Source organism: Streptomyces sp. NBC_00158 (assembly GCF_045160885.1).
Taxonomy (GTDB): domain Bacteria; phylum Actinomycetota; class Actinomycetes; order Streptomycetales; family Streptomycetaceae; genus Streptomyces.
In genome coordinates, this window is the sequence record NZ_CP108161.1 from 3,635,103 (window position 1) to 3,692,773 (window position 57,671).

Annotated in this window: 53 protein-coding genes, 2 tRNA genes and 1 pseudogene (2 of these 56 cut by a window edge); 35 read left to right on the forward strand and 21 right to left on the reverse strand. The window is 70.3% G+C overall.

Features of this window, described 5'->3' with window-relative positions; genetic code table 11:
• Positions 1–4 carry the start of a single-stranded DNA-binding protein gene (locus OG553_RS16710; protein ID WP_125813384.1) on the reverse strand. 587 nt of this gene lie to the left of the window's left edge, so 4 of the gene's 591 nt are visible here — the first part of the coding sequence; its start codon is at positions 2–4; its stop codon lies beyond the left edge, outside the window.
• Between the two features lie 72 nt (positions 5–76).
• Positions 77–367 carry a 30S ribosomal protein S6 gene (gene rpsF / locus OG553_RS16715; RefSeq protein ID WP_007265254.1) on the reverse strand — a complete coding sequence of 97 codons (291 nt, stop codon included), beginning with the start codon at positions 365–367 and terminating at the stop codon, positions 77–79.
• A 250-nt stretch (positions 368–617) separates the two neighbouring features.
• On the opposite strand from rpsF, the gene OG553_RS16720 reads away from it, so the two are divergent.
• The 3 genes from OG553_RS16720 (at position 618) to OG553_RS16730 (ending at position 3,257) form a co-directional block, all read left to right on the forward strand.
• The gene (locus tag OG553_RS16720) at positions 618–941 is read left to right on the forward strand and encodes a hypothetical protein (RefSeq protein ID WP_405979739.1); all 324 of its coding nucleotides are present in this window, start codon (positions 618–620) and stop codon (positions 939–941) included.
• Positions 942–1,072: 131 nt separating this feature from the next.
• Positions 1,073–2,191 carry a peptidoglycan bridge formation glycyltransferase FemA/FemB family protein gene (locus OG553_RS16725; RefSeq protein ID WP_007265252.1) on the forward strand — a complete coding sequence of 373 codons (1,119 nt, stop codon included), beginning with the start codon at positions 1,073–1,075 and terminating at the stop codon, positions 2,189–2,191.
• Positions 2,192–2,225: 34 nt separating this feature from the next.
• Complete coding sequence (locus OG553_RS16730; RefSeq protein ID WP_405979740.1) at positions 2,226–3,257, forward strand: alanine racemase; 1,032 nt, start codon at positions 2,226–2,228, stop codon at positions 3,255–3,257.
• 33 nt (positions 3,258–3,290) lie between these two features.
• Here the strand turns inward: OG553_RS16730 and OG553_RS16735 are convergent, their stop codons facing one another.
• Together OG553_RS16735 and OG553_RS16740 are read right to left on the reverse strand one after the other, a co-directional pair.
• Complete coding sequence (locus OG553_RS16735; RefSeq protein ID WP_405979741.1) at positions 3,291–4,775, reverse strand: glycosyltransferase family 87 protein; 1,485 nt, start codon at positions 4,773–4,775, stop codon at positions 3,291–3,293.
• 89 nt (positions 4,776–4,864) lie between these two features.
• On the reverse strand, positions 4,865–7,456 hold the full coding sequence (locus tag OG553_RS16740) for a transglycosylase domain-containing protein (protein WP_405979742.1): 2,592 nt from the start codon (positions 7,454–7,456) through the stop codon (positions 4,865–4,867).
• Positions 7,457–7,728: 272 nt separating this feature from the next.
• Here OG553_RS16740 and OG553_RS16745 point away from each other — a divergent pair, with 272 nt between their 5' ends.
• The 3 genes from OG553_RS16745 (at position 7,729) to OG553_RS16755 (ending at position 10,831) form a co-directional block, all read left to right on the forward strand.
• The gene (locus tag OG553_RS16745) at positions 7,729–8,331 is read left to right on the forward strand and encodes a PadR family transcriptional regulator (RefSeq protein WP_007265248.1); all 603 of its coding nucleotides are present in this window, start codon (positions 7,729–7,731) and stop codon (positions 8,329–8,331) included.
• 51 nt (positions 8,332–8,382) lie between these two features.
• A complete protein-coding gene (locus tag OG553_RS16750) occupies positions 8,383–9,465 on the forward strand; it encodes an inositol-3-phosphate synthase (protein ID WP_405979743.1) in 1,083 nt (360 codons plus the stop codon).
• A gap of 103 nt (positions 9,466–9,568) precedes the next feature.
• A complete protein-coding gene (locus OG553_RS16755) occupies positions 9,569–10,831 on the forward strand; it encodes an MFS transporter (protein ID WP_405979744.1) in 1,263 nt (420 codons plus the stop codon).
• 49 nt (positions 10,832–10,880) lie between these two features.
• Here the strand turns inward: OG553_RS16755 and OG553_RS16760 are convergent, their stop codons facing one another.
• Positions 10,881–12,332 (reverse strand): CCA tRNA nucleotidyltransferase, encoded by a 1,452-nt coding sequence (locus OG553_RS16760; RefSeq protein WP_405979745.1) that lies wholly within the window; start codon positions 12,330–12,332, stop codon positions 10,881–10,883.
• Between the two features lie 185 nt (positions 12,333–12,517).
• Between OG553_RS16760 and OG553_RS16765 the strand changes: the two genes are divergently transcribed.
• The 7 genes from OG553_RS16765 to trxA all read left to right on the forward strand — a co-directional run bounded on the left by OG553_RS16765 (position 12,518) and on the right by trxA (position 22,048).
• A complete protein-coding gene (locus tag OG553_RS16765) occupies positions 12,518–14,785 on the forward strand; it encodes a DUF6049 family protein (protein WP_405979746.1) in 2,268 nt (755 codons plus the stop codon).
• 46 nt (positions 14,786–14,831) lie between these two features.
• Positions 14,832–17,024, forward strand: a complete 2,193-nt coding sequence (murJ, locus tag OG553_RS16770) for a murein biosynthesis integral membrane protein MurJ (protein WP_405979747.1) — start codon at positions 14,832–14,834, stop codon at positions 17,022–17,024.
• A 117-nt stretch (positions 17,025–17,141) separates the two neighbouring features.
• Positions 17,142–18,860, forward strand: a complete 1,719-nt coding sequence (locus tag OG553_RS16775; protein ID WP_405979748.1) for a protein kinase family protein — start codon at positions 17,142–17,144, stop codon at positions 18,858–18,860.
• A gap of 25 nt (positions 18,861–18,885) precedes the next feature.
• Positions 18,886–19,587, forward strand: coding sequence for an RNA polymerase sigma factor SigM (gene sigM / locus OG553_RS16780; RefSeq protein WP_405979749.1), 702 nt, complete (start codon positions 18,886–18,888; stop codon positions 19,585–19,587).
• Positions 19,584–20,555, forward strand: a complete 972-nt coding sequence (locus OG553_RS16785; RefSeq protein ID WP_405979750.1) for an anti-sigma factor family protein — start codon at positions 19,584–19,586, stop codon at positions 20,553–20,555. Before sigM ends, OG553_RS16785 begins: the two co-directional genes overlap by 4 nt.
• A gap of 147 nt (positions 20,556–20,702) precedes the next feature.
• Positions 20,703–21,662, forward strand: a complete 960-nt coding sequence (gene trxB, locus OG553_RS16790) for a thioredoxin-disulfide reductase (RefSeq protein ID WP_401245700.1) — start codon at positions 20,703–20,705, stop codon at positions 21,660–21,662.
• Between the two features lie 50 nt (positions 21,663–21,712).
• Positions 21,713–22,048 (forward strand): thioredoxin, encoded by a 336-nt coding sequence (gene trxA / locus OG553_RS16795; RefSeq protein ID WP_405979751.1) that lies wholly within the window; start codon positions 21,713–21,715, stop codon positions 22,046–22,048.
• 93 nt (positions 22,049–22,141) lie between these two features.
• Here the strand turns inward: trxA and OG553_RS16800 are convergent, their stop codons facing one another.
• The 9 genes from OG553_RS16800 to rpmH all read right to left on the reverse strand — a co-directional run bounded on the left by OG553_RS16800 (position 22,142) and on the right by rpmH (position 28,602).
• The gene (locus OG553_RS16800; RefSeq protein WP_405979752.1) at positions 22,142–22,765 is read right to left on the reverse strand and encodes a GNAT family N-acetyltransferase; all 624 of its coding nucleotides are present in this window, start codon (positions 22,763–22,765) and stop codon (positions 22,142–22,144) included.
• A gap of 87 nt (positions 22,766–22,852) precedes the next feature.
• Positions 22,853–23,935, reverse strand: a complete 1,083-nt coding sequence (locus OG553_RS16805; RefSeq protein ID WP_405979753.1) for a ParB/RepB/Spo0J family partition protein — start codon at positions 23,933–23,935, stop codon at positions 22,853–22,855.
• Positions 23,932–25,032: a ParA family protein gene (locus OG553_RS16810; RefSeq protein WP_405979754.1), complete on the reverse strand. Its 1,101-nt coding sequence runs from the start codon at positions 25,030–25,032 to the stop codon at positions 23,932–23,934. The genes OG553_RS16805 and OG553_RS16810 overlap by 4 nt, the downstream gene beginning before the upstream one ends.
• 255 nt (positions 25,033–25,287) lie before the next feature.
• A complete protein-coding gene (gene rsmG, locus OG553_RS16815) occupies positions 25,288–26,025 on the reverse strand; it encodes a 16S rRNA (guanine(527)-N(7))-methyltransferase RsmG (protein ID WP_405979755.1) in 738 nt (245 codons plus the stop codon).
• Positions 26,026–26,153: 128 nt separating this feature from the next.
• Positions 26,154–26,666, reverse strand: coding sequence for a protein jag (locus tag OG553_RS16820; protein ID WP_405979756.1), 513 nt, complete (start codon positions 26,664–26,666; stop codon positions 26,154–26,156).
• A gap of 14 nt (positions 26,667–26,680) precedes the next feature.
• Positions 26,681–27,787: a membrane protein insertase YidC gene (gene yidC, locus OG553_RS16825; RefSeq protein ID WP_405979757.1), complete on the reverse strand. Its 1,107-nt coding sequence runs from the start codon at positions 27,785–27,787 to the stop codon at positions 26,681–26,683.
• A gap of 3 nt (positions 27,788–27,790) precedes the next feature.
• Positions 27,791–28,072: a membrane protein insertion efficiency factor YidD gene (yidD, locus tag OG553_RS16830; protein ID WP_007265231.1), complete on the reverse strand. Its 282-nt coding sequence runs from the start codon at positions 28,070–28,072 to the stop codon at positions 27,791–27,793.
• Positions 28,069–28,443, reverse strand: a complete 375-nt coding sequence (gene rnpA, locus OG553_RS16835; protein WP_125595682.1) for a ribonuclease P protein component — start codon at positions 28,441–28,443, stop codon at positions 28,069–28,071. Before rnpA ends, yidD begins: the two co-directional genes overlap by 4 nt.
• 21 nt (positions 28,444–28,464) lie before the next feature.
• The gene (rpmH, locus tag OG553_RS16840; protein WP_007265229.1) at positions 28,465–28,602 is read right to left on the reverse strand and encodes a 50S ribosomal protein L34; all 138 of its coding nucleotides are present in this window, start codon (positions 28,600–28,602) and stop codon (positions 28,465–28,467) included.
• 359 nt (positions 28,603–28,961) lie between these two features.
• Between rpmH and dnaA the strand changes: the two genes are divergently transcribed.
• From dnaA to OG553_RS16895, 11 genes are all read left to right on the forward strand, one after another.
• Positions 28,962–30,782: a chromosomal replication initiator protein DnaA gene (gene dnaA / locus OG553_RS16845; protein WP_405979758.1), complete on the forward strand. Its 1,821-nt coding sequence runs from the start codon at positions 28,962–28,964 to the stop codon at positions 30,780–30,782.
• Between the two features lie 864 nt (positions 30,783–31,646).
• Positions 31,647–32,777, forward strand: coding sequence for a DNA polymerase III subunit beta (gene dnaN, locus OG553_RS16850; RefSeq protein WP_007265226.1), 1,131 nt, complete (start codon positions 31,647–31,649; stop codon positions 32,775–32,777).
• 195 nt (positions 32,778–32,972) lie between these two features.
• Positions 32,973–33,848, forward strand: a complete 876-nt coding sequence (gene gnd, locus OG553_RS16855; protein ID WP_405979759.1) for a phosphogluconate dehydrogenase (NAD(+)-dependent, decarboxylating) — start codon at positions 32,973–32,975, stop codon at positions 33,846–33,848.
• 53 nt (positions 33,849–33,901) lie between these two features.
• Positions 33,902–35,038, forward strand: a complete 1,137-nt coding sequence (gene recF / locus OG553_RS16860) for a DNA replication/repair protein RecF (protein ID WP_405979760.1) — start codon at positions 33,902–33,904, stop codon at positions 35,036–35,038.
• A complete protein-coding gene (locus OG553_RS16865) occupies positions 35,035–35,562 on the forward strand; it encodes a DUF721 domain-containing protein (protein WP_405979761.1) in 528 nt (175 codons plus the stop codon). The genes recF and OG553_RS16865 overlap by 4 nt, the downstream gene beginning before the upstream one ends.
• 494 nt (positions 35,563–36,056) lie before the next feature.
• The gene (gene gyrB / locus OG553_RS16870; RefSeq protein WP_405983058.1) at positions 36,057–38,078 is read left to right on the forward strand and encodes a DNA topoisomerase (ATP-hydrolyzing) subunit B; all 2,022 of its coding nucleotides are present in this window, start codon (positions 36,057–36,059) and stop codon (positions 38,076–38,078) included.
• 44 nt (positions 38,079–38,122) lie between these two features.
• Positions 38,123–40,744 (forward strand): DNA gyrase subunit A, encoded by a 2,622-nt coding sequence (gene gyrA / locus OG553_RS16875; RefSeq protein ID WP_405979762.1) that lies wholly within the window; start codon positions 38,123–38,125, stop codon positions 40,742–40,744.
• A gap of 3 nt (positions 40,745–40,747) precedes the next feature.
• Complete coding sequence (locus OG553_RS16880; protein WP_405979763.1) at positions 40,748–41,524, forward strand: DUF3566 domain-containing protein; 777 nt, start codon at positions 40,748–40,750, stop codon at positions 41,522–41,524.
• A 95-nt stretch (positions 41,525–41,619) separates the two neighbouring features.
• Positions 41,620–41,693: transfer RNA gene (locus OG553_RS16885), tRNA-Ile, on the forward strand.
• 145 nt (positions 41,694–41,838) lie between these two features.
• Positions 41,839–41,973, forward strand: a complete 135-nt coding sequence (locus OG553_RS16890) for a DLW-39 family protein (protein ID WP_208809277.1) — start codon at positions 41,839–41,841, stop codon at positions 41,971–41,973.
• A gap of 138 nt (positions 41,974–42,111) precedes the next feature.
• Positions 42,112–43,482 carry a hypothetical protein gene (locus OG553_RS16895; protein WP_405979764.1) on the forward strand — a complete coding sequence of 457 codons (1,371 nt, stop codon included), beginning with the start codon at positions 42,112–42,114 and terminating at the stop codon, positions 43,480–43,482.
• Here the strand turns inward: OG553_RS16895 and OG553_RS16900 are convergent.
• Together OG553_RS16900 and OG553_RS16905 are read right to left on the reverse strand one after the other, a co-directional pair.
• Positions 43,479–44,648 (reverse strand): serine/threonine-protein kinase, encoded by a 1,170-nt coding sequence (locus tag OG553_RS16900; protein ID WP_405979765.1) that lies wholly within the window; start codon positions 44,646–44,648, stop codon positions 43,479–43,481. The genes OG553_RS16895 and OG553_RS16900 overlap by 4 nt on opposite strands.
• 31 nt (positions 44,649–44,679) lie before the next feature.
• Complete coding sequence (locus OG553_RS16905; protein WP_405979766.1) at positions 44,680–45,228, reverse strand: helix-turn-helix domain-containing protein; 549 nt, start codon at positions 45,226–45,228, stop codon at positions 44,680–44,682.
• A 161-nt stretch (positions 45,229–45,389) separates the two neighbouring features.
• Between OG553_RS16905 and OG553_RS16910 the strand changes: the two genes are divergently transcribed.
• Positions 45,390–45,462, forward strand: a tRNA-Ala gene (locus OG553_RS16910).
• A gap of 82 nt (positions 45,463–45,544) precedes the next feature.
• Here OG553_RS16910 and OG553_RS16915 read toward each other — a convergent pair.
• Positions 45,545–46,990, reverse strand: coding sequence for an MFS transporter (locus OG553_RS16915; RefSeq protein ID WP_405979767.1), 1,446 nt, complete (start codon positions 46,988–46,990; stop codon positions 45,545–45,547).
• Positions 46,991–47,117: 127 nt separating this feature from the next.
• Here OG553_RS16915 and OG553_RS16920 point away from each other — a divergent pair, with 127 nt between their 5' ends.
• Together OG553_RS16920 and OG553_RS16925 are read left to right on the forward strand one after the other, a co-directional pair.
• Positions 47,118–47,600, forward strand: coding sequence for a MarR family winged helix-turn-helix transcriptional regulator (locus OG553_RS16920; RefSeq protein WP_405979768.1), 483 nt, complete (start codon positions 47,118–47,120; stop codon positions 47,598–47,600).
• Positions 47,601–47,710: 110 nt separating this feature from the next.
• Complete coding sequence (locus tag OG553_RS16925) at positions 47,711–48,199, forward strand: LysM peptidoglycan-binding domain-containing protein (protein WP_405979769.1); 489 nt, start codon at positions 47,711–47,713, stop codon at positions 48,197–48,199.
• Positions 48,200–48,278: 79 nt separating this feature from the next.
• Here the strand turns inward: OG553_RS16925 and OG553_RS16930 are convergent, their stop codons facing one another.
• Positions 48,279–48,962, reverse strand: coding sequence for a DUF5324 family protein (locus OG553_RS16930; RefSeq protein ID WP_405979770.1), 684 nt, complete (start codon positions 48,960–48,962; stop codon positions 48,279–48,281).
• Positions 48,963–49,137: 175 nt separating this feature from the next.
• On the opposite strand from OG553_RS16930, the gene OG553_RS16935 reads away from it, so the two are divergent.
• Together OG553_RS16935 and OG553_RS16940 are read left to right on the forward strand one after the other, a co-directional pair.
• A complete protein-coding gene (locus OG553_RS16935) occupies positions 49,138–49,665 on the forward strand; it encodes a peptidylprolyl isomerase (RefSeq protein WP_405983059.1) in 528 nt (175 codons plus the stop codon).
• Between the two features lie 106 nt (positions 49,666–49,771).
• Positions 49,772–50,644, forward strand: a complete 873-nt coding sequence (locus tag OG553_RS16940; RefSeq protein ID WP_405979771.1) for a rhomboid family intramembrane serine protease — start codon at positions 49,772–49,774, stop codon at positions 50,642–50,644.
• Between the two features lie 129 nt (positions 50,645–50,773).
• On the opposite strand, the gene crgA is transcribed toward OG553_RS16940, so the two are convergent.
• On the reverse strand, positions 50,774–51,028 hold the full coding sequence (gene crgA / locus OG553_RS16945) for a cell division protein CrgA (RefSeq protein WP_405979772.1): 255 nt from the start codon (positions 51,026–51,028) through the stop codon (positions 50,774–50,776).
• Between the two features lie 91 nt (positions 51,029–51,119).
• Here crgA and OG553_RS16950 point away from each other — a divergent pair, with 91 nt between their 5' ends.
• The 6 genes and pseudogenes from OG553_RS16950 (at position 51,120) to OG553_RS16975 (ending at position 55,088) form a co-directional block, all read left to right on the forward strand.
• Entirely contained in the window at positions 51,120–51,896 is a 777-nt protein-coding gene (locus OG553_RS16950) for a DUF881 domain-containing protein (RefSeq protein ID WP_405979773.1), read from the forward strand.
• On the forward strand, positions 51,865–52,599 hold the full coding sequence (locus tag OG553_RS16955; RefSeq protein WP_405979774.1) for a class E sortase: 735 nt from the start codon (positions 51,865–51,867) through the stop codon (positions 52,597–52,599). The genes OG553_RS16950 and OG553_RS16955 overlap by 32 nt, the downstream gene beginning before the upstream one ends.
• Positions 52,600–52,701: 102 nt before the next feature.
• A complete protein-coding gene (locus OG553_RS16960; protein WP_030011120.1) occupies positions 52,702–52,878 on the forward strand; it encodes a hypothetical protein in 177 nt (58 codons plus the stop codon).
• Positions 52,875–53,513, forward strand: a complete 639-nt coding sequence (locus OG553_RS16965; RefSeq protein ID WP_125595746.1) for an aminodeoxychorismate/anthranilate synthase component II — start codon at positions 52,875–52,877, stop codon at positions 53,511–53,513. The genes OG553_RS16960 and OG553_RS16965 overlap by 4 nt, the downstream gene beginning before the upstream one ends.
• Positions 53,514–53,515: 2 nt before the next feature.
• Positions 53,516–54,343 (forward strand): annotated as a pseudogene (locus OG553_RS16970) (class E sortase); the annotation flags it as partial.
• A 13-nt stretch (positions 54,344–54,356) separates the two neighbouring features.
• Positions 54,357–55,088: a class E sortase gene (locus OG553_RS16975; protein WP_405979775.1), complete on the forward strand. Its 732-nt coding sequence runs from the start codon at positions 54,357–54,359 to the stop codon at positions 55,086–55,088.
• A 67-nt stretch (positions 55,089–55,155) separates the two neighbouring features.
• Here OG553_RS16975 and pknB read toward each other — a convergent pair whose 3' ends face one another.
• Both pknB and OG553_RS16985 read right to left on the reverse strand, forming a co-directional pair.
• Complete coding sequence (gene pknB, locus OG553_RS16980; RefSeq protein ID WP_405979776.1) at positions 55,156–57,204, reverse strand: Stk1 family PASTA domain-containing Ser/Thr kinase; 2,049 nt, start codon at positions 57,202–57,204, stop codon at positions 55,156–55,158.
• A gap of 156 nt (positions 57,205–57,360) precedes the next feature.
• Positions 57,361–57,671, reverse strand: partial view of a peptidoglycan D,D-transpeptidase FtsI family protein gene (locus OG553_RS16985; protein ID WP_405979777.1) — the end only. It continues 1,156 nt past the right edge of the window; 311 of the gene's 1,467 nt are visible here — the last part of the coding sequence; its start codon lies off the right edge, out of view; it ends in the stop codon at positions 57,361–57,363.

Genomic DNA, 57,671 nt, shown 5'->3' on the forward strand with positions numbered 1-57,671 from the left:
CCATGGATGAACCTCTCGGCGGGGATTGCTGCTGGGCTGCTGTGCTACTCGGTCCCGATTACCGCTGAACCGGAGTTCAGTGGGTCTCGGGGCGGAGGACCTTGGTCCGGAGAACCGACTCGTTCAGGTTCATCTGGCGGTCGAGCTCCTTGACGACCGCAGGCTCGGCCTGCAGGTCGAGGACCGAGTAGATGCCCTCGGGCTTCTTCTTGATCTCGTAAGCGAGACGACGACGGCCCCAGGTGTCGACCTTCTCGACCTTTCCGTTGCCCTCACGGACGACGGAAAGGAAGTTCTCGATCAGGGGGGCGACAGCGCGCTCCTCGAGATCGGGGTCGAGGATGACCATCACTTCGTAGTGACGCATGTGGAACCCACCTCCTTTGGACTCAGCGGCCACGGTCGTTCCGTGGCAGGAGGGTCGTGATGCGTGCGCACGGCGTCCGAGAGCAGACACCGCGCAGCTGTACAGACTACCTGCTCGCGTCCTTCCGGTTGAAATCCGGCAGGAGAGGGCCACAATCTGTATCCATCGGGTGTGTCCGGTGCCGTACCCCCCGCCCCAGGCCGGAGGCGGCGCCGCGCACCGCTCTGCGTCAGCCAGGAGGTGCCTTCCGATGGCACAGGCAATGCACGGCCAGTCCTCGCGCCCGCCGATCTCCCTCTTGTCCACCGACGGCAAGCCCCATCCGGTCCAGGACACCCTCATGGTGGTCACCCTGGTCCTCGGCGCCGTGGCGTTCGTCACTGCGTTCTTCCACAATCTGCACCTGCTCAGCTCCTGGGCCGGGCTGATCGGGATCGGGACCGGGCTGTACGGACAGTTCATCTCCGCCACCACCCGCGAGCGCTTCGCGCTGATCATCGGCCTTGGCGCGTCTGCCATCGGCTTCATGCTCGGAATGGCGCACGGCGGCCTCTTCGGCGGCTGGCTGGGCTGACCGGGGGACCTCCGCGACGGGGCGCCGGCCTCCCTCCGGCCCAGGCACCGGCCTGTCCCCCAGATGGGTGGCGCCACCGTCGCAGTAGGCTTCGCGCCATAGCAGCGAAGCCGCCGGAGGAGACACCCCGCATGAGCCTGTCCCTGAGCACCATCAGCCGAGAGCAGCATCTGGCGTACCTCCAGAGCCTGCCTTCGGCTAGCCACTGCCAGGTCCCGGCATGGGCCGACGTCAAGAACGAGTGGCGTTCGGAGAACCTCGGCTGGTTCGACAAGAACGGCGAACTCGTCGGTGTCGCGCTCGTGTTGTACCGCCAGCTGCCCAAGGTGAAGCGGTACCTCGCGTACCTCCCCGAGGGCCCGGTCATCAACTGGTACGCCCCGAACCTGGACGAGTGGCTCCAGCCGATGCTGGCCCACCTCAAGCAGCAGGGCGCCTTCACCGTGAAGATGGGTCCGCCCGTCGTCATCCGCCGCTGGAACTCGGCCGCCATCAAGGCCGGCATCCAGGACCCCGAGGTCAAGCGCCTGCGCGACGTCGAGGCCTCGCACATCGAGCCCCGCGCCTTCGAGGTCTCCGACAAGCTGCGCCGCATGGGCTGGCAGCAGGGCGAGGACGGCGGCGCCGGCTTCGGCGACGTCCAGCCCCGCTACGTGTTCCAGGTCCCGCTGGCCAACCGCTCCCTGGACGACGTCCTCAAGGGCTTCAACCAGCTGTGGCGCCGCAACATCAAGAAGGCCGAGAAGGCCGGCGTCGAGGTCGTCCAGGGCGGCTACGAGGACCTGCCGACCTGGCAGTACCTCTACGAGATCACGGCCGAGCGCGACAAGTTCCGCCCGCGCCCGCTCAGTTACTTCCAGCGCCAGTGGACGGCCCTCAACTCCGAGGACCCCAACCGCATGCGCCTGTACATCGCCAAGCACGAGGGCGAGCCGCTGGCCGCCGCGACGATGATCACGGTCGGCCAGCACGTCTGGTACTCGTACGGCGCCTCCGCGAACCACAAGCGCGAGGTCCGCCCCTCGAACGCGATGCAGTGGCGCATGCTGCGCGATTCGTACGCGCTGGGGGCCAGCGTCTACGACCTGCGCGGCATCTCTGACACGCTGGACGAGAACGACCACCTGTTCGGCCTGATCCAGTTCAAGGTCGGTACGGGCGGCGAGGCCGTCGAGTACGTCGGCGAGTGGGACTTCCCGCTCAACAAGGTGCTGCACAAGGCGCTCGACATCTACATGTCGCGCCGCTGACCCAGCTGTTTTTCGAGAGAGGTTCCGGACGGGCATGGCGCTCACGCTCTACGTCGACACCGCGCGCTGGCGTGCGCACCAGAAGCAGATCACGGACCAGTTCCCCGGTCTGATCCCGGTCTGCAAGGGCAACGGCTACGGCTTCGGCCACGAGCGGCTGTGCGAGGAGGCGACCCGGATGGGCGCCGACATCCTGGCCGTCGGCACCACGTACGAAGCCGCGAGCATCAAGGACCACTTCGGCGGCGACCTGCTCGTCCTCACCCCGTTCCGGCGGGGCGAGGACCCGGTACCGCTGCCCGACCGGGTGATCCGGTCGGTGGCATCGGTGGACGGGGTCCGCGGCCTGGTCGGAGCCCGTGTGGTCATCGAGTGCATGAGCTCGATGCGCCGCCACGGCATCTCCGAGCAGGACCTCGGCCAGCTCCAGGCGGCGATCGAGGACGTCCGCCTGGAGGGCTTCGCCCTGCACCTGCCGCTGGACCGCCCCGACGGCTCGGACGCCGTCGAGGAGGTCATCGGCTGGATGGACCGGCTGCGCGCGGCCCGGCTGCCGCTGCACACCATGTTCGTCAGCCACCTGCGGGCCGAGGAGCTGGCGCGGCTGCAGCAGCAGTTCCCGCAGACCCGTTTCCGGGCCCGCATCGGCACCCGCCTGTGGCTCGGCGACCACGACGCGACCCAGTACCGGGGCTCCGTCCTGGACGTCACCCGCGTCGCCAAGGGCGACCGCTTCGGCTACCGCCAGCAGAAGGCCGCCTCCGACGGCTGGCTGGTCGTGGTCGCGGGCGGCACCTCCCACGGCGTGGGTCTGGAGGCCCCCAAGGCCCTCCACGGGATGATGCCGCGCGCCAAGGGCGTCGCCCGGGCCGGTCTGGCCACGGTCAACCGGAACCTGTCGCCCTTCGTCTGGGCGGGCAAGCAGCGATGGTTCGCCGAGCCGCCGCACATGCAGGTGTCGATCCTGTTCGTGCCCTCGGACTCGACGGAGCCGAAGGTGGGCGACGAGCTGGTGGCCCACCTGCGCCACACCACGACGCAGTTCGACCGGGTGCTCGACTCCTGAGCCGGGCCCCGGCCCCCGGGCCCGCCGGCCCGGTCAGTCCCTGGGGTCCACTCCCCAGGCGACCCGCTGTCCCTCCGAAGGCGCCGCGTACTGCGGCGCCTTCGGCCGTTCCGAGAGGGTGAAGACGTCCTCGGCCCCGTCCAGGACGCCCCCGGAGGGGTCGTCCGAGCCGTCGCGCCGCACGACGTCGCGTTCGGGCAGCAGGATGTCGCGTACGACGACGGCGCACAGGTACAGCGTGGCCAGCAGGTGGGCGGTGATGGCGAGCTGGTAGCCCTCCACGGGCAGGCCCTGGTGCTTGTCCCCGCTGCTCGTGTAGGCGAGGTAGAACCAGATCCCGAGGAAGTACGCGACCTCGCCCGCCTGCCAGATCAGGAAGTCCCGCCAGCGGGGGCGGGCCAGCGCGGCGAGCGGGACGAGCCACAGCACGTACTGCGGCGAGTACACCTTGTTGGCCAGGATGAACGCGGCGACCACCAGGAAGGCCAGCTGGGCGAAGCGCGGGCGCCGGGGGGCCGTCAGGGTGAGCAGTCCGATGGCGAGGCACAGCAGGAGGGTGAGCCCGGTCGCGTACGTGTTGGCCCCTTCGAGGGGGTTCCCGGTGCGCTGGGAGATGAGCAGCCAGACGGAGCCGAAGTCGATGGGCCGCTCCTGGCTGAACTCGTAGAACCGCTTCCAGCCGTCCCAGGCGAAGTACATGACCGGGCCGTTCACCAGCAGCCATGACACGGCCGCGCCGAGGGCCGCGGCGCCGAACGCCCGCCACTTCCCGGCCCGCCAGCAGAGCACGAACAGCACGCCGAGCAGCAGGACGGGGTAGAGCTTGGCCGCGGTCGCCAGGCCGATGGAGACACCGGCGAGCAGGGGCCGGCCGCGCGACCACATCAGCATCGCGACGGCGGTGAGGGCCACGGCCGGCAGGTCCCAGTTGATGGTGGCGTTGAGCGCGAAGGCCGGTGCCAGGGCGAGGAGCAGGGCGTCCCAGGGCCTGCGCCGGTGGGTGCGGGCGACGCAGACGGCGATGACGGCGGCGCAGGCCATCAGCATGCCCGCGTTGACCATCCAGTACATCTGCTCGCGGTGCTGGATGGAGCCGGCGGTGGGCGTCATCCAGGAGGCGACCTGCATGAAGGCCCCGGTCAGCACCGGGTACTCCAGGTACTTCATGCCCCCGAACTTCGGGTCGGTCGCGATGTCGGGGAACTCGTCGCGGTAGGGCACGAGGCCGTCGGCGAAGCCGCGGGCGGAGTACAGGTGCGGGATGTCGGAGTAGCAGGCGTGGGTGTACTGCGAGCCCGCTCCCTGGAACCAGGCCCAGTCGTAGCAGGGCAGCTTCTGGACCATGCCCAGCGCGAACATGCCGAGGGCCACGAGGACGACGACCCGGACCGGGCTCAGCCAGTGGCCGCCCAGCCGGGCGCGGCGTCCGACCGGTCCCCCGATGAACTCGCTGCCGGCGGCGGCGACCTCGTCGTGCCGGGTGGGTGGTACGGGGTGGTCCTCGTGCACCTTGGTCATGGCGCCCATCCTGCCGTACCGCGCCGTACACGGGGGAGGGCCGCCGCACGGTGTGCGACGGCCCTCTCGGGTGCGGTAGGGGGACGGGGTCAGCCGGAGGCGCCCATGATGCTGCCCCAGTTGCTGGATCCGCCCGGGCGGCCGGGGCGCGTGGGCGGGGAGGGCATCGTGCTCGTGCCGCCGTCCTGGGACCCTCCGGGGCCGGTTCCGGCGTCGGTGCCCGCGTTCGCGCCGCCGGTGACCGTCGGGTCGCAGTTCAGGTTCCAGGGCCTGGGCTTGCAGGTCGGCTTGCCGTTGCCGGACGGCGACGGGGACACCGAGGGCGAGGTGCTGGGCGAGGGCGATACCGAGACGGAGGGCGAGGGCACGGCCGAGGGGGTGGGCTGGGGGGCGCCCGCCGCGTCCGCGATGACACCGATGTCCTCGGCCTCCGGGAACTGCTTGACCGGGGTGCCCTTGAGCGCCTCGCGCATGTACTCGGTCCAGATGACCGCCGGGATGTCACCACCGTGGATGGAGTCGACCCCGCCCACGCGGTTCATCGACATGAGCTCTTTGTTCTTGGAGGTCGGGTCGTTGCGGAAGAGGGTGACCGAGGTGGACAGCTCCGGGGTGTAGCCGACGAACCAGGCCGACTTGTTCTGGTCGGTGGTGCCGGTCTTGCCGGCCGCGGGCCGGCCCAGCTTCTTCGCCCTGGTGCCGGTGCCGTTCTCGACGACGTTGCGCAGGACCTTGGTGACGTTGTCCGCGATGGAGTCGTCCATGGCGCGGGACTCCTTGGGCGGCTCGAAGCCGGGCACCTCCTTGCCGGCCTGGACGACCTTCTTCACGGAGAAGGGCTCCCGGTGGGTGCCGGAGGCGGCGAAGGTGGCGTAGGAGTCGGCCATGCGGATGGCACTGGGCGTCGAGGTGCCGAGGGCGAAGGAGGCGTTGTTGTTCTTGTCCATCGACTCCTCCAGGATCCCGGTCGACTTCGCGACGTCACGGACCTTGCGGTGGCCGACGTCGAAGACGAGCTGGGCGAACGGCACGTTGATGGACTTCTCCATCGCCTCGTTGAGGGTCACGTAGCCGTACGGGTACTCGTTCTCGTTCTTCTGGCGGAACGGCTGGCCGTCGGAGCCCAGCAGCGGCTTGCCCGAGCGGTCGTTGATCACGGTGAGGTCGTCGGCGTTGTACTTGCTGTCGACCGAGATGCCCGAGCCCTTGGAGTTCTGCGTGCCGTACTGCATGGCGGCCGCCAGGACGTAGGGCTTCCAGGTCGAGCCGACGGGGACGCCGGAGGTGTTGGCGTTGTTGGCGAAGTACTTGTGGTCCCAGCCGGGCCCGCCGTACAGGGCCACGATCGCCCCGGTCTTCACGTCCACGGAGGCGGCGCCGAACTGGACGAAGGTGTCGTACTGGGGCCGCTTCTTCTCGTCGAGGAAGTCGTTGCGGGTGTCCTCCACCGCCTTGACCAGGGCGTCCACCCTGGGCTTCTCGAAGGTGGTGGTGATCGTGTAGCCGCCGAGCGCCATCTTCTCGGCGGTGATGCCGGTGGTCTTCATGACGTACTGCTTGGCCACCTCGACGAGGTAGCCGGTCTGGCCGGACATCCCGCGGGCCTGCTCGGAGTCCACCCGGGCGGGGAACTCCTTGTACTTGTCGCGCTCGGACTGCGCCATGCGGCCGACCGCGACCTCGCGGTCGAGCACCCAGGCCCAGCGGAGCCGGGCGCGCTTCTCGTTGGCCTCCGGGGTGGCGGCCGTACCGATGCCGCCGTCCGGGTTGTAGAGGTTCGGGCCCTTGAGCATGGAGGCGAGGAAAGCGCTCTCGGACGGGTTGATGTCCTTGGCGTCCTTGCCGAAGTAGGCGCGGGCGGCCGCCTGGATGCCGTAGGCGTCCCGGCCGTAGTAGGCGGTGTTCAGGTAGCCGGCGAGGACGACGTCCTTCTCCTCGCTGACCCCCAGCTTGATCGCGATGAAGAGCTCGGTGACCTTGCGCTTGAGGGTCTGTTCGGAGTCGAGGTAGGTGTTCTTGACGTACTGCTGGGTGATGGTCGAGCCGCCCTGGGTCGAACCGCCCGTGGCCATGTTCACCACGGCACGCGCGATGCCCATCGGGTCGACGCCCTTGTCCGTCTCGAACGACTCGTTCTCGGCCGCGATCACTGCGTTCCGCATGGACAGGGGAATCTGGTCGATCGGGACGATCTGCCTGTTCGTGGTGCCGCCGGTGGCGACCATCTGGGTGCCGTCGGCCCACTGGAAGACGTTGTTCTGGGCCTTGGCGGCCTTGTTCGCGTCCGGGGTGCCCACGCTCGCGATACCGATGCCGGCCCCCGCGAAGATCACCGCGAAGAAGCCCAGGAAGGTACCGCCGACCAGCTTCCACGAAGGCACGAAGCGCTTCCAGCCGACCTTGCCGGCACGCGGGTAGTCGATGAACCGACCGCCTCCCTTGCCGCCCCTGCCCCCCTTCCCACCTGCGCGTCCTCGGCCGGCTGGGCTCCGCTGGGCAGCCCGGCGGGCATCGGCGCGGCTCCCGTGCGCCGTGTGTTCCGCATACGGTCCGCCGGGCGGCGCCGCGGGGACGTCACGGCCCGGTCCGGCGCCACGGCCGGGGCGCTGCGGGGCGGCCCTGCGGGACGCGGCGCGGCCGCCGCCCTGGGGCTGCGGCGGTTTACGGCGGTGCTCGCTCATCGAACGACTACTCCTCGGGCAGGCGAGTGGCCTGGAAGCGGCAGGTGATTCCGGTTCCCCCCGGTGGTCCTGCCGCACAGACTACGCACGGCCAAAACCCAACCAGTGCCGAAGTTCACCCCAAATCAGGCAACTTGCGTCGTACGAATCAGTGATGTGACGCCGGTCACCACGTCATCGCTTGTCGCTTCGGGCAGCCCGTTCTATCGTCTGGATGTATCGAGCCGATACATCAGCTCGACATAGACTCCGAAGCAGAGAGAGGGAGGCGGATGAGCAGGCGCTCCGGCATCCTCGAGTTCGCCGTCCTCGGCCTGCTTCGCGAATCCCCCATGCACGGTTACGAGCTCCGCAAGCGGCTCAACACCTCGCTGGGGGTGTTCAGGGCGTTCAGCTACGGGACTCTCTACCCCTGCCTCAAGACTCTGGTCGCAAACGGCTGGTTGATCGAAGAACCGGGGAACGCCCCGGAAGACGCTCTCGCCGCTTCACTCGCAGGGCGCCGCGCCAAGATCGTCTACCGGTTGACGGCAGCAGGTAAGGAGCACTTCGAAGAGCTCCTCTCCCACACCGGCCCCGACACATGGGAGGACGAGTCCTTCGCCGCCCGCTTCGCCTTCTTCGGCCAGACCGAGAGGGACGTGCGGATGCGGGTACTGGAGGGCCGCCGAAGCCGGCTGGAGGAGCGCCTGGAGAAGATGCGCGCCTCGCTCGCCCGTACACGGGAGCGCCTGGACGACTACACGCTCGAACTGCAGCGGCACGGAATGGAATCCGTCGAGCGTGAAGTGCGCTGGCTCAACGAGCTCATCGAGAGCGAGCGGGCGGGACGGGATCGGAGACGACCCGGACCGCCCGACGAAACTGCAAAGTGAGGCCTGTATCTCGCAGGCCTCGTTTCCGAGAACAAACAGGGAGCAACCGGAATGGGTTCGGTTCGCGTAGCCATCGTCGGCGTGGGTAACTGCGCCGCCTCGCTGGTGCAGGGCGTCGAGTACTACAAGGACGCCGACCCGGCGTCCAAGGTCCCCGGGCTGATGCACGTCCAGTTCGGCGACTACCACGTGCGCGACATCGAGTTCGTCGCCGCGTTCGACGTCGACGCGAAGAAGGTCGGCCTCGACCTCTCCGACGCCATCGGCGCCAGCGAGAACAACACCATCAAGATCTGCGACGTCCCGAACGCGGGCGTGACCGTTCAGCGCGGCCACACGCACGACGGCCTGGGCAAGTACTACCGCCAGACCATCGAGGAGTCCGCCGAGGCCCCGGTCGACGTCGTCCAGGTCCTCAAGGACCGCCAGGTCGACGTCCTGATCTGCTACCTCCCCGTCGGTTCCGAGGTCGCGGCGAAGTTCTACGCCCAGTGCGCCATCGACGCCAAGGTCGCCTTCGTCAACGCCCTCCCGGTCTTCATCGCCGGCACCAAGGAGTGGGCTGACAAGTTCACCGAGGCCGGTGTCCCGATCGTCGGCGACGACATCAAGTCCCAGGTCGGCGCCACCATCACGCACCGCGTGATGGCGAAGCTGTTCGAAGACCGCGGTGTCCGTCTCGAGCGCACCATGCAGCTCAACGTCGGCGGCAACATGGACTTCAAGAACATGCTGGAGCGCGACCGCCTCGAGTCGAAGAAGATCTCGAAGACGCAGGCCGTCACCTCGCAGATCCCCGACCGTGAGCTCGGCGAGAAGAACGTCCACATCGGCCCGTCCGACTACGTCGCGTGGCTCGACGACCGCAAGTGGGCCTACGTCCGCCTCGAAGGCCGCGCGTTCGGCGACGTCCCGCTGAACCTCGAGTACAAGCTCGAGGTGTGGGACTCCCCGAACTCCGCCGGTGTCATCATCGACGCCCTGCGCGCTGCGAAGATCGCCAAGGACCGCGGCATCGGCGGCCCGATCCTGTCGGCCTCCAGCTACTTCATGAAGTCCCCGCCGGTCCAGTACTTCGACGACGAGGCCCTCGCCAACGTCGAGAAGTTCATCAAGGGCGAGGTCGAGCGCTAGTCGCCCCAAGGGTCCTCCGGACACCTGGTCTTCGACCGTTCTTCCACCGAGGGTCCCCGGACGATGTGTCCGGGGACCCTCGGTGTGTGTGACCCTTGCCCTCATGCCCGTCGTAGGTGATCTGCGCGTACTCCTGCGCCTGAGGGACTTCCGCAACCTGCTCGCCGTGCGGCTGTTCTCGCAGGCGGCCGACGGCGTCTACCAGGTCGCGCTCGCGACGTACGTGGTCTTCTCCCCCGAGAAGCAGACCTCACCGGCGGCCATCGCCTCGGCCATGGCGGTACTGCTGCTGCCCTACTCGGCCATCGGCCCCTTCGCCGGGGTGCTGCTGGACCGGTGGCGCCGACGCCAGGTCTTCCTCTACGGCAACCTGCTGCGGGCCCTGCTCGCCTGCGTGACCGCCGTACTGATCGTCGTGCACGTCCCCGACTGGCTCTTCTACGCCTCGGCCCTGTCCGTGACGGCGGTCAACCGGTTCGTCCTCGCCGGGCTCGCGGCGTCCCTTCCCCATGTCGTGCGTGCCGACCAGCTGGTCACCGCGAACGCGCTCTCGCCCACCGCCGGCACCCTCGCGGCGGTCGCCGGCGGAGGGCTGGCCTTCCTCGTCCGGCTGCTGGCCTCGGGGTCCAACGCCCTCGTCGTCCTGCTCGGTGCCCTGCTCTACCTGGGCGCCGCCCTGGTCTCGCTCCGCCTGGCCATCGGGCTCCTGGGCCCCGACCACCGCGGCGGACCCGAGCGCCCCTCGCTCCTCGAAGGGATCGCCCTCACGGTCCGGGGCATGGCCGAGGGCCTCCGGCACCTGGCCGACCGCCGGGAGGCCGCGCGGGCGCTGACCGCGATGACCCTGATGCGGTTCTGCTACGGCGCCCTGACCGTGATGCTGCTGATGCTCTGCCGCTACTCCTGGTCGGACAACGAGTCCGACGGGCTGGCCCTGCTGGGGATCGCCGTCGGGGTGTCCGGGGCCGGGTTCTTCGCGGCCGCCCTCGTCACTCCCTGGCTGGTGGGCCGTCTCGGACCGCTGGGCTGGATCGTCGTCTGCTCGGCGGCATCGGCCGTCCTGGTCCCCGCGCTCGGGCTCTTCTTCGCGCCCGGGCCCATGCTCGTCGCCGCCTTCGTCCTCGGCCTCGCCACCCAGGGCGCCAAGATCTCCACCGACACGGTCCTGCAGTCACGGGTGGACGACGAGTTCAGGGGCCGGGTCTTCTCCGTCTACGACGTGCTCTTCAACATCGCCTTCGTCGGAGCGGCCGCCGTGGCCTCCCTCATGCTCCCCGCCGACGGCCGGTCCGTCACCCTGCTCGTCAGCGTGGCCCTGCTCTACGCGGCCACCGCCGGCTTCCTGCGGCGGCGACGTTTCACGTGAAACATGGTGGCGATGTTTCACGTGAAACATCGCCACCACGGATCGCAGATCAGGCCTGGGGAGCCTGACCCGCCCACCACTCCTTGAGCGCCGCGACGGCCGCCTCGCGGTCCATCGGGCCGTTCTCCAGCCTCAGCTCCAGCAGGAAGGCGTACGCCTTGCCCACCACCGGGCCGGGGCCGACCTCCAGGATCTGCTGGATCTCGTTCCCGTTCAGGTCGGGGCGGATCGCGTCCAGCTCCTCCTGTTCCTGGAGCTGCGCGATGCGCTCCTCCAGGCCGTCGTAGGTGCGGGAGAGCGCGTTGGCCTTGCGCTTGTTCCGCGTGGTGCAGTCCGACCGGGTCAGCTTGTGCAGCCGGTCGAGCAGCGGGCCCGCGTCGCGGACGTAGCGCCGCACCGCCGAGTCCGTCCACTCCCCGTCCCCGTACCCGTGGAACCGCAGGTGCAGCTCCACCAGCCGGGACACGTCCTTGACCATGTCGTTGGAGTACTTCAGCGCCGTCATGCGCTTCTTGGTCATCTTCGCGCCGACCACCTCGTGGTGGTGGAAGGAGACGCGGCCGTCGCTCTCGAAGCGGCGGGTCCGGGGCTTGCCGATGTCGTGCAGCAGGGCGGCCAGCCGCAGCACCAGATCCGGGCCGTCCTCCTCCAGGGCGATCGCCTGCTCCAGGACGATCAGCGAGTGGTCGTAGACGTCCTTGTGCCGGTGGTGCTCGTCACGCTCCAGGCGCAGGGCCGGCAGCTCCGGCAGGACCCGGTCCGCGAGACCGGTGTCCACGAGCAGGCCCAGGCCCTTGCGGGGGTGTGCGGACAGCAGCAGCTTGTTCAGCTCGCCCTGCACGCGCTCGGCCGAGACGATCTCGATCCGGTCCGACATCGCCTTCATCGCCGACACGACCTCGGGCGCGACCTCGAAGTCCAGCTGCGCGGCGAACCGGGCGGCCCGCAGCATGCGCAGCGGATCGTCGGAGAAGGAGTCCTCCGGGGTGCCGGGAGTCCGCAGCACGCCGGCGGCCAGGTCCTCCAGACCCCCGTGCGGGTCGACGAACTCCTGCTCCGGAAGGGCCAGGGCCATGGCGTTGACGGTGAAGTCCCGTCGGACCAGGTCCTCCTCGATGGAGTCGCCGTAGGACACCTCGGGCTTGCGCGAGGTGCGGTCGTACGCCTCGGAGCGGTACGTGGTCACCTCGATCTGGAATCCGTCTCGCTGCGCCCCGACGGTGCCGAAGGCGATGCCGACGTCCCAGAGCGAGTCCGCCCAGGGCCGCATGATCTTGAGGACGGCCTCGGGGCGCGCGTCGGTGGTGAAGTCGAGGTCGTTGCCGAGACGCCCGAGCAGCGCGTCGCGTACGGACCCGCCGACCAGGGCGAGGCGGAAGCCCGCCTCCTGGAACCGGCGTCCGAGCTCGTCGGCGACAGGAGCGACCCGCAGCAGTTCACTGACCGCGCGGCGCTGCACCTGACTCAGGGCACTGGGGTTGTCTTCATTGGCGTTCGGCACAACAGAAAAGGGTACGTGGCCCGCCCGGCACGGGCTTCCCCGTTTCACCTCGGCCCCGCCGCCGGCGGCCCGGAAGCGGAACCGATCGTGTGGAGCAAGGCGCGGCACTCGCACACAGCGCGCCTCGTTACCATGCGTGGACGCAGAACCGACGACCACTGACACTTCGAGGGACGGGCGAACGCGTGGCCGATGCGGCAGACATCCAGGGGGCGGCCTCCGTCCCTGCCCGGCGCCGCTGGCTGCGGCGGGCAGTCGTCCTGCTGAGCGGGACGCCGGTGCTGGCCGCCTTGATCTACGCCCCCGCCCCGGTCGCGCACGCGGCCGATTCCTCGGTCGACGTCCAGCTGACCGAGGTGACGCCGAGCGCACCGGTCAAGAGCGACACGCTCACGATCTCCGGCACGGTGGTCAACAACGGTTCGGAGACGATCAAGAACGCCCACGTGGGGTTGCGGGTCGGACCCAGGCTGGGCGACCGGTCGGCGATCGGCGAGGTGGCGGACCGCAAGGGCTTCCGGCCCGGCACGGACCCCGGGGAGATCGACTCGGCCTTCGCCGTGAAGATCGACTCGCTGACCTCCAAGGTCGGCCAGCAGTTCACGATCAAGGTGCCGGTGAACAAGCTGGACCTCGGCGCGGACGGGGTCTACCAGCTCGGCGTCTCGCTGTCCGGGTCGACCGACAGCCGTCCGCACGAGCAGGTCCTTGGCATCCAGCGGACCTTCCTTCCCTGGCAGCCGGACCCGGCGGCCAAGCGGTCCTCGCTGACCTACGTGTGGCCGCTGATCTCCACCACGCACGTCACGGCGGAGACGGGCTCGGACGAACTCCAGACCCCCGTCTTCCTCGACGACTCCCTCGCGGACGAGCTGCGGCCGGGCGGCCGGCTGGAGAGGATGGTCGCGCTCGGCAAGGACCTGCCGGTCACCTGGGTCATCGACCCCGACCTGCTCACCACGGTCGACGCCATGACCAAGGGCTACCGGGTCCGCAGCCCCGACCCGGACGGCAAGCCCGTCCAGGGCAGGAACAAGGCCGTCGCCGAACAGTGGCTGAGCGCCCTGGAGACCGCCGTACAGGGCAAGAAGGTCGTCGCGCTGCCCTTCGCCGACCCCGACATCGCCTCCCTCGCCCACCACGGCAAGGACGTCTCGGGCACCCTGGGCCAGCTGCGGCCGGCCACCGACAAGGCGAAGCAGGCCGTGGAGACGGTCCTGCACGTGCCCGCGTCCACCGACTTCTCCTGGCCGGTGCAGGGCGCCATCGACCCCTCGATCGTGAACGTCGCCACCTCGGCCGGCGCCCACAACGTCCTGGCGCGCAGCGACAGCCTCCAGGAGACGGGCGCTCTCGGCTACACCCCGACGGCCGCCCGCCCCATCGGCGCGGGCACCACCGCCGTGGTGGCGGACGCGGACCTCTCCACGGCCTTCGAGGGCGACATGGCCGCAGCCGGCAGCTCCACGCTCGCCGTGCAGCGGTTCCTGGCCCACAGCCTCGCCCTGAACCTGCAGAACAGCGACGAGCCGCGCAGCTACGTGGTGGCCCCCCAGCGCCGGCCGACCGCCAGCCAGGCGGATTCGATGGCCGTCGCCCTGCGCGGGCTCCAGGCGGCCCGCTGGACCCAGCCCTCCGACCTGGAGGCGGCGGCCGCGGCGAAGCCGGACCCCGGCGCCGCCACCCAGGTGCCGGGCGCCGGACAGTACCCGGAAGCCCTGGCCAAGCAGGAGCTTCCGGTGTCCGCCTTCGAGAAGATCCGCAGCACGCAGGGCACGCTCGACCACTTCAAGGTCATCCTCTCGGCGCCGGACCGCGTCGAGATCCCCTTCGGGAACACCACGAACCGGGAGATGTCGACCTCCTGGCGCGGGCGCCCCGAGGAGGCCGCCGCCTACCGCGACCAGGTCCAGGCCTACCTGATCGGACTGACCGACAAGGTCAAGGTCGTCCCCAAGTCCGACGTCACCCTGTCCGGCCACAGCGCGACCATTCCCGTCAGCGTCCAGAACAGCCTCGTGCAGGACGTCCACAACCTCGTGCTGCGGGTGAAGTCCGCCAATCCCACCCGTCTGATGTTCGGCGACAGCGGCGAATCGGAACAGGAAGTCACCGTTCAGGGCGGCCACAGCCAGACGGTAAAGTTCACCGCCAACGCCACCGCGAGTGGTCCGGTCGAGGTCAGCGCACGTCTGTACACCAAGGACGGCGTGCCGTACGGCAAGGAACGCAAGTTCACGGTCGAGGCCACCGAGATCACTCCCACCGTCATGCTCGTCATCGCCGGCGGTGTGCTCCTCCTCGTTCTGGCGGGCATCAAGATGTACGCCAGCCGCAAACGCGTGGCCGCGCGGGCGGCCGCCGAGGAGAGCACGCAGCCGAGTGACGAGTCCACGGACACCGGACCGCAAAGCACCGAGGGGTCCGGCACGGGTGAGACAGTGGACCGTTGAGCGATGCCGTGGCCGTTCGGCCTGGGGACGATGAGGTGGGGTTGCGATGAACGCGCCGTACGACGGTGACCGCGCGCAGGGCACTGGCGGGCCTATGCCCTCCCAGGGCACTGCCCCGGGCGCTCAGGTGCCCGGACAGGTTCCGGCGCCCGCGCCCGCGCAGGACCACGACCCGTACGTCCAGGACGCCTACGACTACGACCCCTACCGGTCGCAGGACCTGTCCGCCCAGGACCCGGTGACCGAGGCCCTCTACGACCGGGCCTCGCACCCCCCGCCGCCGCCGGGCACCTACCAGGAGGCCGGCCCGCTCTACGCGGCCCCCCAGGCACCCTCCCACGGCCCCGACCCGCGCGTCTGGGCCCAGACCCCGCCGCCGGAGCCGGACGGCCCCTCCCGCCACCTGCCCTACGGCGACCACGCGGCGACGACGCAGTTCGTCGGAGTGGACTCGCTGGTGACGCGGGCGTCCGAGGAAGAGCCCGAGCCCGACGCCTTCACGCACCTCTACCGCGACCAGCAGGCCGTCCCCGGCACCTCCGGCACCTCCGGCCCGTCCGTCGAGGACGCCCCGGTCGCCGCCCCGGCGCCGGCCAAGCCCGCCGGCAAGGCCGCCGGGCTGCTCAAGTCCAGCGCCCTGATGGCGGCCGGCACGATCGTCTCCCGCATCACCGGCTTCGCCCGCACCCTGGTGATCGCGGGTGCCATCGGCGTCGCCACCCTCAACGACTCCTACCAGGTCGCCAACACCCTGCCGACGATGATCTACGTCCTCGTCGGCGGCGGCGCCCTCAACGCCGTCTTCATCCCGCAGCTCGTGCGCGCCATGAAGAACGACGACGACGGCGGCGAGGCCTACGCCAACCGCCTGCTCACCCTCGTCATCACCCTGCTCGGCGCGGTCACCGTCGTCTGCGTCCTCGCCGCCCCGCTCTTCATCCGCATGATGTCGCCGACCATCGCCGGCGACCCCAAGCGCCTCGACGTCGCAGTTGCCTTCGCCCACTACTGCCTGCCCACGATGTTCTTCATGGGCGTCCACGTGGTGCTCGGTCAGATCCTCAACGCCCGGGGCCGGTTCGGCGCGATGATGTGGACCCCGGTCCTCAACAACATCGTCGTCATCGCCACGTTCGGCGCCTTCATCTGGGCCTTCGGCGGCTTCACCGCCTCGGGCGTCTCGGAGGCGACCATCACCCCGGAGGGCGTCCGCCTCCTGGGCATCGGCACCTTGCTCGGCCTCGTCGTCCAGTCCCTCGCGATGCTGCCCTACCTGCGCGACGCCGGCTTCAAGCCGCGCCTGCGCTTCGACTGGAAGGGCCACGGCCTCGGCAAGGCCGCCGGCCTGGCCAAGTGGACGTTCTTCTTCGTCCTCGCCAACCAGATCGGCCTCGTCGTCGTCACCCAGCTCGCCACCGCGGCCGGCACCGCCGCCGAGAAGCTGGGCCACGGCGGTACCGGCATCACCGCCTACAACTACGCGCTCCTGCTGTGGCAGATGCCGCAGGCGATCATCACCGTCTCCGTCATGACGGCCGTCCTGCCGCGCATCTCCCGCTCCGCGCACGACGGTGACGCCGCCGCGGTCCGTGACGACATCTCCTACGGCCTGCGCACCTCGGCCGTCGCCATCGTTCCCTGCGCCTTCGCCTTCCTCGCGCTGGGCGTCCCGATGGCCACCCTGCTCTACGCCAGCGCGGGCAAGGACGCCCTGAACATCGGCTTCGTCCTGATGGCCTTCGGCCTCGGCCTGATCCCCTACTCGGTCCAGTACGTGGTCCTGCGCGGGTTCTACGCCTACGAGGACACCCGCACCCCCTTCTACAACACGGTCATCGTCGCGGCGGTCAACGCCGGCGTCTCCGCACTCGCCTACTTCGTGCTCCCGGCGCGCTGGGCCGTCGTCGGCATGGCCGCCGCCTACGGCCTCGGCTACGTGGTCGGCGTCGGCGTGGCCTGGAGCCGCCTGAAGACGCGCCTCGGCGGGGACCTGGACGGCGCCCACGTGATGCGCACGTACACCCGCCTGATCGGCGCGTGCGTCCCGGCCGCGGTGGTGGCCGGCGCCGTCGCCTACGGGGTCATGCAGGTACTGGGCAGCGGAGCCCTCGGTTCCCTCGCCGCCCTGGTAGCCGGCGGCATCGCCCTGGGAGGCGTGTTCCTCCTCGCCGCCAAGCGGATGCGGATCGAAGAGCTCAACTCCATGGTCGGAATGGTCCGCGGACGTCTGGGGCGCTGATGCGCACAACCGTCACCCCCCTTCGTGTGTCGTGCATAGCGGCGGACTGTGGGCACAATTGGCATGGCTTCGCAGACTGGCCGACAGCGCGCAACGGATGGGGAGGCAGGGACGACGGTGGCGGAACGTAGCACGGCTGCCGTCGACGTGGCCGACAACAGCGGCGAGCAGCCGCTGGCCGCAGATGCGGCCAAGGCCACGGCCGACGGGGTGGACGCCAAGAACGGAAAAGCCTCGGACGGAGCCGTACCCGAAAAGGACGGCGAGCGCGCGGGCGGGGCACCCGCGGCCGCGCCCGAACTGCACAGCGGGCACAAGCTCGCGCGGCGCTACCGCCTGGAGGAGTGCGTCACCCGTCTGGACGGGTTCAGCAGCTGGCGCGCCATGGACGAGAAGCTGCGCCGCGCGGTGGGCGTCCACCTGCTGCCCGCGGACCACCCCAGGGCCCGCAGCGTCCTGGCCGCCGCCCGCTCCTCCGCCCTGCTCGGCGACCCCCGGTTCGTCCAGGTCCTCGACGCCGTGGAGGAGAACGACCTCGTCTACGTCGTCCACGAGTGGCTGCCCGACGCCACCGAACTGACCTCGGTCCTCGCCGCGGGCACCCTCGAACCCCACGAGGCCTACCAGCTGGTCAGCCAGGTCTCCCAGGCCATGGCCGCCGCCCACCGCGAGGGCCTGGCCCACCTGCGCCTGACGCCCAGCGCGATACTGCGCACGTCCACGGGCCAGTACCGCATCCGCGGCCTCGCCGTGAACGCGGCCCTGCGCGGCATCACCAGCGACACCCCGCAGCGGGCGGACACCGAGGCCATCGGCGCCCTGCTGTACGCCTCCCTCACCCAGCGCTGGCCCTACGAGAGCGACGCGTACGGCCTGCGCGGCCTGCCCAAGGGCGTCGGCCTGCTCGCCCCCGACCAGGTCCGCGCCGGCGTCCACCGGGGCCTCGGCGAGCTCGCCATGCGCGCCCTCGCCAACGACGGGGCGACCGCGTCCCGCCAGGAGCCCGCCTGCACCAGCCCCGAGGAGCTGGCCAAGGCCGTCGCCGAGATGCCCCGCATCCGGCCGCCGGAGCCCGCCTTCACCGCGCCTCCCGAGTACCAGCACACCACCTACCAGCAGGGCACGTACGGCCGCCCCGCCCCGGTCGGCCTGCCCCCCACCCAGGCGGTCGCGGCGGTGCCCCCGCCGCCGCTGCAGAGCCGCACCGGGCGCGCCCTGAAGTGGGGCGTCGCCGCCCTGCTGATCGTCGCCCTGGGCCTCGGCAGCTGGCAGCTCGCCGACAGCCTCCTGGAACACGGCAAGTCGGGCGGTGACAACACCCAGACCCAGCAGCAGGGCCCCAACGACGCCGCGCAGAAGAAGGAGCTCAAGCAGCTCTCCATCAAGGGCGCCCAGGAATACGCGCCGGACGGCAGCCCGCAGAACAGCGCGCTCGTCGCCAAGACCTACGACGGGGACACCTCCAGCTACTGGCGGACCAAGAGCTTCACCGACGGCCCCGAGTTCAAGATCAAGGACGGCGTCGGGATCGTCTTCGACCTCGGCTCCGAGCAGGAGGTCAGCGAGGCTTCGATAGCGCTGAAGTACCCGGGCGACCACACCACGCTGACCCTCTACACGGCCGACTCCCTGCACCCCTCCAAGGGCGGGATCGGCTCCATGAAGAAGATCGCGGCCACGACCACCAAGGACACCGGCGTCAAGCTGACCGCCGAGAAGCCGGTCAAGACGCGCTACGTCCTCCTGTGGATCACCGCCATGCCGTACGCCGAGTACGAGGACTACAGCAAGGCCGGCTACAAGCAGGGCATCTCGGACGTGAAGTTCAAGGGCTGAGGCAGGCAGGGGAGGGGGCTCACCGTTGGACGACGCCGCGACCGGCGAGCGCAGCGACCAGGATCTCCTTTCCCTGCACGTCGCCGGCGATCCCGACGCCTTCGGGGAGCTCGTACGCCGTCACCGCGACCGGCTCTGGGCCGTCGCGCTGCGCACCCTCGGCGACCGCGAGGAGGCCGCCGACGCCGTCCAGGACGCCCTGGTCTCCGCCTACCGGGCCGCCCACACCTTCCGGGGCGATTCAGCCGTCACCACCTGGCTGCACCGGATCACCGTGAACGCCTGCCTCGACCGCGCCCGCAAGGCCGCCTCCCGCCGGACCTCGCCACTCGACGACACGGACCGCCTGGAGCGGCTGCTGGAGCCCCACGAGTCCGCCGAGGCACCTGCGGAGCGCCAGGACCTCCACCGCCAGCTCCTGGCCGCCCTCGGCACCCTCCCGGCCGAGCAGCGGGCCGCCCTCGTCCTCGTCGACATGCAGGGATACCCCGTAGCCGACGCCGCCCGGATCCTCGACGTCCCCACCGGAACCGTGAAGAGCCGGTGCGCGCGGGGCCGGGCCAAACTCCTCCCGATGCTCACTCATCTGCGCACGAATGCCGGGGGTAGCACCGCCTCTGAGCGGGGAAGGAACCGGACGCCGGGGACAGCCGTCCCACCTGCGGCAGACCCCAGGAATCCAGAACCGGATCCAGACGCTGTGAAGGGCGGAGGTGGACGACCGTGAGCCCCTCAAGCGGCACGACCGGCACTGCCGGCACGACCTGGCACCCGGAGGTCTCGGAGATCTCCGACCTCACCGAAGGGCTGCTCTCCCCCTCCCGTACCGCCGAGGTGCGCAGCCACCTCGGGGAGTGCGCGCTGTGCGCCGACGTACTCGCCTCCCTTGAGGAGATCCGGTCCCTGCTCGGCACCCTCCCGGGACCGCCGCGCATGCCCTCGTCCATCGCCGGCCGGATCGACGCGGCCCTCGCCGCGGAGGCCCTCCTCGACTCGACGACCCCCCGGGCCGAGGCCACCGTCCCGGAGGCGCACCCCACGGGCGATGTTTCACGTGAAACATCGCGGACGAACGCGGGCGGCTCCGGCCGGAGCGAGGCCCACCGGCCCACCGGTCACCCGTCTGGCCCAACGGGCCCCGGCCGGCGTCGCGCCCGGCGCCGGATCGCCGTCCTCACCGGGCTGGCCGGAGCAGCCGCCTGCGCACTCGCGGTCTTCCTCTTCAACGGGCTGGGCGGCACCGGCTCGCACGACACCGCCACGCGCAACGACACGGCGAGGGCCTCCGCCGACTCCGCCACGCCCGGCGAGTACACGGCCCAGGGGCTCCGCCAGAGCGTCCGGCAGCTGCTCGCCGGCGGGGGCGCCGTGAACACCCCGAAGACCGCACCGGGTGAGACGGACCGGAGCATGGGGCTGCAGAACGTCTCCCCCGGGCTGGCTCCCGCCGACCGACTCGCCTCTCCCGAGGCGGCCCCGGTCCCGCCCTGCGTCCAACAGGCCACCGGCCGCACCGAACCGCCGGTCGCCACCGAGCGCGGCAGTTACCAGGGCACGCCCGTCTACCTCGTCGTACTGCCCCACCCGGACGACGCCTCGCGGGTGGACGCCTATCTCGTGCCCGCCGGCTGTGCGGACAATCCGTCGCAAACACCGGACAAGCCCCTGCTGACCAGTACATATCCCCGCAACTGAGGGGATCACGGGGTGGCCCTCCGCGCGTTGCGGGACTGGAGGGGCAAAGCGGGGAATGTGCGCGCCGTAGGATCCGTTGGGTGGGGTGAGAGTCCGCACCGGCCCCCGGTAGGCAGCACGAAGTCCGCAGAGACGAGGAAAGAACCCGTGAGCGACGTACGAAACGTGATCATCATCGGCTCCGGGCCGGCCGGTTACACGGCCGCCCTGTACACCGCACGCGCTTCGCTCAACCCCCTGGTCTTCGAGGGTGCCGTCACCGCGGGCGGCGCGCTCATGAACACCACCGAGGTCGAGAACTTCCCCGGTTTCCGGGACGGCATCATGGGCCCGGACCTCATGGACAACATGCGCGACCAGGCCGAGCGCTTCGGGGCCGAGCTCGTCCCGGACGACGTCGTCGCCGTGGACCTCACCGGTGAGATCAAGACCGTCACGGACACCGCGGGCACGGTGCACCGCGCCAAGGCCGTCATCGTCACCACCGGCTCCCAGCACCGCAAGCTCGGCCTGCCCAACGAGGACGCCCTCTCCGGCCGCGGCGTCTCGTGGTGCGCCACCTGCGACGGGTTCTTCTTCAAGGACCAGGACATCGCCGTGGTCGGCGGCGGTGACACCGCGATGGAGGAGGCCACCTTCCTCTCCCGGTTCGCCAAGTCCGTGACGATCGTCCACCGCCGTGACAGCCTGCGCGCCTCCAAGACCATGCAGGACCGCGCCTTCGCCGACCCGAAGATCAAGTTCGCCTGGGACAGCGAGGTCGCCGAGATCCACGGCGAGCAGAAGCTCTCCGGCCTCACCCTGCGCAACACCAAGACCGGTGAGACCTCCGAGCTGCCCGTGACCGGCCTGTTCATCGCCGTCGGACACGACCCGCGCACCGAGCTGTTCACCGGTCAGCTCGACCTGGACGACGAGGGCTACCTCAAGGTCGACGCCCCCTCGACGCGCACCAACGTCACCGGCGTGTTCGGCGCGGGCGACGTCGTGGACCACACCTACCGTCAGGCGATCACCGCGGCCGGCACCGGCTGCTCGGCCGCCCTCGACGCGGAGCGCTTCCTCGCGGCGCTCGCGGACGCCGAGCCGGCGACCGCGACCGTCTGACCCGGCTCCATCCCCACACCCCACACCCCGTAGAAGAGAAGGAGGCCGCTGTGGCCGGCACCCTCAAGAATGTGACCGACGCGGACTTCGACGAAGCCGTCCTGCGCAGCGACAAGCCCGTGCTGGTCGACTTCTGGGCCGAGTGGTGCGGCCCGTGCCGCCAGATCGCGCCTTCGCTGGAGGCCATCGCCGCCGAGTACGGCGAGCAGATCGAGATCGTGAAGCTCAACATCGACCAGAACCCGGACACCGCGGCCAAGTACGGCGTCATGTCCATCCCGACCCTGAACGTCTACCAGGGCGGCGAGGTCGTGAAGACCATCGTCGGTGCCAAGCCCAAGGCCGCCATCCTGCGCGACCTGTCGGACTTCGTCGAGCAGGCCTGATCAGCCGCTCCGCGCTGTCGGCAGTGACCACGTGAAACGGGGCCGCCCCTTCAGGGGCGGCCCCGTTCGCATGTCCGGAGGACCCGGACGCGCTCACAGCGGGCGAAGGGCCGGTTCCTTGCGGGCCCGGGCTCCGCCCAACAGGCGGTCCAGGGCCAGCTCCACGTCTTCCTTCCACGACAGCGTCGTGCGCAGCTCCAGCCTCAGCCGGGGGTGGGACGGGTGGGGGCGTACGGTCTTGAAGCCCACCGACAGCAGGTGCTCGGCCGGCAGCAGACAGGCGGGCCGCTCCCACCGCGCTTCGCCGAACGCCTCGATCGCCTTGAACCCCCTCCGCAGCAGGTCCTTCGCGACCGTCTGGACCATCACCCGTCCCAGGCCCTGCCCCTGATATCCCGGCATGATCCAGCCGGTGATCAGCTGCACCGCGTCCGGGGAGACCGGGCTCGTCGGGAAGGAAGCGGCCCTCGGCACATAGGCGGGCGGGGCGTACATCACGAACCCGACCGGGACCTCGTCCACGTAGACCACACGGCCGCAGGAGCCCCAGTCCAGGAGGACGGCCGAGATCCAGGCCTCCTTCTCCAGCTCCGGAGTACCCGCCTTCACGGCGGCCCCGCCGGTGACGGGATCCAGCTCCCAGAACACACAGCTCCGGCAACGCCTGGGCAGGTCCTGGAGGTTGTCCAGCGTGAGCGGTACCAGCCGACGACCCATGCCCACATCGTAAGCACTGCCCCCTGCTTCTTCGAGTGTGGACATCTCGATGGAGCAGGGGGCAGGGAGTGGCACGAGTCAGGGGTACTACTCCCCGGACGGGCCCTGTTCGAGGACGCGGCCCTCACCCGGGGCGAGGGTTCCGAGAATGCGCTCCAGGTCCTCCATCGAAGCGAACTCGACGGTGATCTTGCCCTTCTTCTGGCCCAGATCCACCTTCACGCGCGTCTCGAAGCGGTCCGAGAGACGGGTCGCCAGCTCACTGAGCGCCGGGGACACCCGCGTGCCGGCCCGCGGGCCCTTGGGCTTCACGGTGCTCGACGACTCCGAGCCCATCAGCTGGATGATCTCCTCGACCGAACGCACCGACAGGCCTTCGGCCACGATCCGCTCGGCGAGTCGGAGCTGCTCCCCGAAGTCCTCGACGGATACGAGGGCCCGTGCATGGCCCGCCAGCAGCACACCGGAGGCCACCTTGAGCTGCACGTCGGGCGAGAGCCTCAGCAGCCGCAGGGTGTTGGTGACCTGCGGACGCGAGCGCCCGATCCGGTCCGCCAGCTGGTCGTGGGTGCAGGCGAACTCCTTGAGGAGCTGGTCGTACGCGGCCGCCTCCTCCAGCGGGTTCAGCTGAACCCGGTGCAGGTTCTCCAGGAGGGCGTCCAGCAGGAGCTTGTCGTCGTCCGTCGCCCGGATGATCGCGGGGATGGTCTCCAGCCCCGCCTGTCCGCAGGCACGGAAACGGCGCTCGCCCATGATCAGCTCATAGCGGCCGGGCTCCGTCTCCCGGACCACCACCGGCTGGAGCAGGCCCACCGTCTGGATCGAGGTCACCAGCTCGGCCAGCGCGTCCTCGTCGAGGTGCTGCATGTTGCGCGGCTGCTTCGGGTTCGGCGAGATCGAGTCCAGCGGAAGCTCCGCGAACGTCGCCCCCGCCACCTCGTTGCCCTCAGGCTGCGCGGCCGCCGTCTCCGCCGGCAGCAACGTTTCACGTGAAACATCCGCCTGCACCAACGCGGCGAGCTTCGCCGCGGCGATCCCCCGCTCCGACTGGAGCACCGGCACCGCCGACGGGTTCGTCGACCCGGTACCCACCGACGGCGTCTTCTCCTGGGGAGCGGACGGAATCAGCGCGCCGAGCCCCCGCCCCAGACCCCTACGTCGCTCACTCACTGGATCCCCTCCGCCACACTCTGCGTGCTGTTCATGCCCGCGCCCAGATGGGCGTGCTGGGCTTCGTAATGGATTCCGGCACCCCGCAGCGCGATCTCCCGCGCTGCTTCCAGGTACGACAGGGCACCGCTGGAACCCGGGTCGTACGTGAGAACCGTCTGCCCGTAGCTCGGGGCCTCCGAGATGCGCACCGACCGCGGGATGCTCGTGCGCAGCACTTCCTTGCCGAAGTGCGTGCGCACCTCGTCCGCCACCTGCGAGGCCAGCCGCGTCCTGCCGTCGTACATCGTCAGGAGGATCGTGGAGACGTGCAGGGACGGGTTCAGGTGGGCCCGCACCAGATCGACGTTGCGCAGCAGCTGTCCCAGGCCCTCCAGCGCGTAGTACTCGCACTGGATCGGGATCAGCACCTCGGCGCCGGCCACCATCGCGTTCACCGTCAGGAGGCCCAGCGAGGGCGGGCAGTCGATGAGGATGTAGTCGAGCGGCTGCTCGTACGCCTGGATCGCCCGCTGGAGCCGGCTCTCACGGGCCACCAGCGACACCAGCTCGATCTCCGCACCCGCGAGATCGATCGTGGCCGGGGCGCAGAAGAGCCCTTCCACGTCCACCACCGGCTGTACGACCTCCAGCAGGGGACGGCTGTCCACGAGCACGTCGTAGATGGACGGCACGTCCGCGTGGTGGTCGATGCCCAGTGCGGTGGAGGCGTTGCCCTGCGGGTCGAGGTCGATGACCAGGACGCGTGCACCGTGGAGGGCCAGTGAGGCCGCCAGGTTCACGGTCGTCGTGGTCTTGCCGACGCCGCCCTTCTGGTTGGCCACGACCATGATCCGGGTCTGTGCGGGCCTCGGCAGGGCGGCACCGGTGTGGCCGATCGCCTCGATCGCATGCTGGGCGGCTCGGGCGATCGGGGTGTCCTCGATGTCGTCGTTGTCCACGAGGGGCGGGGACGATGTTTCACGTGAAACATCGTCGCCCGGCGATTCAGAGCGGGGACCGGGGACCGGATCGGCCATCGGCCCCGCGAGGTTGGCGTCGGACCGCACGGTGTCACTCTCCTCGGCAGCGGGCTCGCGATGAACAGAGCCTGCCATGCCACCCGGGTCGCGAACCAGCGGGGCCCGTACTCCTGTGGATGAATCCACCGTTGTGGACAACTCCGTCACCCCCGCGTCCTTGCGGGAGCGGGGAGCCGCAGCAGCACGGCCGCGGCTGATGATTCCGTGCAGCAGAGAGCGACGTTTCACGTGAAACACGATGCCCGGACGGAGTCTTCAGCCCGCTACGACACTCCGAAATCCATACCTATAGGGCCCAACCCGCCCCAAAACGCAGCGCCAGCGGCGTGGTCAGCGGCGCCTGCGCGCGCGCCCCACCCGTGCGGCCTTAGCCCGCTTGGCCGCGAACCTCACCCCACCGGGGCTCTCTCCGACCTCCACCCGGACCACCGTGGACAGCGGGTCGACGACGCCCTCGCCCACGTGGAGGACCGAGGTCTTCACCACACCGAGCTTGGTCAGCGCGACCTTCGCCGCCACCAGCTCCTCCTCGGCGGTGTCGCCCTTCAGGGCCAGCATCTCGCCGTAAGGACGCAGCAGCGGCACGCCCCAGCCCGCGAGCCGGTCCAGCGGCGCCACCGCGCGGGCCGTCACCACGTGCACCGGCTGGAGCTTGCCCAGCACCTCCTCGGCCCGGCCGCGCACCACGGTGACGTGGTCCAGCCCGAGCAGCTCCACGGCTTCCTGGAGGAAGTTCGTCCTGCGCAGCAGGGGCTCCAGCAGGGTGATCTTCAGGTCCCGTCGGACCAGGGCGAGCGGAATGCCGGGCAGGCCGGCGCCCGAGCCCACGTCGCACACGGTGACGCCCTCGGGCACCACCTCGGAGAGGACCGCGCAGTTCAGCAGGTGCCGCTCCCACAGCCGGGGAACCTCGCGCGGCCCGATCAGGCCCCGCTTGACCCCCGCGTCCGCAAGCAGCTCCGCGTACCGCACAGCTTCCGGGAAAAACTCACCGAACACCGCACGCGCCTCTTCGGGCGCCGGGGGCGCCTCTTCAGGCGCCGCGGGAAGCTCCGCTGCCTCCGTCACGGGGACCGTCCTTCCGTACAGAACCGCTCACGCCAAAACCGTGTCGTTCAACCGTGTCGTTCAACTGCCAGGCTTACAAACTTCGGCCCCGCCTGCGACACAGGCGGGGCCGACGCACAACGTTCCGGTCAGGCCGGGAGCACGACGACGAAGCGCTGCGGCTCCTCGCCCTCGGACTCGCTCTTCAGGCCGGCGGCCGCCACGGCGTCGTGGACGACCTTGCGCTCGAAGGGGGTCATCGGGGCCAGCTTCAGAGGCTCGCCCGAGGCCTTCACATCCGCGGCCGCCTTCGCGCCCAGCTCCGCCAGCTCCTCGCGCTTCTTCGCCCGGAAGCCCGCGATGTCCAGCATCAGCCGGCTGCGGTCGCCGGTCTCCCGATGCACGGCGAGGCGGGTCAGCTCCTGGAGGGCCTCCAGGACCTCACCGTCGCGGCCCACGAGCTTCTGCAGGTCGCGGCCGCCCGAGTCGCTGACGATCGACACCGCGGCGCGGTCCGCCTCGACGTCCATGTCGATGTCGCCGTCCAGGTCGGCGATGTCCAGCAGACCCTCAAGGTAGTCGGCCGCGATCTCACCCTCCTGCTCAAGGCGGGTCAGGGTGTCGCCACTCTCAGCGGCGGCGGTGGTGGTGCCTTCCGTCACGGGAGGGACTCCTTCTACTTCTTCGAGGGCTTGCTGGGGGGCGTCTGACGCTTGGACTTCGACTGGCGCTTCGGCTGCTGCCGCTTGGTGGCGACACCGCCGCTCGCCGCGTCCGAGTCGGCCGTGGCCTCAGAACTCTTGATCACGGAGCCGTCCGCCTGCGCGGCCATGCCCTGCTTCGTCAGCGCGGTGATGAACTTCCGCTCGTTGTCGTTGCGGTCCGGGCCCTTGGCCACGATCGCCGCGACGATCTTCTTCTTGCCCCGGCCCTTGACGTCGCCGTGGGTGGTGACGTGCTTCAGCAGGCGGGTCAGGTACTGGTCCTGGGCCTTGCTGCCCGGCGTCGGGTTCTGGTTGATCACGTACATCTGCTGGCCCATGGTCCACACGTTGGTGGTCAGCCAGTAGACGAGGACACCGACGGGGAAGTTGATGCCCATGACGGCGAAGATCACCGGGAAGATGTACATGAGCATCTTCTGCTGCTGCATGAACGGCGTCTTGACCGAGAGGTCCACGTTCTTCTGCATCAGCTGGCGCTGCGTGTAGAACTGCGACAGCGACATCATGACGATCATGACCGCGGTCACGATGCGCACGTTGGTGATCGAGGCGTCCAGGGCCGCGACCTTCTCGGCGCTGTCCATGAACTTGGCGGCCAGCGGGGCGCCGAAGATGTGCGCCTGGCGGGCGCTCTCCAGCAGCGGCTGGTTGATCACGCCGATGGTCTTGCCGTTGGCGATGCTCGCGAGCACGTGGTAGAGCGCGAAGAAGAACGGGGACTGCGCCAGGATGGGAAGGCACGAGGAGAGCGGGTTGGTACCCGTCTCCTTGTACAGCTTCATCATCTCTTCGGACTGACGCTGCTTGTCGTTCTTGTAGCGCTCCTGGATCGCCTTCATCTTCGGCTGGAGCGCCTGCATGCCACGCGTCGCCTTGATCTGCTTCACGAAGAGCGGGATCAGACAGATGCGGATCAGGACCACCAGCGACACGATGGACAGGCCCCAGGCCCATCCACTGTCCGCACCGAAGATCGCGCCGTAGACCTTGTGGAACTGGACGATGATCCACGACACGGGTGTGGTGATAAAGCTGAACAGACTGGCAATCGTGTCCACTAATCAGGCTCCTTGAGCATTGCGAGATCTACGCAACGCACTGCGCAGCTGCTCGTGCCAACGCGGGCGTTTCCGGGGTGGGACATGATCCACACCACCCGGGGACCACGGATTGCACCGCAGGATCCGCCAGGCGGTCAGAGCCGTCCCCTTCACCGCACCATGCCGGTCGATGGCCGTGAACCCGTAGTGCGAGCACGAGGGGTAATAGCGGCACACCGGCCCGAGCAGCGGACTGATCGTCCACTGGTACAGCTTGATCAAAGCGAGCAGCGGGTACTTCATCGAGCCACGCCTCCCAGCAGCCGCGCCAAGGCGGCGTCCAGGTCACGGGCCAGCTCGTCGACGCCGGCGTCAGCGGCTCCGGGCAGGGCCCGCACCACCACCAGGCTACCGGCGGGCAGCTGAGCCAGCCGATCACGTACGAGATGGCGGAGCCGGCGCTTGACCCGGTTGCGGACGACCGCGATGCCGACAGCCTTGCTGACGACGAAACCCGCACGCGGCGAGGGATCGACATCCCCCGGCTCGTGCGGGTCCGTTGCACCGCTTGTACGTAGGTGGACGACGAGGAGCGGGCGACCTGCCCGGCGCCCTCGGCGCACCGCGCTCGCGAAGTCCTCGCGCCGCCTCAGCCGATTTTCGGGAGACAGCACGACGTCACGACCTGCGCGTTGTTACGCGGAAAGGGCGGAACGGCCCTTGCTGCGACGGTTCGCGAGGATCGCGCGACCGGCACGGGTACGCATCCGCAGACGGAAGCCGTGGGTCTTGGCACGACGGCGGTTGTTCGGCTGGAAGGTGCGCTTGCTCACTCGGGGGCTCCAGAGAATGAATCGTTGTGGCGGTACATCGCCTGGCTGTCACCGTGCGCCCACGAGGAACTCGCGTGTTCGCCCGAGTGGACACCGCTAAATGATCACAATCAGTGACCTTCGCCCATCGGTAGGCAGGCGGCAGCAGCCATCGACAACTCGACCTCGTTACGGTACGCGCGGCTACGCCATCCGGTCAAACCGAGTGGCCCCTGCCGCACACTGTGCACAGGCTGTGGACAACGACTTGAACCCTACCCACCGGCCTGACTACCGTTGCCTGATCCCGGATTTTTTGTCCCGACCGTCCCAAAGAACCACACATTCGTGGGACCGGGACCTGTGAGAGAGCGTGCTCTGTGGCTGACGTACCTGCCGATCTTGCCGCAGTGTGGCCACGCGTGCTCGAGAAGCTGCTCGGGGAGGGCCAGCAGGGGATCGAGCCCAAGGACAAGCAGTGGGTGGAACGATGCCAGCCGCTGGCCCTCGTGGCCGACACCGCCCTGCTCGCCGTCCCCAATGAGTGGGGCAAGCGGGTCCTGGAAGGCCGTCTCGCCCCGCTGATCAGCGACGCCCTGAGCCGCGAGTGCGGCCGCCCGATCCGGATCGCCATCACCGTGGACGACTCGGCGGGCGAGCCCGCACCGTCCGCCCCGCCCGCCCCCTCCCCGCGCGAGGGCTACGAGCCGTACGGCGGCCAGCGCCCCGGCGCCGGTCCCGGCGAGGACCAGCTCCCGACCGCTCGCCCCGCGTACCCGGAGTACCAGCAGCCGCGCCAGGAGCCCGGCTCCTGGCCCCGCGGCGGCCAGGACGAGTACGGCTGGCAGCAGCAGCGCCTCGGCGGCTTCCCCGAGCGCGACCCCTACGCCACCCCGCAGCCCGGATACCTCCAGCAGTCCGAGCCCGGCGGCTACGACCAGGGCGGCTACGAGCAGCAGAAGTACGAGCAGCCCGGCTACGACTCCTCCTCTTCTTACGAACCGCAGCAGTACGAGCCGCAGAAGTACGAACCCCAGCCGTACGAGCCCCAGAAGTACGAGCCGCCGCAGTACGAGCAGTCGGCCCCGCGCCCCGCGCCCGGCCGGCCGACGCCCGCGCCGCCGCCGTCGGCGCCCTCCGGCGGTTCGACTTCGGGCCCGCTGGAGCCGACCGCCCGGCTGAACCCCAAGTACCTCTTCGACACCTTCGTCATCGGCGCCTCCAACCGCTTCGCGCACGCCGCCGCGGTGGCCGTCGCCGAGGCGCCGGCGAAGGCGTACAACCCCCTCTTCGTCTACGGGGAGTCGGGCCTCGGCAAGACGCACCTGCTGCACGCCATCGGGCACTACGCGCGGAGCCTCTACCCCGGCACCCGCGTGCGGTACGTGAGCTCGGAGGAGTTCACCAACGAGTTCATCAACTCCATCCGCGACGGCAAGGGCGACGCCTTCCGCAAGCGGTACCGGGAGATGGACATCCTGCTGGTCGACGACATCCAGTTCCTCGCGAGCAAGGAGTCGACGCAGGAGGAGTTCTTCCACACCTTCAACACGCTCCACAACGCCAACAAGCAGATCGTGCTGTCCTCCGACCGGCCGCCCAAGCAGCTCGTCACCCTGGAGGACCGGCTCCGCAACCGCTTCGAGTGGGGCCTGATCACCGACGTCCAGCCGCCCGAGCTGGAGACCCGCATCGCGATCCTGCGCAAGAAGGCCGTCCAGGAGCAGCTCAACGCCCCGCCGGAGGTACTGGAGTTCATCGCCTCCCGCATCTCGCGCAACATCCGCGAGCTGGAGGGGGCGCTGATCCGCGTCACCGCCTTCGCGAGCCTGAACCGCCAGCCGGTGGACCTCGGGCTCACCGAGGACGTCCTCAAGAACCTGATCCCGGGCGGCGAGGACAGCGCGCCCGAGATCACCGCCTCCGACATCATGGCGGCCACCGCCGACTACTTCGGGCTGACCGTGGACGACCTGTGCGGCTCCTCGCGCAGCCGGGTCCTCGTCACCGCCCGGCAGATCGCGATGTACCTGTGCCGCGAGCTGACGGACCTCTCGCTGCCGAAGATCGGCGCCCAGTTCGGCGGGCGGGACCACACGACCGTCATGCACGCGGACCGCAAGATCCGCGCCCTGATGGCCGAACGGCGCTCCATCTACAACCAGGTCACGGAGCTCACCAACCGCATCAAGAACGGCTGACGACGGCCCCACAGGGGCCGGCTGGCGGTCCCTCAAACCTCAGGACAGGGCGCTTCCGGATCGAACCGGGGGCGCCCTTCTTCGTCCGTGCGCCCCTGCTCTGTTCGAATGCGCCCCCGGGAGGGCCCGTCATCCACAGATTCCCCAGGTTTCTTCCGTCCACAGCCTGAGGACAGTCCACATCGCCCACAATCTGTCCACAGGGGCGCCGGTTGAGGCCCCATCAGGCCAGGTCAGGCAGCTGTGGATTTGTGAACAAGTGTCATCCACAGGCTGTGGACAGAAAAATCATCCACAGGCTCATCCACTCCTTTGTCCACCGCCGCCCCACAGGTTCCCGCATCCTGTGCACAGGTTCCCGACGGTTCTCCACACCGTTGTCCACTGTTCGGCAACGGCACACCCCGCATCACCGCCCCGAGTGAAAGCGGTCACACGGATGTCGACGTTTGGTCTGTGGACTTCTGGGGAAAAGCTGGGGACACACCTGTGGAGTAGTGAGGGTCACCTGGGGACGACCTGTGCAGAACTTTCCGTTCTCCACAGACACCCCCGGTTGTCCACCGGTCCCACCCACAGGGTGTGGGGATAAAAAACGCGGGTTGACCTGGGAAAACGGGCTTATCCACCGTTTCCACAGGCCCTACTACTACCCCCATGGAGAGTTAGGCCGGTTTCGGTTTTCAAGCGGGTCCTGTGCACAACTCGCCGGACGGCCGTCCCGACTCCTCGCTCCCGACTTGACCGCCAGCCGCGACGACTGTCGGCGCCGTACGTCAGACTGGTCCCCGGCATCGGTCGAGGCATCGACGGGCCGACGACGAAGGCCGGCAGACGAGCGAGCAACAGCAGGAGGCGGTTCCGGTGAAGATCCGGGTGGAGCGCGACGTACTCGCGGAGGCGGTGGCCTGGGCTGCACGCAGCCTCCCGGCCCGGCCGCCGGTGCCCGTACTCGCGGGCCTGCTGCTGAAGGCCGAGGAGGGCACCCTGTCCCTCTCCGGCTTCGACTACGAGGTCTCGGCCCGCGTCTCCGTCGAGGCGGACGTGGAGGAGGACGGCACCGTCCTCGTCTCCGGCCGGCTCCTCGCCGACATCTGCCGCGCCCTCCCCAACCGCCCGGTGGAGATTTCCACAGACGGTGTACGGGCGACCGTGGTCTGCGGCTCCTCGCGGTTCACACTCCACACCCTGCCTGTGGAGGAGTACCCGGCGCTCCCGCAGATGCCGACCGCGACCGGCACCGTGCCCGGCGAGGTCTTCGCCTCCGCCGCCGCACAGGTCGCCATCGCCGCCGGCCGCGACGACACGCTCCCCGTGCTGACCGGTGTCCGCATCGAGATCGAGGGCGACCGCGTCACCCTGGCCTCCACCGACCGCTACCGCTTCGCGGTCCGCGAGTTCCTGTGGAAGCCGGAGAACCCGGAGGCCTCGGCCGTGGCCCTGGTGCCCGCCAAGACCCTCCTCGACACCGCCAAGTCCCTCACCAGCGGCGACACCGTCACCCTGGCGCTCTCCGGCTCCGGCCAGGGCGAGGGCCTCATCGGCTTCGAGGGCGCGGGCCGCCGCACCACCACCCGCCTGCTCGAAGGCGACCTGCCGAAGTACCGCACCCTCTTCCCGACGGAGTTCAACTCCGTCGCCGTGATCGAGACCGCCCCGTTCGTCGAGGCCGTCAAGCGCGTGGCCCTGGTCGCCGAGCGCAACACCCCGGTCCGCCTCAGCTTCGAGCAGGGCGTGCTGATCCTGGAAGCGGGCTCCAGCGACGATGCACAGGCTGTGGAACGCGTCGACGCGAACCTCGAGGGCGACGACATCTCGATCGCCTTCAACCCCACCTTCCTGCTGGACGGCCTGAGCGCCATCGACTCGCCCGCCGCCCAGCTCAGCTTCACCACGTCCACCAAGCCCGCGCTGCTCAGCGGCCGGCCCGCGGTCGACGCGGAGGCCGACGAGGCCTACAAGTACCTGATCATGCCGGTCCGCCTCTCCGGCTGACCCGCTCCCGCCGTACGACGGCACCGGGCCCGGTCTCGCAGCCGCGAGTGCCGGGCCCGGCGCCGTCCGGAGCGGCCCGACGCCATGGCCCGGCGTAGGCTCGGACCCGGCGGGCGACCCAGGAGAAACGACCGGAACCCACCGGTACCGGGGAAGCCCCGTACAGACGGCCCCAACGCTTAAGGAACCCACCTGATGGAGCTCGGTCTCGTCGGTCTCGGCAAGATGGGCGGCAACATGCGCGAGCGCATCCGCCGCGCAGGCCACACCGTCATCGGATACGACCGCAACCCGGACCTCGCCGATGTCCACAGCCTGCAGGAGCTTGTGGACGGCCTGCAGTCCCCCCGCGTCGTGTGGGTGATGGTCCCGGCCGGGGCCGCGACGCAGTCCACCGTCGACGAGCTCGCCGAGCTGCTCTCCCCCGGCGACATCGTCGTCGACGGCGGCAACTCGCGCTGGACCGACGACGAGAAGCACGCCGAGGAACTGAAGGCCAAGGGCATCGGCTTCGTCGACTGCGGCGTCTCCGGCGGCGTCTGGGGCCTGGAGAACGGCTACGCGCTGATGTACGGCGGCGACGAGAAGGACGTCGCCGTGGTCCAGCCGATCTTCGACGCGCTCAAGCCCGAGGGCGACTTCGGCTCCGTGCACGCCGGCAAGGTCGGCGCGGGCCACTTCGCGAAGATGGTCCACAACGGCATCGAGTACGCCATGATGCAGGCCTACGCCGAGGGCTGGGAGCTCCTGGAGAAGGTCGACTCCGTCACCGACGTCCGCGAGGTCTTCCGGTCCTGGCAGGAAGGCACGGTCATCCGTTCCTGGCTGCTGGACCTCGCCGTCAACGCGCTGGACGAGGACGAGCACCTCGACGGGCTCAAGGGCTTCGCCCAGGACTCGGGCGAGGGCCGCTGGACCGTCGAGGCGGCCATCGACAACGCGGTCCCGCTGCCGGCGATCACGGCCTCGCTGTTCGCCCGGTTCGCGTCCCGCCAGGACGACTCGCCGCAGATGAAGATGATCGCCGCGCTGCGCAACCAGTTCGGCGGCCACGCGGTCGAGAAGAAGTAAGCGCACCACAGCACCACACAGCACAGCAGGAAGCCGGGGGAGGTCGGCGCCGCATGCACGTTACGCATCTCTCGTTGGCCGACTTCCGCTCGTACGCCCGGGCCGAGGTCCCCCTCGCCCCGGGCGTCACGGCTTTCGTGGGCCCCAACGGCCAGGGCAAGACGAACCTCGTCGAGGCCATCGGCTACCTCGCCACCCTGGGCAGCCACCGCGTCTCCTCGGACGCCCCGCTCGTCCGCATGGGCGCCGACCGGGCGGTCATCCGGGCCGCGGTCACCCAGGGCGAACGACAGCAGCTGGTCGAGCTCGAACTGAACCCGGGACGCGCCAACCGCGCCCGCATCAACCGGTCCTCGCAGGTCAGACCCCGTGACGTGCTGGGGATCGTACGCACCGTGCTGTTCGCCCCCGAGGACCTCGCCCTGGTCAAGGGCGACCCCGGCGAGCGGCGCCGCTTCCTCGACGAGCTCGTGACCGCCCGCTCCCCGCGGATGGCGGCGGTCCGCTCCGACTACGAGCGCGTCCTCAAGCAGCGCAACACCCTCCTGAAGTCCGCCGCCATGGCCCGACGCCACGGCGGCCGCTCCATGGACCTCTCCACCCTCGACGTCTGGGACCAGCACCTCGCCCGCGCCGGGGCCGAGCTCCTCGCCCAGCGCCTCGACCTGATCGCCACCCTGCTGCCGCTCGCCGACAAGGCGTACGAGCAGCTCGCGCCCGGCGGCGGCCCGCTCGCCCTCGCGTACAAGTCCTCCGCCGGCGACCCGGTCGACAGCGGCGCCGCCCGCACCCGCGAGGAGCTCTACGAGGTCCTGCTCGGCGCCCTGTCCGAGGTCCGCAAGCAGGAGATCGAGCGCGGGGTGACCCTGGCCGGGCCGCACCGCGACGACCTCCTGCTGCGCCTGGGCGAACTCCCCGCGAAGGGGTACGCCAGCCACGGCGAGTCCTGGTCGTACGCGCTGGCCCTGCGCCTGGCCTCGTACGAGCTGCTGCGCTCGGAGGGCGCGGAGCCGGTGCTGATCCTGGACGACGTCTTCGCGGAGCTGGACGCGCGCCGCCGCGAGCGGCTCGCGGAGCTGGTGGCGGGCGGCGAACAGGTGCTCGTGACGGCGGCGGTCGACGACGACGTTCCCGGCGTGCTGACGGGCACGCGCTTCGGGGTGTCCGGCGGTGAGGTGACCCGGCTGTGAACGACGCCGAGAAGCACGAGCGCAAGGCCCCGGAGCCCTCCGGGGTGGACCTGGCCCGCCAGGCCCTCGCGGCCGCGCGCGAGCAGGCCCGCGCGCGGGGCAACGCGGTCGGCGGGAAGCAGCGCCGGCAGCAGCCCGGGCTGCGCTCGGGGGCCCGCGCCGACGGCCGGGACCCGATGCCGCTGATGGCGGCCCTGGACCGGCTGCGCACCGAGCGCGGCTGGGAGATGCCGATCGCGGTCGCCGGGGTGATGGAGCGCTGGGCGGAGATCGTCGGGCCGGAGATCGCGGCCCACTGTGAACCGGAACGCTACGAGGAGCGTGAACTCCTCGTACGGTGCGATTCCTCGGCCTGGGCCGCGCAGCTGAAGCTGCTGGCCCCGCAGCTGGTGGCGCGGCTGAACGCGGAACTCGGACAGGGCACGGTCCGGCTGATCAAGGTGCAGGGCCCGGGCGGCCGCCCCAAGCGGTACGGGCCGTTGCGGGCGCCGGGCAGCACGGGGCCCGGCGACACCTACGGCTGACCGGTTCCGGCCACCTGGCAGGTTCCGCGACCGTACGGGTTCCGGCCAGCGGCGAAGGCCGGAGGAGAAGGCCGGACGAGAAGCCCGCAGAGCAGGCCGCAGGACGGCCCGCGAGGCCCGGTGGCGGCCCTCCCCAGGACGGGGGACAGGCCGGGGAGGCGCCCCCGGCATGCCCCGCGACGCCCCGGCCGGAGCCTCCCGGAGGGGCCGGCGCGGGTGGCGTCCCTCACGGTAGTGGAAGGTTGACAGGCCGAAGCGCTGGACGCCCGCGTGAGCCTCTTTGAGCCCCTCCCCGAATATGGGGAGTCTCAGAGAGGAGGTTCAGGGCGGCACATGCGGACTCAGGCACCGGCAAACCCCCATTCATGTCAGTGGTACCGGTAGACTGGAAGCAATCCCGCCCGATCCGCGGGAGACAGCACGACAACGCAGACAACGCAGATCGACGCGGCCGCTCCCGCCGGCGCACACGCTGGTCCGGAGTACGGGCTGCGCTGTGCCAGAAAGGGCGCTTCGTGGCCGATTCCGGCGACTCCAACGAGAAGAATTACGACGCCAGTGCGATCCAGGTCCTCGAGGGCCTGGACGCCGTGCGCAAGCGGCCGGGTATGTACATCGGCTCGACGGGCGAGCGCGGCCTGCACCACCTGGTCCAGGAGGTCGTCGACAACTCGGTCGACGAGGCCATGGCCGGGCACGCGGACACGATCCACGTGACGATCCTCGCCGACGGCGGCGTGCGAGTGGTCGACAACGGCCGCGGCATCCCGGTCGGCATCGTGCCGTCCGAGGGGAAGCCGGCCGTCGAGGTCGTCCTGACGGTGCTGCACGCGGGCGGCAAGTTCGGCGGCGGCGGCTACGCGGTCTCCGGTGGTCTGCACGGCGTCGGCGTGTCCGTCGTGAACGCCCTGTCGACCAAGGTCGCGGTCGAGGTCAAGACGGACGGCTACCGCTGGACCCAGGACTACAAGCTCGGCGTGCCGACGGCGCCGCTGGCCAGGAACGAGGAGACCGACGAGCACGGCACGTCGGTGACGTTCTGGGCCGACGGCGACATCTTCGAGACCACCGAGTACTCCTTCGAGACGCTGTCGCGGCGCTTCCAGGAGATGGCCTTCCTCAACAAGGGCCTGACCCTGACGCTGACCGACGAGCGCGAGTCGGCGAAGGCCACGGCGGACGCCGACAACCCCGACGCGGACGCGCAGGAGCCCAAGGCCCGCACGGTCAAGTACCACTACGAGGGCGGCATCGTCGACTTCGTGAAGTACCTGAACTCGCGCAAGGGCGAGCTGATCCACCCGACCGTCATCGACGTCGAGGCCGAGGACAAGGAGCGCATGCTCTCGGTCGAGATCGCGATGCAGTGGAACTCGCAGTACAGCGAGGGCGTGTACTCCTTCGCGAACACGATCCACACGCACGAGGGCGGCACCCACGAAGAGGGCTTCCGCGCCGCGCTGACCGGCCTGGTCAACCGCTACGCGCGCGACAAGAAGCTGCTCCGCGAGAAGGACGACAACCTCGCCGGCGAGGACATCCGCGAGGGTCTGACGGCGATCATCTCGGTCAAGCTGGGCGAGCCCCAGTTCGAGGGCCAGACGAAGACCAAGCTGGGCAACACGGAGGCCAAGACCTTCGTGCAGAAGGTCGTCCACGAGCACCTGAACGACTGGTTCGACCGCAACCCGGTCGAGGCCGCGGACATCGTCCGCAAGGCCATCCAGGCGGCCACGGCCCGCGTCGCGGCCCGCAAGGCCCGCGACCTGACCCGCCGCAAGGGCCTGCTGGAGAGCGCCTCGCTGCCGGGCAAGCTGTCCGACTGCCAGTCGAACGACCCGACCAAGTGCGAGATCTTCATCGTCGAGGGCGACTCCGCCGGCGGCTCCGCGAAGTCCGGCCGCAACCCGATGTACCAGGCCATCCTGCCCATCCGCGGCAAGATCCTGAACGTCGAGAAGGCCCGCATCGACAAGATCCTCCAGAACACCGAGGTCCAGGCGCTGATCAGCGCCTTCGGCACCGGTGTCCACGAGGACTTCGACATCGAGAAGCTCCGCTATCACAAGATCATCCTGATGGCGGACGCCGACGTCGACGGCCAGCACATCAACACCCTGCTGCTGACCTTCCTCTTCCGCTTCATGCGCCCGCTGGTCGAGGCCGGTCACGTGTACCTGTCCCGCCCGCCGCTCTACAAGATCAAGTGGGGCCGCGACGACTTCGAGTACGCGTACTCGGACCGCGAGCGCGACGCACTGGTCGAGCTCGGCAAGCAGAACGGCAAGCGCATCAAGGAAGACTCGATCCAGCGCTTCAAGGGTCTGGGCGAGATGAACGCCGAGGAGCTGCGCGTCACCACCATGGACGTGGACCACCGCGTGCTCGGCCAGGTCACGCTCGACGACGCGGCGCAGGCCGACGACCTGTTCTCGGTGCTGATGGGTGAGGACGTCGAGGCGCGGCGCTCCTTCATCCAGCGCAACGCCAAGGACGTCCGCTTCCTCGACATCTGAGTCGGCCTCCGCTGACCGCCGCCTGAAAGGATTCCTGACCAGCAATGGCCGACGAAACCACCCAACCCGCAAAGAACGCAGAGAATTCCGCGGAGGAGCAGCCCGTGCTGCGCATCGAGCCCGTCGGGCTCGAGACGGAGATGCAGCGCTCCTACCTCGACTACGCGATGTCCGTCATCGTCTCCCGCGCGCTGCCCGACGTACGGGACGGCCTCAAGCCCGTCCACCGTCGCGTGCTGTACGCGATGTACGACGGCGGCTACCGGCCCGAGAAGGGCTTCTACAAGTGCGCCCGCGTCGTCGGCGACGTCATGGGCACCTACCACCCGCACGGTGACAGCTCCATCTACGACGCCCTGGTCCGTCTGGCGCAGCCGTGGTCGATGCGGATGCCGCTGGTGGACTCCAACGGCAACTTCGGCTCCCCGGGCAACGACCCGGCGGCCGCCATGCGCTACACCGAGTGCAAGCTCATGCCGCTGGCCATGGAGATGCTCCGGGACATCGACGAGGAGACCGTCGACTTCCAGGACAACTACGACGGCCGCAACCAGGAGCCGACGGTCCTGCCGGCGCGCTTCCCGAACCTGCTGGTGAACGGCTCCGCCGGTATCGCCGTCGGCATGGCCACCAACATCCCGCCGCACAACCTGCGCGAGGTCGCGGCCGGCGCCCAGTGGGCGCTGGAGCACCCGGAGGCCTCGCACGAGGAGCTCCAGGACGCGCTCATCGAGCGGATCAAGGGCCCGGACTTCCCGACCGGCGCGCTGGTCGTGGGCCGCAAGGGCATCGAGGAGGCGTACCGCACCGGTCGCGGCTCCATCACGATGCGCGCCGTGGTCGAGGTCGAGGAGATCCAGAACCGCCAGTGCCTGGTGGTCACGGAGCTGCCGTACCAGACCAACCCGGACAACCTGGCGCAGAAGATCGCGGACCTGGTCAAGGACGGCAAGATCGGCGGCATCGCCGACGTCCGCGACGAGACGTCCTCCCGGACGGGCCAGCGCCTGGTGATCGTGCTCAAGCGCGACGCCGTCGCCAAGGTCGTGCTGAACAACCTGTACAAGCACACCGACCTGCAGACGAACTTCGGCGCGAACATGCTGGCGCTGGTGGACGGGGTGCCGCGCACCCTGTCGATCGACGCGTTCATCCGCCACTGGGTGCAGCACCAGATCGAGGTCATCGTCCGCCGTACGCGCTTCCGTCTGCGCAAGGCGGAGGAGCGGGCGCACATCCTGCGCGGTCTGCTCAAGGCCCTGGACGCGATCGACGAGGTCATCGCGCTCATCCGGCGCAGCAACACGGTCGAGATCGCGCGCGAGGGCCTGATGGGCCTGCTGGAGATCGACGAGATCCAGGCGAACGCGATCCTGGAGATGCAGCTGCGGCGTCTGGCGGCGCTGGAGCGGCAGAAGATCGTCGCGGAGCACGACGAGCTCCAGGCCAAGATCAACGAGTACAACGCGATCCTGGCCTCGGAGGAGCGTCAGCGCTCCATCGTCAGCGAGGAACTGGCGGCGATCGTCGAGAAGTTCGGCGACGACCGGCGTTCGAAGCTGGTGCCCTTCGACGGTGACATGTCCATCGAGGACCTGATCGCCGAAGAGGACATCGTCGTCACGATCACGCACGGCGGTTACGTCAAGCGGACCAAGACCGAGGACTACCGCTCGCAGAAGCGCGGCGGCAAGGGCGTCCGGGGCACGAAGCTGAAGCAGGACGACCTGGTCGACCACTTCTTCGTCTCCACCACGCACCACTGGCTGCTGTTCTTCACCAACAAGGGCCGCGTCTACCGGTCCAAGGCGTACGAGCTCCCGGACGCCGGCCGTGACGCGCGCGGCCAGCACGTGGCGAACCTGATGGCCTTCCAGCCGGACGAGAAGATCGCCCAGGTCCTCGCGATCCGCGACTACGAGGCGGCGCCCTACCTGATCCTGGCCACCAAGGGCGGCCTGGTGAAGAAGACGGCGCTCAAGGACTACGACTCCCCGCGCTCGGGCGGCGTCATCGCCATCAACCTCCGGGAGACGGAGGACGGCGGCGACGACGAGCTGATCGGCGCCGAGCTGGTCTCCGCCGAGGACGACCTGCTGCTCATCAGCAAGAAGGCGCAGTCGATCCGCTTCACCGCGACAGACGAGGCGCTGCGTCCGATGGGCCGTGCGACTTCCGGTGTGAAGGGCATGAGCTTCCGCGAAGGTGACGAACTGCTGTCGATGAGCGTTGTCCGGCCGGGTACGTTCGTCTTCACGGCGACCGACGGCGGCTATGCGAAGCGGACGGCCGTGGACGAGTACCGCGTCCAGGGCCGTGGCGGTCTGGGCATCAAGGCGGCGAAGATCGTCGAGGACCGCGGTTCGCTGGTCGGCGCGTTGGTGGTCGACGAGGCGGATGAGATCCTCGCCATCACGCTCGGCGGTGGTGTGATCCGCACGCGCGTCAACGAAGTCAGGGAGACCGGCCGTGACACCATGGGCGTCCAGCTGATCAACCTGGGCAAGCGCGATGCCGTGGTCGGCATCGCTCGTAACGCCGAGGCCGGTCAGGAAGCTGACGAGGCCGACGAGATCGAGTCAGAGATCGAGGCCGCGGCGGCCGACGCACCGGCCGCCGGGGCGGCCGAGGGCACGGAGCCCTCGGTCGGGGAGCACGAGGAGTAAGTCGTGAGTGGAGCCACGGGCGCCGGACCGGCCAAGACTGGAGCGAACGGTGCCCGTGGCCCCGCCGCGGACTCCCAGGGGGGAACCGTGACGGACACCCGAGAACCGGAACCCAAGCCGAAGGCGCTGACGAAGACGGCGCAGCCGAAGGCGAAGGAGCCGGTCAAGGAGCAGGCCACGAAGGACCAGGCCGCGAAGGAACAGGCGGCCAAGGAGCAGAGCGCCGCCGAGGATCCGGTCAAGGACCAGCCCAAGGCGCCTGCGAAGGCGCCTGCCAAGGCGCCGGCGCCCGCCAAGGCGCCGGTCAAGGAGCAGGCCAGGCAGCCCCAGAAGCCCCCGCAGGCCTACGCGGCGCCCACGGGCCCGGGCGCGCAGCGCGGGGCCGTGCCTGGGGTCCGTACGGCCCCCAGGACGCGCAAGGCGCGGCTGCGGGTGGCGAAGGCCGACCCGTGGTCCGTGATGAAGGTCAGCTTCCTGCTGTCGATCGCGCTGGGCCTGTGCACGGTCGTCGCGGCGGCCGTGCTGTGGATGGTCATGGACGCCATGGGCATCTTCTCGACCGTCGGCGGCACCATCAGCGAGGCGACCGGCTCGAACGAGGGCAACGGGTTCGACCTCCAGTCGTTCCTGTCGCTGCCGCGCGTGCTGATCTTCACGTCGGTGATCGCGGTGATCGACGTGGTCCTGATGACGGCCCTGGCGACGCTGGGTTCGTTCATCTACAACCTGTCGGCGGGCTTCGTGGGCGGCGTGGAGCTCACGCTGGCCGAGGACGAATGACCCACTGACTGACCTGCGGGAAAGCCCCGCAGGAGCGGATTTGGGTTCCACTGCGTCTGTGCGCTAATCTTCAGGAGTCAGCGCGCAGGCGCGGAGGGGCTATAGCTCAGTTGGTTAGAGCGCATCCCTGATAAGGATGAGGCCACAGGTTCAAATCCTGTTAGCCCCACAGAGAACGAAGACCCCCAGGCCGCGGCCTGGGGGTCTTCTTCGTTGGGCCGTCCGGGGGAGTCCCAGGTAACCGATCGGTATCGGTCGGTGTGTATTGTTGGCGGCCAGAAGTCCCCAACGTCTACGAAAGACGAGGTCGCGCCGTGAAGAAGCTGCTCCTGGTCGCCCTGGCCGCCATCGGCGGGCTCCTCGTGTACCGCCAGATCCAGGCGGACCGTGCCGAGCAGGACCTGTGGACGGAGGCAACCGACTCCGTGCCCTCTGGTTCCGGTGTGTGAGCCCCACGATTGATTCCATGAAGCCCCGGCTGCCGCTGCTGCCGGGGCTTCGTGCTGTTCCGGGGCCGTGCGCGGCTCCGGGGGGAAGTTCGGTTACGCAAAGATCTGAGTTGCTGTAGCGAATTCGGGGTGGGTGTGATGGATCGGGTGCGTCGGACGCGCCGGACGCCGCTGGCCGGGGCGGCGGCCCTGGGGCTGCTGGCCTGGCTGGCGTGGCTCCCCGGGACGGCGTACGCGGCTCCGGCCGCCGGGCCTACGGGCGGCCCTTCGGCGGGGAACTCCGCGCCGGGCGGGGCCCTGCCGGCGTACCGGCCGGCGGACGGCGCGAAGCCGGTGCGGGGCGCGCCCTCGACGGCGGACGCCCCGCTGCTGGAGACCGGCACGCCCTACGAGGACGCCCTCGCTCCCGGCGAGCGGTTCTACCGGCTCGGTCTCGACGACGCCTCCAGCGTGTACGTCTCCGCCGTGCTGCGGCCGCCCGCCGGGGCCCGGGTGGGCTACGGGGACGACCTGAAGGTGGAGGTCATGACCAGCGGCGGCCGGTCCTGCCCGGACAACCCCGGCCGGGCGTCGTTCGGTTACGACCCCGTGCCGCTCGGCGCGGTGGGCCTGCGGCGGCTGGCGGAGGACGCCGAGTGCCAGGGCGCGGGCACGTACTACGCGAAGGTCACCCGGACCGCGGGCAAGGACTCCGACCGGGCGGGGTGGCCGGTGGAGCTCCTCGTGATGCGCGAGCCCGCCCCGGCCGCGGGCACCGCCCCCACCGCCGCGCCCAGCGTCTGGCCCTCGGCCTCCCCGACCCTGCCGGGCACGGACCCGGTGGCCCGTACCGGGGGCACCGGCTTCAACGACGCGCGGGCCCTGGGCCCCGGGGTGTGGCGCGACGACCTGCGCCCCGGGCAGACCCGGTTCTACCGGGTGCCGGTGGACTGGGGGCAGCAGCTGGCGGTCGGCGCCGAGGCGGCCAAGGCGCGGATGACCAAGGACTACGGCTCCGCCTCCAACGGGCTCACCGTCTCGGTGTACAGCCCGTACCGCGGGCTCGTGGACACCGGGAGCACCTCGTACGACGGGAAGCAGGCGGCCGTGACGCTGCCGAAGACCGCGCCGGTGGCCTACGAGAATCGTTTCTCCAGGGCGGACGAGGTGGGGCCGGTCCGGCTCGCGGGCTGGTACTACGTCGCCGTCACCCTGGCCGGGAAGGTCGGGGAGTTCACCGAGGACGCGACGCCGGTGCCGCTCACGCTGCGCCTGGACCTGAGCGGCGCACCGGCCAAGGGCCCGGCGTACCGGGAGGGTCTGGCCGCCGCCGGGTTCGGCGTCGGCGCCGCCGAGCGTTCCGCGGCGAAGGAGGGGCTCACCGCCCCGGAGGCGGCGGCCGCGCGGGACGACGCCTCGGCGATGCGGGTCGTGGCCGGGGCCGGCTTCGGGACGGGGACGCTGCTGCTGCTCGTCCTCGGGGTCTGGACCCTGCTGGCCCGCCGGGGCGCGGCCCGGACCGCGTCCTAGAGCCGGGTCAGGGCCCAGGCGCCGACCGCGAAGCACAGCAGGGCGGCGGTGAGGAGGCCGGCGGTGACCTTCGCCGGGGGCGGGGCGATCCCGCCGGACCGCGCCGCCCGGGGTGCCGGGGGCGTGGCCTGCGCGGCGGTGAGGGCGTACGCGGCCTGGGCGGGGGCCGTGGCGGCGGCGGGCGGGGCCAGGTGGAAGCCGCTCGTCCCCGGGTCCGCGGCGGGCTCCGAGGGGCCGTACGCGGCCGGCGGCGGCCCGAAACCCATCGGCGGTGCGGAGGCGGCGATTTCAGGTCCCTGGGGGCCGAAACCGGCCGGAAGCGGACCGAGTTGGTCGAACACCTCCACCGGCTCCTCGCCGGCGGCGGCCTCGGGCAGCAACTGGGCGGCCTCGGCAAGGGCCTTGCGCGCCCCTGTGGCGGTCCGGAACCGGTTGTCGGGGTCCGGGTGCAGGAGGTTCGAGATCACGCCCCACAGGGGCGCGGGGACGCCTTCGGGGGCGTCGGGGGTGCCGTGCGCGGCGAACCGCTCCACCAGCGCCCGCGCGTCGGGCTTGGCGCCCGTCAGCAGGTACAGGGCGACCAGGCCGGCGGCGAAGAGGTCGGCGGGGAAGTCGGGTTCGGCGCCCGCCAGCTGTTCCGGGGCGAAGTAGCCGGGCGTGCCGACGACGTAGTCGGTCTCCGTGAGCCGGGGCTCGCCCTTGCGCATGGAGATCCCGAAGTCGGACAGCCGCAGGTGCGGCCGCCCGGTTCCGGTGGCCTCCATCAGGATGTTGGCCGGTTTGACGTCGCGGTGCACGACGCCCTCCGCGTGCACCGCCGCCAGCCCCGACAGGAGCTGGTCGAGCAGCACGCACGTGAAACGGGGCGGCAGCGGCCCGTAGTCCCCGATCACGTGGGCCAGGGAGCCGCCGGCGACGAGGTCCATGGTGAACAGGACCTTGTCGTCGTCCGCCGCCCAGCTGGCGGGGGCCAGGACGTGCGGATGGTCGATGCGCAGGGCCTGCTCGCGCACGAACCGCAGGAGCATGTGGGAATCGCCCTGGAGGAGGACCTTCGCGGCGACGTACTTGCGGCGGCGCCGGTCCCAGGCCCGCCAGACGGCGCCCGCGCCGCCCCGCCCGATCGGATCGACCAGCTCGTACCGGCCGCCGAAGACCTCACCCATCGCTGCGCCCGTCCCCCGTCACCCGCGTGTGTCAGTTCTGGTGGGCCTCGTAGTGGGACACCGCCTCGGAGGTGCGGCCCGCCCCGTAGACCCGGAGGAACTCTGCCAGTTCGGGATGGGTGGGGGCGAGGGTGTCCGCCGCCTCGATGATGTCGCCGGCCGCGGCGACCGAGCGCAGCAGCGACTGGATCTCGCGGACCACGCGCTTGACGGTGGGGGCGCCGGAACCGGAGCTGGTCTGGCCGCTGTTGCTGAGGACGGAGCCGCCCTGGGTGTTCTTGATCTCGTCCATCCGGTCGGTGGCCTCGGCGGCGCTCACGCTGCCGTCCGCCACCTGGCCGGCGAGGTCCTGGAGGGCCTGGACCCGCTGGACCACGGCCGGGTTGCCGATCTTGGCGCGCTGCCCGCTCATCAGCTGGGACAGCATCGGCGCCGAAAGCCCGAGCACGGCAGCGAGGCGGGCCTGGTTGAGACCGAGGTCATCTATGAGCCGTCGGAACAGCGCGCCGAGCGGCTCCCCGTACCAACTGCGCTGGAGTTCCCGGGCTCTGGCCGTGGCCTCCTGCTGTACTGCGTCCACTCTTCCTACTCCCCTTCGCTGGTGCGAACCTCGCGAGCATCTTACGGAGCGTGGTCGCGGGGCGGGAGTCCCTATCATTTTGCGGGATGCGGGGGTGCACCGGGTACTCTGTCCTGCGGAACGGACACTCCCTCCCGGGGGGCGTCCGCGTCCAGTTGCTCGGGGCCTTAGCTCAGTTGGTAGAGCGCTGCCTTTGCAAGGCAGATGTCAGGAGTTCGAATCTCCTAGGCTCCACTTCGGAAAGACCCCCTGACCAGCGCAAACGCTGCTCAGGGGGTCTTTTTTCGTGAGCCCGGGGGCCGTCCCGGGGCTGCTTTCAGCGGGTGCGCGGGGTGCGCAGGAGGGCGGCCGCCACGGCCGTGGCCGCCAGCAGGAGGCCGGCGCCGACGGCGAAGGCCAGGTGGTAGCCGGAGGTGAGGGCCTCGGGCCGGGCGGTCCCGGCGGCCGTCAGGGCCTCGGTGCGCGAGGCGGCCAGGGTGGACAGGACCGCGACGCCGAGGGCCATGCCGATCTGCTGCGTGGTGTTGAACAGGCCCGAGGCCAGCCCGGCGTCCCGCTCGTCGGCGCCCGACATCCCCAGGGTGGTGAGCGCGGGCAGGGCCAGCCCGAATCCGGAGGCCAGCAGCATCACGGGCAGCAGGTCGGTGACGTAGTCGGCCCGTACCGGGAGGCGGGTCAGCAGGGCGAGGCCCGCGACCAGCAGGACGAGGCCGGTGAGCAGGACGCGGCGCTCGCCGAAGCGGGCGATCAGCTTCGCCGCGCCGCCGAGGGAGATCCCGCCGATGGCCAGGGCGGCCGGCAGCATCGCGAGGCCGGTCTCCGCGGCTCCGTAGCCCTGGACCTGCTGGAGGTAGAGGGCCACGAGGACCTGGAAGGAGAAGAGCGCGGCCACCATCAGCACCTGGACCAGGTTGGCGCCGGCCACGGTGCGGGAGCGGAGGATCCGCAGCGGCATCAGCGGGGTGCGGGCCTTGGCCTGGCGCAGGGCGAAGCCGGCGAGCAGGGCCAGGGAGAGCGCCCCGAGGCCGAGGGTGTGCGCGGAGGTCCAGCCGTACTCCTCGACGCGTACGACGGCGTAGATCCCGGTCATCAGCCCGGCGGTGACGAGCACGGCGCCCGGTACGTCGGCACCGGCGCGCAGTCCGAGCCCCCGGTCGGCGGGGAGCGCGGGCAGGGCGGCCAGCAGGGCGGCGATGCCGATGGGCAGGTTGATGAAGAAGATCCAGTGCCAGTCGAGGGCGTCGGTGAGGACCCCGCCCAGCACCTGCCCGAGGGAGGCCCCGGCCGCTCCGGTGAAGGAGAACACGGCGATGGCCCCGGCGCGTTCGCGGGCCCCGGGGAAGAGGGTGACGAGGATCCCGAGGCTGACGGCGGAGGCCGTGGCGCTGCCCACGCCCTGGAGGAAGCGGGCGGCTATGAGCAGGGCGGGGGACGCGGCGAACCCGGCGAGCAGCGAGGCGGCCGTGAAGACGGCGGTGCCCGCGAGGAACATGCGGCGGCGGCCGATCAGGTCGCCGAGCCGGCCGGCGAGGAGCAGCAGGCTGCCGAAGGCGATCAGGTAGGCGTTGACGACCCAGCTGAGGCCTGCGGGGCTGAAGCCGAGGTCTTCCTGGATGGCCGGCATGGCCACGGTGACGATGCTGCCGTCGAGGACGGTCATCAGCATGCCGGTCGAGAGCACGGCGAGGGCCGTCCGGCGCGAGCGCGGGCCGCGGGCCGGAGCGTCGGTGGCGGTGGGGGTTTCCGTAACTGCGGTGGTCATGGGTCTCTCCGGTCGTCGGCGGGCGTCGGCGGCGCCATCGGCGGTCCATGGCGGGCAACTGATGCGACCGTAGCAGATAGTTTTGTTGCAGACTATTTTCTTCGGATCGAATTGTTAGGCTGGTCCCATGACTGCGATGGGATCCACCCGGACCGAGCCCGACCTGTCCTTCCTCCTGGACCGCACCAGCCACGTCCTGCGCACCCGGATGGCCGCGGCCCTCGGCGAGATCGGGCTGACCGCCCGCATGCACTGCGTCCTCGTGCACGCGCAGGAGGAGGAGCGCACCCAGGCCCAGCTCGCCGAGATCGGCGACATGGACAAGACGACGATGGTCGTCACCGTCGACGCCCTGGAGAAGGCCGGACTGGCCGAGCGCCGGCCCTCCGCCAAGGACCGGCGGGCCCGGATCATCGCGGTCACCGAGAAGGGGGCCGCCGTCTCCGTGGAGAGCCGGCGGATCGTCGACGCGGTCCACGCCGAGGCCCTCGCCGGCCTCGCGGACGAGGACCGCGCCTGCCTGCTGCGGGTCCTCGGCCGGCTCGCCGAGGGGCCGCTGGCCGTGCCCGCCGAGAGCCCCCGCCCGGCCCGGCGCGCCCGCGGGCAGTAGCCGCGGGGGTCCCCCGTACGGCCCAGTCACCCGGCCGTACGGCTGACGGTGGACGACAGTGGAGGGAGGCAATGAGGCCAGGGGGCAACAGCACGCCGGAGGCGCACGCAATGGGACTCTTCGATTTCCTGAAGTCGGACAAGAAGAAGGAACACGACGCCGCGGAGAAGGCGAAGCGGGAGATGGAGCGGCAGGGCCCGAAGACGGGCTCCGACATGGGATCCAAGTACGCGGACTCCTACGCGGACGCCGCCTCCGCCACCAAGGCGGCCGCCGAGCGGATGGCCGCCGCCGCCCCGCCCAAGGCGGCGGCGCCCCCGGTGTCCAAGCCCGTGGCGCCCGCCTCGCCGAGCCCCGCCTCGGCGGCGCACAAGGCCGTCCCGGTGTCGCCGAAGCAGGCTCCGATGGCGCCGAAGCCGGCACCGGCCGCCAAGAAGCGCACGTACACCGTCAAGCCCGGCGACTCGCTCTCCGCGATCGCCCGCCGCGAGCTCGGCAACGAGGCCCGCTGGCGCGAGCTGTACGCCATGAACCGGGGCGTGGTCGGCTCCAACCCGGACCTCATCCGGCCGGGGATGGTGCTGACCCTGCCGAGCTAGCGCGCCGCGCGCACCGCACGCACGAGGGGCCCGGATCCACCCGCGGATCCGGGCCCCTCGTACGTGCGCTCGGCGCGGGTCAGGCGTTCTTGCCGCCGTTCGACTCGCGTTCCTTCTCCGCCAGTTCGTCGTCGAAACTGGCCGGGGCGGCGTCCTGCGCGGACAGCTCGGTGGCCGCCGGGGGCTCCACCAGCCAGTCCGGGTTCGACTGCTGGTCCCACCACTTCCACGCCGCGAAGGCGCCGCCCGCCAGCAGGCCGACCAGGGCGGCCCCCTTCACCCAGCGACCGCACCGCGCCCTGCGCTCGTGCTTGCGCACCAGGCGCTGCACCTCCTTCGCCGACACCTGGCCGCGCAGCGCCGCGAAGGCCGCCGTCGAACGGGACGCGGCCTCCTCGGCCACCGGCCGGCCCGCCGCGATCGCGCTCTCCAGCCGGGGCGCCGTGTAGTCGGCGGCCTGGCGCGCGGCGAGGCGCGTGTGGTGGACGGCCTTCACGGCGGCCCGGTCCACGTTCGGGGGTACGTGCGTCCGCGCCGCCTGCATCCTCGGATGGAGGTGGTTGTCGTACGCCGACCGTGCGTGCAGCGAGGCCTGGCAGGCCGCGTGGGAGACCTTGGGCGCCAGCCGCTCGTTCGCCTCGTGCGCGTAGTGCGCGGCCGCGTCCATGGCGGTCTCCGCGTATGGCGCCACCACTTCCGCTGCGTGCTTCACGGCGTCCCTGGCGTTCTCGGCGGCCAGGCGCACGCTGTCCTTGCGGGTCACGGGATCCTCCTCCTCGGTGGCGGACACAGTTCACCTTTCCACCCTTTGTCGGATCATGCCCGTCACAGCGCCGCCCGCGCATGCGCGACAGGGCATACGGGTGGAGGATTTCCGCGGCCTTCCGCCCACCGTGCGAGGATCGGGGCCGACAGTGATGACTATGGAAGGCAGATCCGTGGCCGAGAAGCTCTACGCCACCCTGAAGACCAACCACGGCGACATCGAGATCGAGCTGCTGGAGAACTTCGCTCCGAAGACCGTCCGCAACTTCGTGGAGCTCGCCACGGGCGAGCGTGAGTGGACCCGTCCCACCGACGGCCAGAAGACCACGGCCCCGCTCTACGACGGCACCGTCTTCCACCGCGTCATCAGCGGCTTCATGATCCAGGGCGGCGACCCGCTCGGGAACGGCACCGGCGGCCCCGGCTACCAGTTCGCCGACGAGTTCCACCCCGACCTGGCCTTCACCAAGCCGTACCTGCTGGCCATGGCCAACGCCGGCCCGGGCACGAACGGCTCGCAGTTCTTCATCACCGTCGCGCCCACGGCCTGGCTGACCCGCAAGCACAGCATCTTCGGCGAGGTCACCGACGCGGCCAGCCGCAAGGTCGTCGACGCCATCGCCTCCGGCCCCACCAACCCGCGCACCGAGCGGCCGCTGGACGACGTGATCATCCAGTCGGTCTCCGTCGAGCGCCGCTGACCGCGGCGACGGCGGGGCGGGAACCTTCGGTACCCGCCCGTCCGTACTCGATGTGTACCGGACCGGCGGGGCACCGGCCCCGCCACGCCGCCGATCGAGGGGACCGATGGACACCGACCGTCTGCCGGGCTGCTACCGCCACCCGGACCGCGACACGGGGATCAGCTGCACCCGCTGTGAGCGGCCCATCTGCCCGGAATGCATGATCAGCGCCTCGGTGGGCTTCCAGTGCCCCGAGTGCGTCCGGGGAGGATCCGGCACCGGGCACTCCCCCGCCGCCAACGCCCCGCGCACGGTCGCGGGCGGACTGGTGGCCTCGGATCCCCAGCTCGTCACCAAGATCCTCATCGGGGTCAACGCGGCGGTGTTCCTCGCCGTCCTGGCGATGCCCGGCCTGGCCGTCGGCCTGGAGCTGCTCGGCCGGTACGTGGAGTACTACGGGGCACCCGTGGAGGGGATCTCCACCGGGCAGTACCACCGGCTGCTGACCTCGGTGTTCCTGCACGTCGAGTGGTGGCACATCTTCGGCAACATGCTCGCCCTGTGGGTGATCGGCGGCCCGCTGGAGGCGGCCCTCGGCCGCACCCGCTACCTCGCGCTGTACCTGCTGTCCGGGCTGGGCGGCAGCGCCCTCGTCTACCTGCTGACCGCGCCGAACACCCCGACCCTCGGCGCCTCCGGCGCCGTCTGCGGCCTGCTCGGCGCCACGGTGGTCCTCGCCCGCCGGCTCCGCTACGAGATGCGGCCGGTGCTGGTCACCCTCGGGCTGATGCTGCTGGTGACCTTCGTGCCCTTCGGCGGGCTGTCGGTGTCCTGGCAGGCGCACATCGGCGGCCTGGTGACCGGCGCGCTGGTCGCGCTGGGCCTGCTCGTGCCCGCCGCGGGCCGCAAGCGGGCGTTCGTCCAGACGGCGGCCTGCGCGGCGGTGTTCCTGCTGGCCGTGGCGCTGGTCGTCGTCCGGACGGCCGAACTCACCTGATCACACCGGCGTCAACTCTCCACAGAGTTATCCACAGATCTTCTGTCTTTTCCTCAGGTGTGGATGACGCTGTGGATAACTCATGGGGAGAGCTTGCGCCGCTGGGCTATCCGGGTATGGTGCCGGACGCTACTTCCACTGGGTGGACACGCCGAAACCGGCCGCGATGAAGCCGAAGCCCACCACGATGTTCCAGTTGCCCAGCGCCTCCACCGGCAGCCGGGTGTCGGTCACGTAGAAGACCACGATCCACGCGAGGCCGATGAGGAAGAAGGCCAGCATGACCGGGGCGACCCAACTGCGGTTGGTCAGCCTGATCGCCTGCGCCTGCTTCGCCGGCGGCGGCGTGTAGTCGTCCTTCTTGCGGGTACGTGACTTCGGCACGAGGGGCTCTCCTGTCGATGCGCTGGGGACCTTGCCTGCCCCGGGCGTCCGTTAGCGTAGTGGACCTCTGGCGTTGAAGGAGAAGGGTACGTTGAGCAATTCCGACGACTCCTCCACGGGTGCCCGCCGCCGGGCCAGGCCCGTCCGGCTGCTGACGGCCGCCGTCTTCGCCCTCGCCGGCCTCATCTTCGTCACCAGCTTCAACACCTCCAAGGGTACGAACATCCGGACGGACGCCTCGCTCCTGAAGCTGTCCGACCTCATCCACGAGCGCAGCGCCAAGAACGCCGAGCTGGAGAAGACCGCCGCCGCCGCGCGCGACCAGGTCGACGCCCTCGCCGAGCGCGACAACGGCAGCACCAAGGCCGAGGAGGCCAAGCTCGCCGCCCTGCGGGCCGCCTCCGGCACCGAGGAGCTCACCGGCCGGGGTCTGACGGTCACCCTCAACGACGCCCCGCCGAACGCCACCGCCCGCGTGCCCGGCGTCCCCGAACCCCAGCCCAACGACCTGGTGATCCACCAGCAGGACCTCCAGGCCGTGGTGAACGCGCTGTGGCTGGGCGGCGCCGAGGGCATCGAGGTCATGGGCCAGCGGCTGATCTCCACCAGCGCGGTCCGCTGCGTCGGCAACACCCTGATCCTCCAGGGCCGCGTGTACTCGCCCCCCTACAAGGTCTCCGCCGTCGGCGACCCGGGCGCGCTGCGCAGGGCCCTCAACGCGTCCCCCGCCATCCAGAACTACCTGCTGTACGTCAACGCGTACGGGCTCGGCTGGAAAGTGGACGAGGAGAAGCGGCTGACACTGCCCGGCTACTCCGGCACAGTGGACCTCCACTATGCGAAGCCGCTGGAGCCCGCCGCGTCCTGACGTCGTACTGCGCCTGGTGGTGCGGACGTTCAGCGAGGTGTGCCTGACGGCCGGGACGCTGATCGTGCTGTTCACCGCGTACGTACTGCTGTGGACCGGCGTCAAGGCCGACCGGGCCGCGACGGCCGAGCGCGAGCGGCTGCACGACCGCTGGGCGGCCTCCGCCCCGACGGCGGCCCCCGCGCCCCCGCCCGGCGGCTCCGCCGCCCCCGGCACCGCGCAGGCCCCGGCACGGCCGGATACCGCGCCCTACGAGCCCGGACGGGCCTTCGCCGAGCTGTACGTACCCCGCTTCGGCAAGGACTGGAGCAGGCCCGTCCTGGAGGGCACGGACCCCGAACCGCTGAAGAAGGGCCTCGGCCACTACACCGGCTCCGCCCGCCCCGGCGGCGACGGCAACTTCGCGGTGGCCGGGCACCGGCGCACCTACGGGGACCCCTTCAAGGACATCCCCGAGCTGCGCCCCGGGGACACCGTGACCGTCCGGGACGCCACCGGCTGGTACACGTACACCGTCCGGGCCGAGCCGCTGCGGATCCTGCCCACCGAGACCGGGGTGGTCGCCCCGGTGCCCCGCCGGTCCCCGTTCGCCACCCCCGGCAGGTACCTCACCCTCACCACCTGCGACCCCGAGTGGGGACACAGCCACCGCCTGGTCGTCTGGGCGGAGCTCACCGGTACCCGGCCCGCCGGGAGCGGGTGATTGCCCAGCGGACCCCCGCCGCGGGGCCCCGGGCCCGTAGGCTGTTGCGGTACCGCTCCCGCGGTACGAGAACGAACGTGGACGACGAAGGAAACGGACGCAATGTACGGCTGGATCTGGCGGCATCTGCCGGGCAACGCGTGGGTCCGCGCGCTGATCTCCCTCGTACTGGTCCTGGCGGTGGTGTTCGTGCTGTTCCAGTACGTGTTCCCGTGGGCCGAGCCGCTCCTTCCGTTCAACGATGTGACGGTGGACGAGGGATCGGGAGCCACTCCGTGAGCGCGCGCATTCTGGTTGTCGACAACTACGACAGCTTTGTCTTCAATCTGGTCCAGTACCTCTACCAGCTCGGCGCCGAATGCGAGGTGCTGCGCAACGACGAGGTGGAGCTCGCGCACGCACAGGACGGTTTCGACGGCGTCCTGCTCTCGCCCGGCCCCGGCACGCCGGAGGAGGCGGGCGTCTGCGTGGACATGGTCCGGCACTGCGCCGACACCGGCGTACCGGTCTTCGGCGTCTGCCTCGGCATGCAGTCCATGGCGGTCGCCTACGGCGGCGTCGTGGACCGCGCCCCCGAGCTGCTGCACGGCAAGACCTCGCCCGTGGTCCACGAGGGGCTCGGGGTCTTCGCCGGACTGCCGTCGCCGTTCACCGCGACCCGCTACCACTCGCTCGCGGCCGAGCCGGCGACCCTGCCCGACGTGCTGGAGGTGACCGCGCGGACCGAGGACGGGATCATCATGGGCCTGCGGCACCGGGAGCACGACGTGGAGGGCGTCCAGTTCCACCCCGAGTCGGTGCTGACCGAGTGGGGCCACCGGATGCTCGCGAACTGGCTCGTCCGCTGCGGTGACGCCGGAGCCGTCGAGCGGTCGGTGGGGCTGGCCCCGGTGGTGGGCAAGGCCGTCGCGTGACGGCGGTCGCGCCGTCCGTGCCCAGCGAGGGGCGGGCCGCGCGGCGCAAGGCAGCGCAGGCGGCCGCCAAGCGCTCGCACGCACGCGCCCGTGGACGCGGCGGGGGCGGACGCGGCCGCAGGAGGGCCCGCCCGCGCTCGGGCGGGCCGCTGGTGGTGCTCAGCAGGGCCGTGGGCGAGCTGTTCATCACCACCGGCGTGGTGATGCTGCTCTTCGTCACCTACCAGCTCTGGTACACGAACGTGCTGGCGGAGCGGGCGGCCGACGGGGCCGCGGGATCGCTCCAGCAGACCTGGGAACATCCGCCGGGGGCGGGCGCGCCGCCGCCGGTGGCCGCCTTCGAACCCGGCCAGGGCTTCGCCATCCTGCACATCCCGAAGCTGGACCTGAAGGTGCCGGTCGCCGAGGGGATCAGCAAGGCGAAGGTCCTCGACAAGGGCATGGCCGGCCACTACGCCGAGGGGGCGCTGAAGACGGCGATGCCCTCCGACAAGCAGGGCAACTTCGCGGTCGCCGGACACCGCAACACCCACGGGGAGCCGTTCCGCTACATCAACCAGCTGGTGCCGGGGGACGCGATCGTCGTCGAGACGCGCGACGCCTACTACACGTACCAGATGACCTCGTCGCTGCCGCAGACCTCGCCGGCGAACGTGGCGGTGATCAAACCCGTGCCGGAGGGCTCCGGATTCACCGGACCCGGCCGCTACATCACGCTGACGACCTGCACCCCCGAATTCACCAGCACCTACCGGATGATCGTATGGGGCAGGATGACCGATGAACGCCCCCGAAACCAGGGCGCCCCGCCCGCGCTGACCAGCCCGTAAGGACGAACCCGCAGTGTCTCGTGCCCGCCGCCGTTCCGCACCGCCGCCCGCCGACCGCAGTGTGATCGCCGGGGCCCTGAGCCTGCTGGGAGAGCTCCTGATCACGGTGGGCCTGGTCCTGGGCCTGTTCGTGGCGTACTCGCTCTGGTGGACCAACGTCCTCGCCGACCGGCAGGCCTCGGCGCGCGGCGACGAGATCCGCCAGCGCTGGGGCAGCCCCTCGCCCTCGGCGAGCGGTCCCGTCCAGCCGGGCGCCCTGGACACCGGGGACGGCGTCGGCTTCCTGCACGTGCCCGCGATGAAGAACGGCGAGGTGCTGGTCAAGGAGGGCACCGCGCCGGACGTCCTGAACGACGGCGTGGCCGGCTACTACCTGGAACCGGTGAAGTCCGCGCTGCCCTGGGACGACAAGGGCAACTTCGCGCTGGCCGCGCACCGGGACGGGCACGGGGCGAAGTTCCACAACATCGACAAGGTGAAGAACGGCGACGCGATCGTCTTCGAGACCAAGGACACCTGGTACGTCTACAAGGTCTTCGCCGAGCTGGCCCAGACCTCGAAGTACAACACGGACGTGATCAACCCGGTCCCGAAGCAGTCGGGCAAGACCGCCCCGGGCCGCTACATCACGCTGACGACCTGCACCCCGGTCTACACCTCGAAGTACCGCTACATCGTCTGGGGCGAGCTGGTGCGGACGGAGAAGGTGGACGACAAGCGCACCAAGCCGGCGGAGCTGCGCTGATCGGTTGTTTCACGTGAAACGGCCCTGGCCCCCTCCAAGAGGGGGGCAGGGCCGTTTCACGTACTGACTAGCGGCGGCCGCCGCCGGTGAGGCCGCCGAACCAGCCTCCGCCCTGCTGACCGCCGTCCTGCGGCTGGTTGGGATTGGCCATCGTCCGGACGTTGACGACCGTGCCCGCCGGGACCGGGCTCGCGACCGCGGGCTCGGAGGTCATGATCACGGCGTTGTCGTCCGTCGGCCCGCCCAGCACCGCACCGAAGGTCAGGTTGGCCGCCTTGAGGGTGGCCTTGGCCTGGGCCACGGTCTGGCCGGCCAGCTGCGGCACCACGGTCGGCTGGGACGACGCCTTGGAGATGCTGACGTTGACCGGGGTGTCCTTGGGGAGCTGCTGACCGGGCTCGTACTGCTGCGCCACGACCGTCTGGGGCGCGGCTCCCGGGGAGTCGACCTCGGTCGTGCTGCCGAGCTTCAGCTTGGCGTCCGCGAGGGCCTTGGTCGCTGCCGCCTTGTTCATGCCCTTGAGGTCCGGGACGACGCCCTTGGCGGCTTCCTTGGCGACCTGGAGGGTGATCACGGAACCCTGCTCGGCCTGGCTGCCGCTCTTCGGGTTCTGCTCCAGCACCGTGCCGGGAGCGGCGGTGTCGGACTCGACGAGCTTCTTCTCGACCTGGAACTTCTTCGACTTCAGGCTCGACTCGGCGTCCTCGAACTTCAGCCGCGTGACGTCGGGGACCGCGACCTTGGGGGCGCCCGAGGACACCTTGACCTTGACCGTGAAGCCCTTGTCGACCTTTGTGTCGGGTGCCGGGTTCTGCGAGCAGATGTTGCCCTTGGGCTGGTCCGCGCAGGGTTCCTCGGCTTCCTTCTCCAGGCCGAGGCCCATGTTGGTGGCGCTGGTCTGCGCCTGCTCGAAGGTCTGGCCGACGAACTTGGGCACGGCCGGGCGGTTGTCGGCGGTGTTGCTGAAGAGGGTCCGGCCGATCAGGACCGCGCCGACCAGGACGAGGACCGCGGCGACCGCCAGCAGGATCGTCGAGGCGCGGCTCTTCTTCTGCTGACGGCGTCCGTGCCCCTGGTCGTAGCCGCCGGGGCCCTGGTTGTCGTACCCGTAGTTGCCGTCGCCGCCCCCGGGGGCCATCGGCGGCATCATCGAGGTCTGGCCGGAGTCCTGGGAGCGCAGGGCGGTGGTGGGCTGGTCGTAGCCCTGGTGCCCGTAGCCGCCCTGGTCGGGGTAGCCGTAGCCGGCGGCGCCCATGGAGGCCGTCGCGGCGACGGGCTGGCCCTCCAGGCAGGCCTCGATGTCGGCCCGCATCTCGTCCGCGGACTGGTAGCGGTAGTCGGGGTCCTTGACCAGGGCCTTGAGGACGATGGCGTCCATCACGGGCGTGATCTCGGGGTCGAAGTTCGACGGGGGCTGGGGTTCCTCGCGCACGTGCTGGTACGCGACGGCCACCGGGGAGTCGCCGACGAACGGGGGACGCACGCACAGCAGCTCGTAGAGCAGGCAGCCCGCGGAGTAGAGGTCGGAGCGCGCGTCGACCTGCTCGCCCTTGGCCTGCTCCGGGGAGAGGTACTGGGCGGTGCCGATCACGGCGGCCGTCTGCGTCATGGTCATGCCGGAGTCGCCCATGGCCCGGGCGATGCCGAAGTCCATGACCTTGACCTGGCCCGTCCGGGTGAGCATCACGTTCGCGGGCTTGATGTCGCGGTGGACGATGCCGGCGCGGTGCGAGTACTCCAGTGCCTGGAGGATGCCGATGCACATTTCGAGGGTGCGCTCGGGGAGCAGCTTGCGGCCGGAGTGCAGCAGCTCGCGCAGGGTCGAACCGTCGACGTACTCCATCACGATGTACGGGATGGAGATGTTGTCGACGTAGTCCTCGCCGGTGTCGTAGACGGCGACGATCGCCGGGTGGTTCAGCGAGGCGGCCGACTGGGCCTCGCGGCGGAACCGGGCCTGGAAGGACGGGTCACGGGCGAGGTCGGCACGCAGGGTCTTGACGGCTACGGTACGGCCGAGCCGGGTGTCGTGGCCGAGGTAGACCTCGGCCATGCCACCGCGGCCGAGCACGTGGCTCAGCTCGTACCGGCCGCCGAGGCGACGCGGCTCTTCCATAACGTTCCAGCCCTCTCCGTCAGTCCCGACCGCACCGGTGTGTGGTCCGGCGGTGTGCTGTTCGCGGCAAGGCTACCGGCCGATCGTCGGTGATCGGTTCGTGACCACAGGCTGATATCGGACCGGTACCGACCGCTCCGATACTGTCTCCGGTTCTCATGCCTTGTTCTTCAGGACGGCTTCCATGACGGCCTTCGCGACGGGCGCGGCCAGGCCGCCGCCGCTGATGTCCTCGCGGTCGGCCGCGCTGTCCTCGATGACGACGGCCACGGCGACAGGGGAGCTGCCGTCGGGGAGCTCGGCGTAGGAGATGAACCAGGCGTAGGGGCGCTTGGCGTTCTTCTCGCCGTGCTGGGCGGTACCGGTCTTGCCGCCTACCTTGACGCCCTTGATCTGGGCCTTGGTTCCCGTGCCGTTCTCGACGACGTTCACCATCATCTGCTGCACCTTCTGCGCGTTCGCCGCGC

Coding starts and splice junctions, on each gene's coding strand:
- OG553_RS16920 (WP_405979768.1), top strand. CDS start 47,118: ATGACTGCGATGGGATCCACCCGGACCGAGCCCGACCTGTCCTTCCTC.
- gnd (WP_405979759.1), top strand. CDS start 32,973: ATGGAGCTCGGTCTCGTCGGTCTCGGCAAGATGGGCGGCAACATGCGC.
- pknB (WP_405979776.1), bottom strand. CDS start 57,204: ATGGAAGAGCCGCGTCGCCTCGGCGGCCGGTACGAGCTGAGCCACGTG.
- recF (WP_405979760.1), top strand. CDS start 33,902: ATGCACGTTACGCATCTCTCGTTGGCCGACTTCCGCTCGTACGCCCGG.
- OG553_RS16755 (WP_405979744.1), top strand. CDS start 9,569: ATGCCCGTCGTAGGTGATCTGCGCGTACTCCTGCGCCTGAGGGACTTC.
- rpsF (WP_007265254.1), bottom strand. CDS start 367: ATGCGTCACTACGAAGTGATGGTCATCCTCGACCCCGATCTCGAGGAG.
- gyrA (WP_405979762.1), top strand. CDS start 38,123: ATGGCCGACGAAACCACCCAACCCGCAAAGAACGCAGAGAATTCCGCG.
- OG553_RS16800 (WP_405979752.1), bottom strand. CDS start 22,765: ATGGGTCGTCGGCTGGTACCGCTCACGCTGGACAACCTCCAGGACCTG.
- OG553_RS16810 (WP_405979754.1), bottom strand. CDS start 25,032: ATGGCAGGCTCTGTTCATCGCGAGCCCGCTGCCGAGGAGAGTGACACC.
- OG553_RS16740 (WP_405979742.1), bottom strand. CDS start 7,456: ATGAGCGAGCACCGCCGTAAACCGCCGCAGCCCCAGGGCGGCGGCCGC.
- OG553_RS16955 (WP_405979774.1), top strand. CDS start 51,865: ATGCGAAGCCGCTGGAGCCCGCCGCGTCCTGACGTCGTACTGCGCCTG.
- OG553_RS16735 (WP_405979741.1), bottom strand. CDS start 4,775: ATGACCAAGGTGCACGAGGACCACCCCGTACCACCCACCCGGCACGAC.
- OG553_RS16720 (WP_405979739.1), top strand. CDS start 618: ATGGCACAGGCAATGCACGGCCAGTCCTCGCGCCCGCCGATCTCCCTC.
- OG553_RS16750 (WP_405979743.1), top strand. CDS start 8,383: ATGGGTTCGGTTCGCGTAGCCATCGTCGGCGTGGGTAACTGCGCCGCC.
- murJ (WP_405979747.1), top strand. CDS start 14,832: ATGAACGCGCCGTACGACGGTGACCGCGCGCAGGGCACTGGCGGGCCT.
- OG553_RS16925 (WP_405979769.1), top strand. CDS start 47,711: ATGGGACTCTTCGATTTCCTGAAGTCGGACAAGAAGAAGGAACACGAC.
- OG553_RS16900 (WP_405979765.1), bottom strand. CDS start 44,648: ATGGGTGAGGTCTTCGGCGGCCGGTACGAGCTGGTCGATCCGATCGGG.
- OG553_RS16915 (WP_405979767.1), bottom strand. CDS start 46,990: ATGACCACCGCAGTTACGGAAACCCCCACCGCCACCGACGCTCCGGCC.
- OG553_RS16745 (WP_007265248.1), top strand. CDS start 7,729: ATGAGCAGGCGCTCCGGCATCCTCGAGTTCGCCGTCCTCGGCCTGCTT.
- OG553_RS16730 (WP_405979740.1), top strand. CDS start 2,226: ATGGCGCTCACGCTCTACGTCGACACCGCGCGCTGGCGTGCGCACCAG.
- OG553_RS16940 (WP_405979771.1), top strand. CDS start 49,772: ATGGACACCGACCGTCTGCCGGGCTGCTACCGCCACCCGGACCGCGAC.
- OG553_RS16960 (WP_030011120.1), top strand. CDS start 52,702: ATGTACGGCTGGATCTGGCGGCATCTGCCGGGCAACGCGTGGGTCCGC.
- OG553_RS16895 (WP_405979764.1), top strand. CDS start 42,112: ATGGATCGGGTGCGTCGGACGCGCCGGACGCCGCTGGCCGGGGCGGCG.
- OG553_RS16725 (WP_007265252.1), top strand. CDS start 1,073: ATGAGCCTGTCCCTGAGCACCATCAGCCGAGAGCAGCATCTGGCGTAC.
- yidD (WP_007265231.1), bottom strand. CDS start 28,072: ATGAAGTACCCGCTGCTCGCTTTGATCAAGCTGTACCAGTGGACGATC.